Source organism: Chryseobacterium gossypii, assembly GCF_041361455.1.
In the GTDB taxonomy this organism is placed as follows: domain Bacteria; phylum Bacteroidota; class Bacteroidia; order Flavobacteriales; family Weeksellaceae; genus Chryseobacterium; species Chryseobacterium gossypii.
In genome coordinates, this window is sequence record NZ_JBGCUR010000004.1 from 57157 (window position 1) to 114827 (window position 57671).

57 protein-coding genes and 1 riboswitch (2 of these 58 only partly in view) are annotated in these 57671 nt (G+C 40.1%); of the genes, 25 read left to right on the forward strand and 32 right to left on the reverse strand.

Annotated features, from left to right (window positions below; genetic code table 11):
* On the forward strand, positions 1-454 hold the final stretch of the coding sequence (locus tag ABMQ40_RS04305) for an anhydro-N-acetylmuramic acid kinase (RefSeq protein ID WP_370896903.1). Its footprint begins 593 nt before the window's first position; only the last 454 of its 1047 coding nucleotides appear in the window; the start codon falls outside the window, past its left edge; it ends in the stop codon at positions 452-454.
* A gap of 222 nt (positions 455-676) precedes the next feature.
* On the opposite strand, the gene ABMQ40_RS04310 is transcribed toward ABMQ40_RS04305, so the two are convergent.
* Positions 677-1066: an SRPBCC family protein gene (locus ABMQ40_RS04310; RefSeq protein WP_370896905.1), complete on the reverse strand. Its 390-nt coding sequence runs from the start codon at positions 1064-1066 to the stop codon at positions 677-679.
* A gap of 36 nt (positions 1067-1102) precedes the next feature.
* Between ABMQ40_RS04310 and ABMQ40_RS04315 the strand changes: the two genes are divergently transcribed.
* Complete coding sequence (locus ABMQ40_RS04315) at positions 1103-1714, forward strand: NUDIX hydrolase (RefSeq protein ID WP_370896907.1); 612 nt, start codon at positions 1103-1105, stop codon at positions 1712-1714.
* On the opposite strand, the gene ABMQ40_RS04320 is transcribed toward ABMQ40_RS04315, so the two are convergent.
* Positions 1707-2978 carry a UDP-N-acetylmuramoyl-tripeptide--D-alanyl-D-alanine ligase gene (locus ABMQ40_RS04320; RefSeq protein ID WP_370896909.1) on the reverse strand — a complete coding sequence of 424 codons (1272 nt, stop codon included), beginning with the start codon at positions 2976-2978 and terminating at the stop codon, positions 1707-1709. The two genes, ABMQ40_RS04315 and ABMQ40_RS04320, sit on opposite strands and share 8 nt — an antisense overlap.
* A gap of 61 nt (positions 2979-3039) precedes the next feature.
* Entirely contained in the window at positions 3040-4641 is a 1602-nt protein-coding gene (gldJ, locus tag ABMQ40_RS04325; protein ID WP_370896911.1) for a gliding motility lipoprotein GldJ, read from the reverse strand.
* A gap of 164 nt (positions 4642-4805) precedes the next feature.
* On the opposite strand from gldJ, the gene porU reads away from it, so the two are divergent.
* The 3 genes from porU to ABMQ40_RS04340 all read left to right on the forward strand — a co-directional run bounded on the left by porU (position 4806) and on the right by ABMQ40_RS04340 (position 12323).
* Positions 4806-8705 (forward strand): type IX secretion system sortase PorU, encoded by a 3900-nt coding sequence (gene porU / locus ABMQ40_RS04330; protein ID WP_370896913.1) that lies wholly within the window; start codon positions 4806-4808, stop codon positions 8703-8705.
* A gap of 60 nt (positions 8706-8765) precedes the next feature.
* Complete coding sequence (gene porV / locus ABMQ40_RS04335; RefSeq protein WP_370896915.1) at positions 8766-9929, forward strand: type IX secretion system outer membrane channel protein PorV; 1164 nt, start codon at positions 8766-8768, stop codon at positions 9927-9929.
* Between the two features lie 129 nt (positions 9930-10058).
* Complete coding sequence (locus ABMQ40_RS04340; protein WP_370896917.1) at positions 10059-12323, forward strand: FUSC family protein; 2265 nt, start codon at positions 10059-10061, stop codon at positions 12321-12323.
* Here ABMQ40_RS04340 and ABMQ40_RS04345 read toward each other — a convergent pair.
* Positions 12304-12918 carry a 4'-phosphopantetheinyl transferase superfamily protein gene (locus tag ABMQ40_RS04345; protein ID WP_370896919.1) on the reverse strand — a complete coding sequence of 205 codons (615 nt, stop codon included), beginning with the start codon at positions 12916-12918 and terminating at the stop codon, positions 12304-12306. The two genes, ABMQ40_RS04340 and ABMQ40_RS04345, sit on opposite strands and share 20 nt — an antisense overlap.
* 54 nt (positions 12919-12972) lie before the next feature.
* Here ABMQ40_RS04345 and ahcY point away from each other — a divergent pair, with 54 nt between their 5' ends.
* The gene (gene ahcY, locus ABMQ40_RS04350; protein WP_370896921.1) at positions 12973-14286 is read left to right on the forward strand and encodes an adenosylhomocysteinase; all 1314 of its coding nucleotides are present in this window, start codon (positions 12973-12975) and stop codon (positions 14284-14286) included.
* A gap of 210 nt (positions 14287-14496) precedes the next feature.
* Here the strand turns inward: ahcY and ABMQ40_RS04355 are convergent, their stop codons facing one another.
* From ABMQ40_RS04355 to ABMQ40_RS04365, 3 genes are read right to left on the reverse strand one after another with little or no spacing between them, the layout of a single operon-like run.
* A complete protein-coding gene (locus tag ABMQ40_RS04355; protein ID WP_370896923.1) occupies positions 14497-15072 on the reverse strand; it encodes a DUF6705 family protein in 576 nt (191 codons plus the stop codon).
* A 14-nt stretch (positions 15073-15086) separates the two neighbouring features.
* Positions 15087-15440, reverse strand: a complete 354-nt coding sequence (locus tag ABMQ40_RS04360; protein WP_370896925.1) for a hypothetical protein — start codon at positions 15438-15440, stop codon at positions 15087-15089.
* Positions 15437-16381 carry a hypothetical protein gene (locus ABMQ40_RS04365; RefSeq protein WP_370896927.1) on the reverse strand — a complete coding sequence of 315 codons (945 nt, stop codon included), beginning with the start codon at positions 16379-16381 and terminating at the stop codon, positions 15437-15439. Before ABMQ40_RS04365 ends, ABMQ40_RS04360 begins: the two co-directional genes overlap by 4 nt.
* A 167-nt stretch (positions 16382-16548) precedes the next feature.
* Between ABMQ40_RS04365 and ABMQ40_RS04370 the strand changes: the two genes are divergently transcribed.
* Positions 16549-16782 (forward strand): helix-turn-helix domain-containing protein, encoded by a 234-nt coding sequence (locus ABMQ40_RS04370; protein WP_370896929.1) that lies wholly within the window; start codon positions 16549-16551, stop codon positions 16780-16782.
* Between the two features lie 27 nt (positions 16783-16809).
* On the opposite strand, the gene purE is transcribed toward ABMQ40_RS04370, so the two are convergent.
* A complete protein-coding gene (gene purE / locus ABMQ40_RS04375; protein ID WP_370896931.1) occupies positions 16810-17313 on the reverse strand; it encodes a 5-(carboxyamino)imidazole ribonucleotide mutase in 504 nt (167 codons plus the stop codon).
* Between the two features lie 271 nt (positions 17314-17584).
* Between purE and ABMQ40_RS04380 the strand changes: the two genes are divergently transcribed.
* The 3 genes from ABMQ40_RS04380 to ABMQ40_RS04390 are packed head-to-tail and all read left to right on the forward strand — an operon-like array spanning position 17585 to position 21243.
* A complete protein-coding gene (locus ABMQ40_RS04380; RefSeq protein WP_370896933.1) occupies positions 17585-18490 on the forward strand; it encodes a DMT family transporter in 906 nt (301 codons plus the stop codon).
* Positions 18491-18546: 56 nt separating this feature from the next.
* Positions 18547-19113 (forward strand): hypothetical protein, encoded by a 567-nt coding sequence (locus tag ABMQ40_RS04385; RefSeq protein ID WP_370896935.1) that lies wholly within the window; start codon positions 18547-18549, stop codon positions 19111-19113.
* 6 nt (positions 19114-19119) lie between these two features.
* A complete protein-coding gene (locus ABMQ40_RS04390; RefSeq protein ID WP_370896937.1) occupies positions 19120-21243 on the forward strand; it encodes a cation:proton antiporter in 2124 nt (707 codons plus the stop codon).
* Between the two features lie 99 nt (positions 21244-21342).
* On the opposite strand, the gene ABMQ40_RS04395 is transcribed toward ABMQ40_RS04390, so the two are convergent.
* The 3 genes from ABMQ40_RS04395 to ABMQ40_RS04405 are packed head-to-tail and all read right to left on the reverse strand — an operon-like array spanning position 21343 to position 23040.
* Complete coding sequence (locus ABMQ40_RS04395; protein ID WP_370896939.1) at positions 21343-22461, reverse strand: 5-(carboxyamino)imidazole ribonucleotide synthase; 1119 nt, start codon at positions 22459-22461, stop codon at positions 21343-21345.
* A gap of 29 nt (positions 22462-22490) precedes the next feature.
* Positions 22491-22655: a hypothetical protein gene (locus ABMQ40_RS04400; protein WP_370896941.1), complete on the reverse strand. Its 165-nt coding sequence runs from the start codon at positions 22653-22655 to the stop codon at positions 22491-22493.
* The gene (locus ABMQ40_RS04405) at positions 22648-23040 is read right to left on the reverse strand and encodes a DUF1543 domain-containing protein (protein WP_370896943.1); all 393 of its coding nucleotides are present in this window, start codon (positions 23038-23040) and stop codon (positions 22648-22650) included. Before ABMQ40_RS04405 ends, ABMQ40_RS04400 begins: the two co-directional genes overlap by 8 nt.
* Before the next feature lie 80 nt (positions 23041-23120).
* Here ABMQ40_RS04405 and ABMQ40_RS04410 point away from each other — a divergent pair, with 80 nt between their 5' ends.
* Together ABMQ40_RS04410 and ABMQ40_RS04415 are read left to right on the forward strand one after the other, a co-directional pair.
* The gene (locus ABMQ40_RS04410) at positions 23121-23954 is read left to right on the forward strand and encodes a sulfite exporter TauE/SafE family protein (protein WP_370896945.1); all 834 of its coding nucleotides are present in this window, start codon (positions 23121-23123) and stop codon (positions 23952-23954) included.
* The gene (locus tag ABMQ40_RS04415) at positions 23951-24334 is read left to right on the forward strand and encodes a DUF1634 domain-containing protein (protein WP_370896947.1); all 384 of its coding nucleotides are present in this window, start codon (positions 23951-23953) and stop codon (positions 24332-24334) included. The genes ABMQ40_RS04410 and ABMQ40_RS04415 overlap by 4 nt, the downstream gene beginning before the upstream one ends.
* Position 24335: 1 nt before the next feature.
* Here the strand turns inward: ABMQ40_RS04415 and gloA2 are convergent, their stop codons facing one another.
* Complete coding sequence (gloA2, locus tag ABMQ40_RS04420) at positions 24336-24713, reverse strand: SMU1112c/YaeR family gloxylase I-like metalloprotein (RefSeq protein WP_370896949.1); 378 nt, start codon at positions 24711-24713, stop codon at positions 24336-24338.
* 3 nt (positions 24714-24716) lie between these two features.
* Positions 24717-25157: a nuclear transport factor 2 family protein gene (locus tag ABMQ40_RS04425; RefSeq protein ID WP_370896951.1), complete on the reverse strand. Its 441-nt coding sequence runs from the start codon at positions 25155-25157 to the stop codon at positions 24717-24719.
* A 128-nt stretch (positions 25158-25285) separates the two neighbouring features.
* Between ABMQ40_RS04425 and ABMQ40_RS04430 the strand changes: the two genes are divergently transcribed.
* The gene (locus tag ABMQ40_RS04430; RefSeq protein WP_370896953.1) at positions 25286-26368 is read left to right on the forward strand and encodes an endonuclease/exonuclease/phosphatase family protein; all 1083 of its coding nucleotides are present in this window, start codon (positions 25286-25288) and stop codon (positions 26366-26368) included.
* A 52-nt stretch (positions 26369-26420) separates the two neighbouring features.
* Here ABMQ40_RS04430 and ABMQ40_RS04435 read toward each other — a convergent pair whose 3' ends face one another.
* From ABMQ40_RS04435 to ABMQ40_RS04480, 10 genes are all read right to left on the reverse strand, one after another.
* On the reverse strand, positions 26421-27479 hold the full coding sequence (locus tag ABMQ40_RS04435; RefSeq protein ID WP_370896956.1) for a diphosphomevalonate decarboxylase: 1059 nt from the start codon (positions 27477-27479) through the stop codon (positions 26421-26423).
* A gap of 37 nt (positions 27480-27516) precedes the next feature.
* Complete coding sequence (locus ABMQ40_RS04440; RefSeq protein ID WP_370896958.1) at positions 27517-29286, reverse strand: AMP-dependent synthetase/ligase; 1770 nt, start codon at positions 29284-29286, stop codon at positions 27517-27519.
* Positions 29283-30296 (reverse strand): NAD-dependent epimerase/dehydratase family protein, encoded by a 1014-nt coding sequence (locus ABMQ40_RS04445; RefSeq protein ID WP_370896960.1) that lies wholly within the window; start codon positions 30294-30296, stop codon positions 29283-29285. Before ABMQ40_RS04445 ends, ABMQ40_RS04440 begins: the two co-directional genes overlap by 4 nt.
* A 223-nt stretch (positions 30297-30519) precedes the next feature.
* Positions 30520-31527: an MvdD family ATP-grasp ribosomal peptide maturase gene (locus ABMQ40_RS04450; RefSeq protein WP_370896962.1), complete on the reverse strand. Its 1008-nt coding sequence runs from the start codon at positions 31525-31527 to the stop codon at positions 30520-30522.
* The gene (locus tag ABMQ40_RS04455) at positions 31517-32476 is read right to left on the reverse strand and encodes an MvdC/MvdD family ATP grasp protein (protein WP_370896964.1); all 960 of its coding nucleotides are present in this window, start codon (positions 32474-32476) and stop codon (positions 31517-31519) included. The genes ABMQ40_RS04450 and ABMQ40_RS04455 overlap by 11 nt, the downstream gene beginning before the upstream one ends.
* Positions 32477-32568: 92 nt before the next feature.
* Positions 32569-32790 carry a microviridin/marinostatin family tricyclic proteinase inhibitor gene (locus ABMQ40_RS04460; protein WP_370896966.1) on the reverse strand — a complete coding sequence of 74 codons (222 nt, stop codon included), beginning with the start codon at positions 32788-32790 and terminating at the stop codon, positions 32569-32571.
* 44 nt (positions 32791-32834) lie between these two features.
* Positions 32835-33077, reverse strand: a complete 243-nt coding sequence (locus ABMQ40_RS04465; RefSeq protein WP_370896968.1) for a microviridin/marinostatin family tricyclic proteinase inhibitor — start codon at positions 33075-33077, stop codon at positions 32835-32837.
* Between the two features lie 114 nt (positions 33078-33191).
* Positions 33192-33971 carry an alpha/beta fold hydrolase gene (locus ABMQ40_RS04470; protein WP_370896970.1) on the reverse strand — a complete coding sequence of 260 codons (780 nt, stop codon included), beginning with the start codon at positions 33969-33971 and terminating at the stop codon, positions 33192-33194.
* Between the two features lie 79 nt (positions 33972-34050).
* On the reverse strand, positions 34051-34770 hold the full coding sequence (locus ABMQ40_RS04475) for a pyridoxine 5'-phosphate synthase (protein ID WP_370896972.1): 720 nt from the start codon (positions 34768-34770) through the stop codon (positions 34051-34053).
* A gap of 100 nt (positions 34771-34870) precedes the next feature.
* Positions 34871-36133 (reverse strand): mechanosensitive ion channel family protein, encoded by a 1263-nt coding sequence (locus tag ABMQ40_RS04480; RefSeq protein WP_370896974.1) that lies wholly within the window; start codon positions 36131-36133, stop codon positions 34871-34873.
* Between the two features lie 245 nt (positions 36134-36378).
* Here ABMQ40_RS04480 and ABMQ40_RS04485 point away from each other — a divergent pair, with 245 nt between their 5' ends.
* The 3 genes from ABMQ40_RS04485 (at position 36379) to ABMQ40_RS04495 (ending at position 38621) form a co-directional block, all read left to right on the forward strand.
* On the forward strand, positions 36379-37548 hold the full coding sequence (locus ABMQ40_RS04485; protein WP_370896976.1) for a lacto-N-biose phosphorylase central domain-containing protein: 1170 nt from the start codon (positions 36379-36381) through the stop codon (positions 37546-37548).
* Between the two features lie 74 nt (positions 37549-37622).
* Positions 37623-38114: a DUF456 domain-containing protein gene (locus tag ABMQ40_RS04490; RefSeq protein ID WP_370896978.1), complete on the forward strand. Its 492-nt coding sequence runs from the start codon at positions 37623-37625 to the stop codon at positions 38112-38114.
* 12 nt (positions 38115-38126) lie between these two features.
* A complete protein-coding gene (locus tag ABMQ40_RS04495) occupies positions 38127-38621 on the forward strand; it encodes a hypothetical protein (RefSeq protein WP_370896980.1) in 495 nt (164 codons plus the stop codon).
* On the opposite strand, the gene ABMQ40_RS04500 is transcribed toward ABMQ40_RS04495, so the two are convergent.
* Positions 38608-39249 (reverse strand): uracil-DNA glycosylase, encoded by a 642-nt coding sequence (locus ABMQ40_RS04500; RefSeq protein ID WP_370896982.1) that lies wholly within the window; start codon positions 39247-39249, stop codon positions 38608-38610. The two genes, ABMQ40_RS04495 and ABMQ40_RS04500, sit on opposite strands and share 14 nt — an antisense overlap.
* A gap of 200 nt (positions 39250-39449) precedes the next feature.
* On the opposite strand from ABMQ40_RS04500, the gene ABMQ40_RS04505 reads away from it, so the two are divergent.
* Positions 39450-41597 carry an endonuclease MutS2 gene (locus ABMQ40_RS04505; RefSeq protein WP_370896984.1) on the forward strand — a complete coding sequence of 716 codons (2148 nt, stop codon included), beginning with the start codon at positions 39450-39452 and terminating at the stop codon, positions 41595-41597.
* 166 nt (positions 41598-41763) lie between these two features.
* Here the strand turns inward: ABMQ40_RS04505 and ABMQ40_RS04510 are convergent, their stop codons facing one another.
* Positions 41764-42816: a GEVED domain-containing protein gene (locus ABMQ40_RS04510; RefSeq protein ID WP_370896986.1), complete on the reverse strand. Its 1053-nt coding sequence runs from the start codon at positions 42814-42816 to the stop codon at positions 41764-41766.
* A gap of 406 nt (positions 42817-43222) precedes the next feature.
* Between ABMQ40_RS04510 and ABMQ40_RS04515 the strand changes: the two genes are divergently transcribed.
* The 3 genes from ABMQ40_RS04515 to ABMQ40_RS04525 all read left to right on the forward strand — a co-directional run bounded on the left by ABMQ40_RS04515 (position 43223) and on the right by ABMQ40_RS04525 (position 45419).
* The gene (locus ABMQ40_RS04515) at positions 43223-43885 is read left to right on the forward strand and encodes an ATP-binding cassette domain-containing protein (protein ID WP_370896988.1); all 663 of its coding nucleotides are present in this window, start codon (positions 43223-43225) and stop codon (positions 43883-43885) included.
* 29 nt (positions 43886-43914) lie between these two features.
* Positions 43915-44715: a hypothetical protein gene (locus ABMQ40_RS04520; RefSeq protein ID WP_370896990.1), complete on the forward strand. Its 801-nt coding sequence runs from the start codon at positions 43915-43917 to the stop codon at positions 44713-44715.
* A gap of 30 nt (positions 44716-44745) precedes the next feature.
* A riboswitch (cobalamin riboswitch) is annotated at positions 44746-44925 on the forward strand.
* Between the two features lie 110 nt (positions 44926-45035).
* A complete protein-coding gene (locus ABMQ40_RS04525) occupies positions 45036-45419 on the forward strand; it encodes an acyl-CoA thioesterase (RefSeq protein WP_370896992.1) in 384 nt (127 codons plus the stop codon).
* 31 nt (positions 45420-45450) lie between these two features.
* Here ABMQ40_RS04525 and ABMQ40_RS04530 read toward each other — a convergent pair whose 3' ends face one another.
* On the reverse strand, positions 45451-46041 hold the full coding sequence (locus ABMQ40_RS04530) for an HD domain-containing protein (RefSeq protein WP_370896994.1): 591 nt from the start codon (positions 46039-46041) through the stop codon (positions 45451-45453).
* Between the two features lie 265 nt (positions 46042-46306).
* On the reverse strand, positions 46307-46618 hold the full coding sequence (locus tag ABMQ40_RS04535; protein ID WP_370896996.1) for a T6SS effector amidase Tae4 family protein: 312 nt from the start codon (positions 46616-46618) through the stop codon (positions 46307-46309).
* A gap of 353 nt (positions 46619-46971) precedes the next feature.
* Between ABMQ40_RS04535 and ABMQ40_RS04540 the strand changes: the two genes are divergently transcribed.
* From ABMQ40_RS04540 to ABMQ40_RS04560, 5 genes are all read left to right on the forward strand, one after another.
* Positions 46972-47301: a PadR family transcriptional regulator gene (locus ABMQ40_RS04540; protein WP_029295092.1), complete on the forward strand. Its 330-nt coding sequence runs from the start codon at positions 46972-46974 to the stop codon at positions 47299-47301.
* A gap of 11 nt (positions 47302-47312) precedes the next feature.
* Positions 47313-49034, forward strand: coding sequence for a PspC domain-containing protein (locus tag ABMQ40_RS04545; protein WP_370896999.1), 1722 nt, complete (start codon positions 47313-47315; stop codon positions 49032-49034).
* A 294-nt stretch (positions 49035-49328) separates the two neighbouring features.
* Entirely contained in the window at positions 49329-49916 is a 588-nt protein-coding gene (locus tag ABMQ40_RS04550; protein ID WP_370897001.1) for a 1-acyl-sn-glycerol-3-phosphate acyltransferase, read from the forward strand.
* A 44-nt stretch (positions 49917-49960) separates the two neighbouring features.
* Positions 49961-50389 (forward strand): PaaI family thioesterase, encoded by a 429-nt coding sequence (locus tag ABMQ40_RS04555; RefSeq protein ID WP_370897003.1) that lies wholly within the window; start codon positions 49961-49963, stop codon positions 50387-50389.
* Between the two features lie 24 nt (positions 50390-50413).
* On the forward strand, positions 50414-51379 hold the full coding sequence (locus tag ABMQ40_RS04560; RefSeq protein ID WP_370897005.1) for a chorismate-binding protein: 966 nt from the start codon (positions 50414-50416) through the stop codon (positions 51377-51379).
* Between the two features lie 218 nt (positions 51380-51597).
* Here the strand turns inward: ABMQ40_RS04560 and ABMQ40_RS04565 are convergent, their stop codons facing one another.
* The 5 genes from ABMQ40_RS04565 to ABMQ40_RS04585 all read right to left on the reverse strand — a co-directional run.
* Complete coding sequence (locus tag ABMQ40_RS04565; RefSeq protein WP_370897007.1) at positions 51598-54420, reverse strand: zinc-dependent metalloprotease; 2823 nt, start codon at positions 54418-54420, stop codon at positions 51598-51600.
* 497 nt (positions 54421-54917) lie between these two features.
* The gene (locus ABMQ40_RS04570) at positions 54918-55112 is read right to left on the reverse strand and encodes a hypothetical protein (RefSeq protein ID WP_370897009.1); all 195 of its coding nucleotides are present in this window, start codon (positions 55110-55112) and stop codon (positions 54918-54920) included.
* A 5-nt stretch (positions 55113-55117) separates the two neighbouring features.
* Complete coding sequence (locus tag ABMQ40_RS04575; protein WP_370897011.1) at positions 55118-55720, reverse strand: MarC family protein; 603 nt, start codon at positions 55718-55720, stop codon at positions 55118-55120.
* Between the two features lie 42 nt (positions 55721-55762).
* Entirely contained in the window at positions 55763-57505 is a 1743-nt protein-coding gene (locus tag ABMQ40_RS04580) for a BatD family protein (RefSeq protein ID WP_370897013.1), read from the reverse strand.
* Positions 57505-57671 carry the final stretch of a tetratricopeptide repeat protein gene (locus tag ABMQ40_RS04585; protein ID WP_370897015.1) on the reverse strand. 571 nt of this gene lie beyond the right edge of the window, so the window shows 167 of its 738 coding nt (coding positions 572-738); its start codon lies off the right edge, out of view; it ends in the stop codon at positions 57505-57507. The genes ABMQ40_RS04580 and ABMQ40_RS04585 overlap by 1 nt, the downstream gene beginning before the upstream one ends.

The following is a 57671-nucleotide window of genomic DNA, read 5'->3' on the forward strand; positions in this document are numbered from 1 at the left end:
CGATGAAAACGGGGATCTGGCAAGAGCCGGAAAGACCGATCAAGAGCTGTTGAGAAGTTTAAATTCTTTAGTGTTCTATGGACAGCCTCATCCAAAGTCATTAGGTGTGGAATGGTGCAATCAGTATATCTTTCCATTGTTGCAAAACGTTGATCCTCTGGATGCTATGGCTACCTTTACAGAGCATATCGCCCTGCAGGTTTCTAATGTGATCAACAGCAACCAATTGAAAAGTATCCTTTTTACAGGAGGAGGAACCTATAATACTTATCTGGTGGAAAAAATCAAAGCCAGGACCACTGCCCGGGTGATCATTCCTGAAAAGGAAATAATAGAATATAAAGAAGCTTTGATTTTCGCCCTGATGGGTGTTTTAAAGCTCAATGGGGAGATTAATGTACTTGCTTCCGCAACAGGAAGCTCACGGGACCACAGCTCGGGAACCATTGCCTGATATCAATTTGCCTCTGACAATACAGTTCATTGCCAACATAGACAAACACTCTCCGAGAACCGGCCAAGCGGGTTTAAATAGCCTTTACCATTTACAACAATGGTATTGAAAAAAAATGAGGCTGTCTCAAAAGTACCCCCTCTCTCGGACTCCTGTCTGACAACTTTTGTCATTTAAGAGATTCTCAGAGCGTTAATTTACCTTTTGAGACAGCCTCATCCTTTATTTATAGGCCTCTATCTTGTCTGTCAGGGTATTGATGAAATTCTGGAGAGGCTTTTCTACCATCATTTTGATAAACGGATTAAACTTACCTTCAAACAGCATCTGTACTTCGGTTTGGTTTTCATTAAGGGGATTCAGGGTGGCTGTTAAGGAGAAATCCAAATTTGAGCTTGCAGATTTTAATACAGCCTTATTATCTGAAACTTCATCAATCTTCAATGCTATTTCCGGCATTCCTTGCAGCCCGAATTTAAAGCCGTCTTCTCTTACTTCAAACTTTTGAAGACTATCCGGCATAAATTCTTTATAATTTTCAGGTGATTTCAGCAGTTCTGTTAATTCCTTACATGATTTATTGACAATAATCTTTCGTCCTTCTAAATTCATTTTTTATTTTTGTATTTAAATTCTTAATTCTTACAAATGTATAAAGTTTTCGTGAACGAAAAAAAATTATTACTGTCTAAGCAGCCGGAAGAGCTTGAAAAAAGACTTAGCTATGAAAGTTTCACAACTTTAGAGATCGCATTGGATCTTCTGGAAAATACATCGGTAAGAGAGCTGAATGTCTTCGGTGAAAATATTGATGAGATCTGGACGGAGTTTCAGAAGCTTTTCAGGATTATAGAAGCTGCCGGAGGAGTAGTGAACGGTCCTAACGGGGATATTCTTTTCATCAAGAGACTGGGCAGGTGGGATCTTCCGAAAGGCAAAATGGAAAAAGGTGAATCTAGGGAAGAATCTGCTGTACGGGAAATCGAAGAAGAAACAGGATTAAAAAATGTAAAGCTTGTAAGATTCATTAATACCACCTACCATGTTTATGTGGAAAGGAACGGGGATAAAGTCCTGAAATGTACCCATTGGTTTGAAATGAGCTTCAATGGCGAGGACACCTCAAAACCGCAGGCTGAGGAAGGGATAACAGAAGTGGCCTGGAAAAATACCCGGCAGATTGAAGAGGAGGTCTTCCCAAGTACCTTTAAGAATATCAGGCTGATTATAAAAGAATTCTGGAATACCAAAGCTAAATAAAATCCACAGCTTTTTCCAGAGAAATCCCTCTTGATGCCTTTAGCAGAACATTTTCCGATCTGATCTTATGAAATTTTAAATATTCTATCAATTCTGCCGTGCTTTCAAAGGCAGCAGGAGAAAGATGTATGCTTTTAAAAATTTTACCTACTGTCAGGATTTCATCAAACCCGAGATCCTGAGCCAGTTTCAGAATATTTTGATGTTCTTTTTCACTTTCCTCTCCCAGTTCCAGCATATCTCCCATAATGACCGTTTTGCTTCCTTCAAAGGTGATGAAGTTATTCAGGGAGGCAGCCATTGAACTTGGATTCGCATTATAAGTATCCAGAACCAGCGTTTTGTTCCCTTTCTTCATGATCTGAGAACGCATATTTGTTGGCCTGTAATGCTCAATCGCATGCTTTATTTTCTCAAAATCTATGTTAAAATGAAGTCCTAAGCTGGCAGCGGCGCATAGATTGGTAAAGTTATATTCACCGGTAAGATTGGATGTGGCCCCTGATCCCTGATATGACAGGCCTACAAAGTGTTTTTCCGAAAATAATTCAAACCTGTAATCTGAGCTGTCTTTTCCGAAAGTGATCTTAGGACTATAGCCTTGAGTTTTTTCCAGCTGGATCGGATCATTTTCATTGACAATAATGGTCTGATGATGATTCTTCAGATAATCATACAGCTCGGATTTTCCTTTGATCACTCCCTCAAATCCGCCAAATCCTTCCAGGTGTGCCTTACCGAAATTGGTAATATACCCGAAATTAGGCTGCGAAATCGTACAAAGCAGTTCAATTTCTTTCTGATGATTGGCTCCCATTTCCACAACGGCCATTTCATGTTCTGGTTTAATGGAAAGAATGGTCAGCGGCACCCCGATATGGTTATTCAGGTTCCCAGAGGTATATTGCACATTGAATTTTTCAGACAGTACGGCATGGATCAGTTCTTTGGTAGTAGTTTTACCATTGCTTCCCGTAAGTCCGATCACCGGTATTGTCAACCGGCTTCTGTGATGGATGGCAAGCTTCTGTAAGAATTCTAGGGTTGAGGGAACATAGAAGATATTCCGTCCTTTATTTTCAAACTCCTGTTGCTCCACAATTACGGCTAAGGCTCCGTCATCCACAGCTTTTTCGGCTAAGGTTGCCGCATTAAAATTTTCTCCTGAAAAAGCAAAGAAAATATCGTTTTTTTCTATTTTCCTGCTGTCTATGGTTACTTTACCGGATTGTAAAAATAAAGGATAAAACTCTTCTATATTCATGGGTCAAAAATATAAAAACCTTCCGGAATCCGGAAGGCTTTTATAAGTATTTTGATAAATATTATCTTCTAGTTCTAGCTTTATCACTTGCAACAGCATCCTGGGCAACACGGAATCCGATCCATCCGTAAGCTCTGTTCTGATCTTTATATCTTCTTTGACCCGGATCCAGCCAGTAAGCAGTATCCTGCCAAGAGCCTCCTTTTACCACTCTGATGTCGTTAGAGATGGCAGAAGTTCTGTTCTTAGTGTCTTTTTGAAGGATTACCTTACCGTTCGCGTCTACAATAAACCTTTTCTGAGGAGAGTTGTACATATTGAACGATGAAGAGGAATCAGATGCTCTGTAGTATTCTAAAGAGGACTGTCTGTCACCATCCCTGAAGTTTCTGTAGTCAGCAATGGTTTCTCTTTCAAACTGTCCTGGCAGGTTTCTGTACACCAACCTACCGTCAGCAAGGGTATCATACTTGATGCTGCTTTCGTCTACCATTTTGTAGGTACCGTCTCCGTTTCTTACAATAGCCTGAGGCATATTTCCTCTGTAGTAGTTGAAATCACTGAAATCTTCATCAATGATTGGTCTGTATACATCAGCCGTCCATTCTGCAACGTTTCCGTACATACCGTAGATTCCAAGGTCATTTGAAGGGTATTGTCTTACGTCTGAGGTTCTTGCAGATCCGTCATTTTTCCATCCAGCAATACCGGAGTAGTCACCGGATCCCATTTTGAAGTTTTCAAGGAACATTCCTTTATCTCTTCCTTTGGTACCTCTTAGCTTTTCGATTTCAGGCTTTTTACCTAGATATTGGTTGTATTCTCTGTTTTTAGCCATTCCAAGAGCCGCATATTCCCATTCAACTTCTGTAGGAAGTCTGAACTTCTGAACCATTGCAGCGTTTGGAGCTCTGTTGGCAGCAAGAAGTCTTTGGTTGGTAGTTTTCAGACCTGTTTTTTGCTGCATTCTTTTTTCATTGATATATCCCTGCATTTCCGGATCATTCGACTTGAATTTATCCATGTTAAATGCTGTTCCTCCCTGGTTGTTTGATTCATTGATATATAAATCTTTGGCGATGATGCCTGCCTGCATCAGGGCTTTCTCGTTTGCTCTGTCCGTCAGCCATTCACAATATCTGTTGGCCTGGGTCCAGGAAACACCCACTACCGGATAGTAATCGAACTCTGGTGAGCGGAAATAGGTTTCGTTGTAATCGTTTCTGGATAATTTGTTGTCCCACAATAAAGTATCCGGCAATGCACCGGTATAGATCTCTTTAAAGCTAGGGTCACTTGGTGGGAATACATACTTCAACCATGTAAGGTATTCGCGGTATTCGTAGTTAGTAATTTCTGTTTCACCGATATAGAAAGAGCTTACCTGCATTCTGCGTGGCGAGTTATTCCAATCGTGCATAACATCATCTTTCACTAATCCCATTGTAAAAGTTCCACCTTCTACATATACCATCCCCGGCCAACCTTTTTGTTTCTGTTGCTTTCCTGCAAAAAACCAACCTTGTTTTTCGTTTGGTTTCCAACCCGTTTTGCTGACAAATTTTTTAGTACCACCACCTTTGCTAGTACCTGATCCACCACAACTGGTTAATGCAAGTGTAGAACTTAATGCTATTAATGAAAACAACTTTAGTTTTTTCATAGTCGATATAAATATTTTCAAAGTACAAAGAAAAAATAAATTATTCAATAAATCAAATAAAGATTTGATTTTTTTGAAAAACGTTAACAAATTAATTTTATTGTATTATAATTTAATTATAAAATTTTCGTTTATTTTGTAATTTAGAAATTTCAATAATAAACATGAAACAAAAAATCACGCTTTTATTTCTAATTACTTTTGTATCAACACTTTGGGCTCAAAGAATAAACATTGAATGGGATGGTTCTAAAATTCAAGACTTCGGTGACACAAAAATAAATCTTCCACATTTTAAAAACGAAGGTTTTTCATTCAGCCAAAATAACATTTTTATTACAACGAAACAAAAAATAGGAGAAAAGCAATTAAAAGTTTCCAACCCGGTGTGGGAAAACATCTCCAACAGGGATTTATTTGAAATGAGCAAAGAGCTTCTGCCCAACCATGATATCGCAGATGTTGTGTATTATTATTTAGACGGGGAAAGGTATGCCAGCATAAGCGTTTCTTTATTTAAGAATGTAAAAGGCAGGGTTCAAAGGCTTTCTTCATTCGAGGTTTCAGAGACCAATGCTTCCAGGTTTGCCGGTAATGCTGCCAAAGTAGGTACTACCAACAATCCTTTATCAAGCGGAAATTTCTATAAGATAAAAGTTGATAAATCCGGGATTTTTAAAATCACAGCCCAGTTTTTAAGTGCAAACGGGATCAATCCTTCTTCCGTAAACCCAAAAAACCTGAGGGTCTATGGCAACGGAGGCATTATGCTGCCTGAATACAATCAGGACGTTAAATACGGCGCGCTGCAGGAAAACGCCATACAGGTGGTAGGTGAAGATGACGGGGTATGGAACGATAATGATTATGCACTGTTTTATGCTCAGGGGCCGGACGGATACAATCTTTATGATGCCTCCAACGGCAATGGCTTCAAAAGGGTGGAAACCAGGAGCGACAGTAGCAATAACGTGAAAAACATCTATGAAGACTATTCTTATTATTATATCAATTTCGATAAAGGACCCGGAAAAAGAGTTCAGTCCCTGGATGTAGACTTACCCTCTACCCCTCTGATCACAAGATATGACAGTTACCAGTTCATCAATAACGATCAGAAGAATCTGATGAAGGTAGGAAGGATCTGGGTAGAAGATACCCCTTTTACGACCAGTAAAGCCGTTACCTTCAATACCAATTCCACAATACAGGGCGGAGATCTTATACGGTACAGGGCCCGGGTGATCGGCTTCAAGGCTCAGCAGAACAGTATTGAATTCAATATCAACAACCAGAATACCACCACCATATCTATTCCGGCAAACGGTTCAAACGTCTCATTTGATTTCTTTCCTGCCATATATTCAGGAACGGTATCCAACCTGAGCGGAAACCAGATCACCGTAAACCTTAATCCCAATATTTCAGTGAATCCCAACGGAGCCTTTTATGTGGATTATGTAGAGGTTCAATATAAAGAGAACCTTAATTTCAATGGCTCACAAATGAGTTTCAGGGATTTTTCGCTTGCCAGCGGCTCAAATACCACTTACGGCTTCAGTATTTCCAATGCCTCCGCCATGGAACAGGTCTGGGATGTTACGGATATTACCAATGCCAACAGAAGGGTAAATAAGGCGGGAAGCAATTCCACGTTCAACTTCGGGTACGTTGCCGCCGATCAGAACTTCAACAACGAGTTTGTTGCATTCAGGGCTGATGCGGCCTATGAGCCTCAGTTCGTAGGAAGAATCAACAACCAGAACCTTTCCGCACTGCAGAATGTGGATTATCTGATCATTACGGTCCCTGAACTGATGGGGCAGGCTCAAAAGCTGGCCAACTACCACCAGACCAAAAACAACTATAATGTACAAATTGTAGATACGGATAAAATTTATAATGAATTTGGAAGCGGAAGCCGGGATCTCACTGCCATCAGGGATTTTGTCACAAAACTGAACACCCCTGCCGGAGCACTGAAATACGTTCTGATCTTAGGAGATACTTCCTATGATTATAAGAACAGGATTTCCAATAACACCAATGTGGTATCAAGCTATGAAAGTGAAGATTCCGCAGATTTTGTAAGCTCATTCGTTACGGATGACTATATCGTAATGACCCAGCCGCAGACTACGGCCTTTATATTCAACAATCTTCCGGACCTGCCGGTAGGAAGGATTCCTGCCGCCAACGCTACGGAAGCTTCCAATATGATAGACAAAACACTGGCTTACTACAACTCCTTACCCGGCCAGTCCACTCCTTTCGGAGAGTGGAAAATGAAGCTCGATTTTGTAGTGGATGACGATAATGACGGAGGGACACCCTTTCATACCGTTATGAATAATTCTCTGGTCAATATCTTTGAACAGCCTACCAATACCAATCTCAAGGAGTACAATGTAAGGAAGCTATATCTGGATGCTTTCCAGGCGCAGAGTACGGCTGGAGGACAAAGATATCCTCAGGTAAACCAGGCCATTTCCAATGATATCGGAAACAGCTTATATCTTTTCTATTTCGGACACGGGGGAATCAACGGCTGGGCTCAGGAAAGAGTCCTGACGCTGGATGAAATACAGAATGCCAATAACTTCTCTAACGTTTACAGCAGATTTCCGTTTGTATCCACCATTACCTGCGAATTCACCCTTTGGGACGATCCTGAAACATTCTCTGCCGGCGAACAGTTTATAAAATTAAAGCAGGGCGGGCCGGCAACCATGATTACTTCCAGCCGTGCCATCGCCGTAGGATATGGTATTGATTTCACCAATCTTTATACCCAGAATATTTTTAAGCTGACAGCAGATGATTTTGATACGCTCGGATATGCCCACCTGAATGCCAAAAAGCAAAAAGGAAGCGACGGAAACCATTTAAAGGTAAACTTCCTGGGTGATCCGGCAATGAAACTGAGCAGACCCCAAAGGCTACTGGTGATCGATAATATCGAAACTCCGGTTCCGGGACTCATCAGAGGCCTGGATTTCGTAAAGGTAACGGGACATATCAACAATCCGAACGGAACGCTGAATACCACATTCAACGGAAGGGTTGTGATCAATATCTTTGACAAAAGATTAAACAAAACCACTCTGAATAATGATGGCGGACTGACACCGGTACTTAACTATACCGAAGAAGGAAGCGCCATTGTAAAAGCGTCAGGAATGGCAGTGAACGGGGTTTTCACCGTGGAATTCTATGTTCCTAAAGACATCAATTATGCCGTTGGACAGGGAAGGATCCTGGGATATGCTGATAATAAAGCTTCTGATGTATTCAACAATCGGGCAGTACAGGTAGGCGACATCAACCCGAACGGGATTAATGATAACGAGCCTCCGAAAGTAAAGCTGTATATGAATAACACCAATTTTGCAGATGGAGGGATCACAGACCAGAATCCTATGTTGCTGGCCTGCGTTACGGATGACACCGGAATAAATTCAACAGGCTCTGGTATCGGTCATGATATTACAGTATATTTGGACGGTCAAATTATCAACACCATCGTTTTGAATGATTTTTATGCCTCCGGGGAAGGAAACGGCTGCGTGAATCCGGCTCTGGCAGATTATCAGAAAGGGAATGTAACCTACCCTTTCAGAAATTTAGCCATAGGACAACATCAATTAACATTTAAAGTTTGGGACATAAACAATAATTCGACAACCTCTACGTTAAACTTTGAAGTTAAGGATGAGGCTGATCAGCATCTGGTTATCAACAGACCTTTAAACTGGCCGAATCCTTTTACAAACAAAACGTATATACAGTTTGAACATAATTGTGACGATATCCTGGATGTGAATGTTCAGATTTATACCATAACAGGGAAATTGGTGAAGACGATATCACAAACGGTAATGGCAGAACCTTTCCTGCAAGGCTTCAGAACACCTCGCCAGGCTATAGAATGGGACGGAAGAGATGATTTTGGAGCAACAGTTGCAAAAGGTACGTATATTTTTAAGATATTTGCAAAAAGTCAAAATCAAGAAAAATGCAAAGGAAGTGCTACAGCTGTAGAAAAAATGGTACTTTTGAAATAATTTAAAATAATAATAGTTAATAATAGTAATAAAAAACTGATAATATATAAAAGACAACATATGAATTTAACTACTAAACTGCTTTTAGGAATTGGGTTAGGCGCTGGTTTTTTAAGCTATGCCCAGGACTTAAGCCAAGTAAGACCGGTATTAACCGGGGCTCCTTTTTTAAGAATCGCACCAGATGCCCGATCAGGAGGTATGGGAGACCAGGGTGTTGTTACTTCTCCGGATGCGTTTTCTCAATTTTGGAATGCGGCAAAATATCCTTTTAGCAGGACAAGTTCTTCCGTTGGTGTGAGTTATACCCCATATATGAGTAAACTTACCAATGATGTATTTTTATTATATGGTGCATTTCATAAATTCTTAGGGCAGGAAGAAAGATCTACAATCTCCGCAAGTATCTATTACTTCAATATGGGTGAGGTAGATTTAACCCAGTTAGTAGGTAACGAAGTAGCTTCTATGGGAACCTCGAAGCCAAATGAATTCTCTATCGACGTTGCCTATGCACTAAAACTCTCTGACTCATACTCCATGGCCGTAACAGGTAGGTATATCCGTTCAGATTTAGCCGGAGGCTTCAATACAGATACCACTCTTAAACCTGCCAATTCCTTTGCAGTAGATATTTCAGGATATTATTCTTCACCGAGATTTTCAAGTATCGGAGGATATGATGGAAAGGTGAATGCCGGTTTCGCTATTCAGAACCTGGGTCCGAAATTGGATTATACAGGGAATGAGGAATCAAGATCCTACCTCCCTACAATGGCAAGGCTGGGGGTTGGCTACGATATGTATCTTGATGACCTGAACAGAATAGGGCTCAGCGTTGAAGGATCCAAAATTTTAGTACCCGGATCTGAATTTACAGGTCAGTATGACTCCAACAGAAACCCTATTTACGAAATTCCGAACGTAGGACCAATTGCCGGGATCGGAAAATCTTTTAAAAACAAAAATAGTATCATGTATAGTGGTGCTTTGGAATATTCTTATGACAATGCTTTTTCTGTAAGAGGAGGATATTTCCATGAAAGTGAAGAGCAGGGAGCAAGACAGTATGCTACGGCAGGTATCGGGTTAAAATACCGTTCTTTCGGGCTTGATGTTTCTTATCTGATCAACATGTCCAAGATCAATACCGCATTGGACAACACTCTTCGTTTCGGGCTTACCTGGAACATCGGGGATGAAACCTCCAATGTTGACTACTAAAAGATCAAATCATAGCCCTGTGAAAAATAAGTTGATATAAATCAGCCTGTTCAGGGCAGGGAATCTATAAGCTTTATAAAAGTCTCATTTTTATGAGGCTTTTTTGTTTTCAATAATTATTTTTGCAATATGAATTATTCCGCGGAGCTCAAAAAATTTGTAACCAGTCAGTATGTATATTCTGCTATCAGGATTACATTAGCTACGGTTTTACCCTGTTTGGTCCTCGCTCACTTCGGAATATTAAAAGAATATTTCCTTTTTCCTCTCGGAACCAGCTTTGTGGCCCTTACCGATCAGCCCGGGCCATTCATCCGGAGAAGAAATGCCCTTGCATTTGCCATTTTCTGCTTTGTGGTGGTGGCACTTATTGCAAGCCTGGTAAAAGGAATAAAAGTTCTGGTTCTTCTGGAAATCATTGTTTTCGGAATGTTTTTCTCATTGATCGGAGTTTACGGCCAGCGACTGGCCGCAGTAGGCTCCCTGTCACTGATTGTGCTCGCCATTTTTATTGACGGACATCTTACGGGAAGCAATATTTTCAAAAGCCTGCTGATTTTCACATCCGGATGTATCTGGTTCCTGCTGATATTCCTGGTCGTAACCACCATCCAGCCTTATAAGCTGGCCGGCCAGATGATCGGTGAAAACTACCTTCAGCTGGCGGAATTTCTAAAGATAAAAGCCAATTATTATCAGAAAAGCCCTGATTTCGATAAGCTTACCACCCAGGTTATTGCCAAGCAGATCGAAATAAAGAATCTACAGGAGGATACCAGGGAAACCGTTTTCAAAACGAGAACCATCGTCAATGAGTCTACTACCACAAGCCGGCTGCTGATGCTTATGTTCCTGAACTCCATGGACCTTCATGAAAAGCTGATGACCTCGGAAAGCGACTATCAGAAGCTTCAGCAAAGCTTTGAAGACAGCATGATCCTGGTAAACATCCATGATTACCTCAATCTGCTCTCTGAAGAAATCACCAATATCGGCATCTCTCTCCAGAGCGGAACAAGAGCAAAACCTATCTTCAACCTGGAGCTTGAGATGAAGAACCTCAACATCCGTTATTTTGAGCTCAGGGACAAGCAGGTGAATCCCGGAAACCTGGAAAATTTTATGATTCTTCGCCAGATCCTGACGCGCATCAATGAGATTACCAAGGAGATCAATGAAATCTACAAGGTTTTTTCGCAGGATATAAAGCTGGCCAAAAGTCTTTCTACAGGATTAGACCTGAAAAAATTCCTTCCTAATGAGGAAAAGATCAACATCAAGGTCCTCAGGAACAATATTTCCCTGTCCTCATCCCATTTCCGGCATGCGATAAGAGTTACAGTTGCCTTGCTGATAGGCTATATTTTCTCCCTGTTCCAGTTTTTAGGAATCGGGCATACGTACTGGATACTGATCACACTTATCGCCATATTAAAACCCGCCTACTCCATCACGAAGAAAAGGAATATGCTGCGTCTTTACGGTACTATTGCCGGGGCTGTAATTGCTTATGCCATTTTATATTTTATAGATTCCAATGCCGTTTTATTTACCATTCTGATGCTGAGCATGATCCTTTGCTTCAGCCTGCTGAAAGGCAGATATTTCTGGGCCGTATTATTCATGACCATGTATGTTTTCATGACCTTTAATTTTTTGAGCCCGGGAAATATAAACATTATTTTCAGAGACAGGATTGTAGATACGATAATTGCGGGGGGCATTGCTTTTCTGGTTTCATATATTGTGCTACCTGTCTGGGAATATACCCAGAATTTAGATCTGATGAAAAAATCAGCGGAAAGCAATTTACTTTACTTCCAAAGTGTTATGTCTAAATTCTTAACGGATCATTTCGACATTGAAGATTATAAGGTAAAACGTAAAAATGCCATCATATCACTGGCTAACCTTTCCGATAATTTCCAGAGAATGATCTCTGAACCCAAGAATCAGCGTAAGAAGCTGGCAGTGGTCCACCAGTTTGTGGCTACCTCTCACCTGATCACAGCCTATACCGCTTCCCTTTCCCAGTATTCCCAGAATAATGAAAAGTATCCTGAAATTGATGCAGAAAGCTGGAGCAGGAAAATAGAAGCCGAAATGAATCAGATTTCTGCCTTACTGAACGGTGAAAAAATAAATGAAACCCTCAGGATGGAAAGCCGCCTTGAGCCTGAAGACAGTGTAGATGACCTCCTTCTTCAAAGAAAAACTGAAATTGAAGAAAATGATTCCCTGGACAGAAGGGATCCCGATAAGGCGTTTCATTTAACGGAGTTGAAGAATATTCAGGATGTGCTCGAGCTGATCTATGACGTTGCCAAGGAACAGCGTAAAGTAATTGAAAAATACATCAATGAGTCGGCAACTACTACTCTTCAACAATCGTAAAGCAGTAATCATCAAAAAATTCCACCCTGGCCCTAAATTCGTCTGAAATGTGGTCATCATATACCCTGCATTGTATATGATGCAGGTGTTTGAGCTCAAAAGGCCTTACCTCATAATTTTTCTTTAAAGACCAATATTTGGAATGGTGGATCTTATACATGCTTTCCTTCACGCTCCAGATGATGGTATAAAAAGTATCTGCCTTATCTTCAGGGATAAAGCCTCTTTCATGTTCATAGGTGAATTTATCAATGATCCTTAAGATCTTAGGGGTAAACCTTTCAATATCAATCCCTATTTTGTTTTTGGATATTGCAATAGCTGCAAACGGAAATGAATGGGTAATGGAAATCTCTGCATCTTTAGGGAACAGAAAAGGTTCCCTTTCCTTATACAGGATCTTGGAATTAGGTTTCAGGCCTTTCAGGAGCTTCCGTACCATAAGCACCTCCAATAGCTTTTTAGGATGATAATCTTTTACCTTGGCAGCGTTTTCGGGCTCCAGAAGATCATCGATATTCAATTCTTCACTTTCATCATACTTCCAAACAAGGATGGTGGCATTGTCATCTGAAAAATCTCGATAGAGGGGCATATTTTTGGTCAGCAGGATTTTAGTTTGTAAATTTGCGAAAAATTTTTCAGATAGATGGAAACAACAACCCAATACGTTCCTTATAAAGTAAAGGATATTTCCCTGGCAGAATGGGGAAGAAAGGAAATTGCCCTTGCAGAAGCTGAAATGCCGGGATTAATGGCTATCCGTGAAGAATACGGACCTCAGCAGCCTCTTAAAGGAGCAAGAATTGCCGGATGTCTTCACATGACCATCCAAACAGCCGTGCTTATTGAGACACTGGTGGCTTTAGGTGCCGAAGTTACCTGGTCTTCTTGTAATATTTTCTCTACACAGGATCATGCTGCTGCTGCTATTGCCGCCGCCGGAATTCCTGTTTATGCATGGAAGGGTATGAATGCCGAGGAGTTTGACTGGTGTATTGAGCAAACTTTATTTTTCGGGGAAGAAAGAAAACCATTAAACATGATCCTGGATGATGGTGGAGATTTAACCAATATGGTTTTTGACAAATATCCTGAGCTTACCAAGGATATCAAAGGACTGTCTGAAGAAACCACGACCGGAGTTCACAGATTGTACGAAAGAATGCAGAACGGAACTCTTGTGATGCCTGCTATCAACGTAAATGACTCTGTTACCAAATCTAAGTTCGACAACAAGTACGGATGTAGAGAGTCTGCCGTAGATGCTATCAGAAGAGCGACAGATGTGATGCTGGCAGGTAAAAGAGTGGTTGTATGCGGATATGGAGATGTAGGTAAAGGTACCGCTGCTTCCTTCAGAGGGGCCGGCTCTATCGTTACCGTTACGGAAATAGATCCTATCTGTGCATTACAGGCAGCCATGGAAGGTTATGAAGTGAAGAAACTGGATACCGTAATCGAAAATGCGGATATCGTAATTACTACAACAGGTAACTTCAATATCGTTCAGGGTAAGCACTTCAAGAAAATGAAGGACAAAACTATTGTTTGTAATATCGGTCACTTCGATAATGAAATCGATATGGCCTGGTTAAACGCCAACTATGGTTCCACTAAATATGAGGTAAAGCCTCAGGTGGATGTTTACAATGTTGACGGCAATGAGATCATCATCCTGGCAGAAGGCAGACTGGTTAACCTGGGATGCGCAACAGGGCACCCGAGTTTTGTAATGTCTAACTCATTCTCTAATCAGACCCTGGCCCAGATCGAGCTTTGGAACCATGCTGACAAATATGAAAACAAGGTGTACACCCTGCCTAAGCATTTGGATGAAAAAGTAGCGGCGCTTCACCTTAAAAAACTGGGTGTTGAACTTGAAACACTTACTGAAGAACAGGCTAAATACATCGGTGTAACGGTAGACGGGCCGTTCAAGCCTGAGTATTACAGATATTAAGAGATTTTTCAGATTTAAATAAAGACCGCTCCAGTTTGGAGCGGTTTGTTTATTTAAGATTGAATGGGGAATAAGCTCATTATAAGCATCTTTCATACGGGCATTAAGAGGTATATCTTTCACTTGCATTCAATGGTAACGTTTGTGCCTTACAAGAAAATACAATAAACATTCCTGCAAATATTGCTAAAAAAGTTATTAAATTCTTCACTACTGCTTAGTAAAAATCAAATCCTTTGCCTCTGGAAGATAAATATTGATGTCTGTTCCTGGAGGACATTTACTGCTGTCAAGAATTATGTCATTAGGTCGATATTCCCAAGAAATCTGTGTTGGGTTTATTTTTTTTAAAATTATTTTCCCCCAACCAACACGACAGTTTGTACCACTATAAAAGAATATAGCAGAATTATCATAAGGTTTTGTTCCTATACTATATAGGCTTATAGAGGGAACATTATTATTCTTGGTATCTTGCAAAACTACACCAGAAGAATTTTTAACAATATACTTTATATCTAGAACATCCGAATAATAGATTTTTTGTGAACTTTTTTGTAATTTATTTTCAATTTTTGTGATATATAGTGTGATATCTTTTCCTTGAAAATTTCCTTGAAATACGCCAGTGTATGAATTAAGTTCATTATTTAAATCTTTTAAATAAGAATTAGCAGGAATATTCTTTAAGGAAGTGTTTAAGGGAAGTGTTGTTTGTGCTTTACAAGATAAAAAACTTATAAAAAAACTGAAAAGTATTGTTGTTTTAACATTTATTGGTTTCATATTCTGTTATTTGATTATAAACAAGTTATTGAGATTGGCTGGTTACTACTATTTACATTAATATTTTTTACTGTACCGTCATTTTCTATTCTTTGTAAGTTAACTTTTCCTTCTAATCCCATATTTTTTAATGTTTCAAAGAAAAGTGTTTCGACACCTAGGTTATTTATTGTTCCATCACTATTAATATATACATTTCCATTTTTTGCCCAATCGGTTAAATCATTTTCAGCCTTTATATAATCATTTATATAATTAGTCAAATCATCCTCTGAAAAAGTTTTTATCGCATCCTGATAAGTTCCGTTAAACCAAATAACATAATGCATGCCATTTGGCGCTACCATTCCAATAAAGGCATTATTCACGTTTTCGGGATTAGAGGTAGGCTGTCCCTTGCAAAGCCTAATAATTGATCTATGTCAGGCGGAGACAGCATTGGTATTCCTGTTGGCGTATGGTTGTGATAGCCTCCAGCATATCCTGTTTTATCACCAAAATCTACACTATGTTTACCACCGATTATTGTTGGTGAAGGAGTTCCATCAGCTTTAAATTTAACCCCTATTTCACCTCCTTTAGGAGCTTGGTCTTTTAGCTCTTTAATTTTGGGTAATACATCGGGCTTTGACAGCATACCAATTATCTTATCACAAGGAGTTAAAGGTTCCTGGGGGTATGGATATCCTCCGCCACTGGAACCACTTCCCGAAGAGCCTCCACTTCCCCCTGTAGAACCACCACAGTTAGCATTGGGATCCAGAGCCTGACAAGGCAAGGCAGGACCTGTTTGTGAGCAGTAAGTTTCATTATAAGTATAGGTGGGCCCTGCACTTCCGTCATCATTCGTCCATGTCCATGTGGTTTGTACAGTATAGCATATAAGACCTTTTGAAGTATTTCCCGGGTTATTGTCTATAATTTTTCCTGTAAGCTGATTTCGGTTTTTGAACACCAGAATATCAAAAAATTCATCAGACCTTTCATCTTCTTTTCTTTTGAAGAATATTCTATCCCCGTCTTTATAAACAACAAGAACAAAGTTTATTTTACCATTTTTTATTACTGGAACTTCAAGGAAGGTTTCATTTGTTCCCATTGTTAAAGCATAATCCCAATAAATAGTTCCGAAGTTTGAAGTAAAGTAGTCTTTATTTGCATATTCATCAAAAACGGCTTTTACATTTTTAATGTACTTTTCATCCTCTTTCCAAAGACTTTTTGATATATATTCTTTTGAGGAAGAATCAGAAAATGTGTAAACCTCATCATGAACACAGGAGTGTAGCGTAAAAATGAAGACTATCATGACGGATAGCCATAAATCCTTTTTTTCCTCATTTGCTTTGTTTTTTAATTGTTAAATATATAAAAATCTACAATCACACGAAGAGATTTTTGCAAATATAAAATAAAATTTTAAATTATGGCAAAAATGCCATAATAATTCTTTTATATAATCTCAATATTTGTCTTGTGAGAGCAAGTATTGATAAAGAGTTTATAATATTATTTGGAAAAAATCTGAGGAAACTTAGAGAATCTAAAGAAATGAGCATGCAAACTCTCGCAGATACCATAAATATTGAATATTCACAAATAAGCAGGATAGAGAGAGGGCTGATAAATACATCAATCGGCACTGCTTACGAAATAGCAAAAGCTTTAGAAATTGATATAAAAGAACTATTCAATTTTCCTATAAAATAAAAACGCTCCGGATTTTTCAGAGCGTTTTTACTGATCATACTGATTAGGGTGATGAGCCTTAATATCATCCACAGTTCCTAATACCTTATCTTTTAAAGAATCCTGATATTTCTGAAGCTTTTCTGCCACTTCTTCATTGGCACTGCCTATAATTTTGGCGGCAAGAATCCCGGCATTTAAGGCACCGTTTAAAGCTACTGTCGCCACAGGAATACCACCAGGCATCTGAAGGATGGACAATATGGAATCCCAACCGTCAATCGAATTGCTGGATAAAATCGGGACCCCGATCACGGGAAGCGTAGTACAGCTTGCCACCATTCCCGGAAGATGGGCAGCCCCGCCTGCTCCGGCAACGATAACTTTTAGACCTCTCTCCTTTGCCGTTTTGGCATAGTCGAACATTCTTTCCGGAGTCCTGTGTGCAGAAACTACCGTTAGCTCGTATGGGATCTCCAGGCTTTTCAGAAAATTTGCAGCCTGCTCCATAATCGGTAAGTCACTCTGACTTCCCATAATAATTCCTACCATCTTCAATTTTATTAGAGGTCCAAAGATAAAAAATTAAACCTTTTAATACCCATTGATCCGGGAAGTTTTTATATACGACCGGTAAGGTCCTGCCATTACTGTTTTCGGATATCCATCAGCCCATTTCAAACAACTTCATAAGCTTTTGTTTTATAACGGATTACAGCGCGAAAAAAAATACTTCTGGAAACAAAAAGTAAAATATCCTTTTTTTCCTGATCATTGGTTTAAAAATTGAATGCTGTTGCATATATACAATCACTTAAATAATTTGAAAGATTACAAGCTTAGTCTCGCGGTTTTTACGGTTGCTATTGTCTGGGGAACAACCTTTCTCTCGATCCGGGTCGCAGTTGAGACCATCCCGGCATGGTTTGTCGCAGGGATCCGCCAGTTTCTGGCTTCCCTTATCATGCTTTCCGTTCTCATGTACAGGAAGCAATTCAAATGGATCGGATGGAGAAATCTGGGATACCAGTTTACTTTTTCCCTCTTAATGCTGGTCATTGCCAACGGGATGACAACGGTAGCAGAAGAAACGGTAACCAGCAGTGTCACTTCCCTGATCAGTGCCTGCTCTCCGGTTCTTGTCTTTTTAGGCAGCGTGGCCATGGGATTGCAAAAGTTCAGCCTGCGGGCTCTCATAGGAGTTTCCCTGAGTTTCAGCGGAATCGTTTTCATATTCTGGGACGGTATAAAGGACCTGGCCAATCCCGCCTATGCTACAGGAATCCTTTTTCTGTTCATCTCAATTGCCGGCTGGGCATCAGGAACCATCTTTACCAAAAAGCTGAACATACAAAGTGAGAATATCTCTCTAAACCTGTTCTATCAGTTTGCATTTGCCGGAATTATACAGCTTGTTTTTGCCTTTTTATTTTCAGAGGACTACAATTTTGGCAACTGGAGCCTTAAGAGCGTTTCGGCAATGCTGTATCTGGCTGTTTTCGGGTCTGTGGCTGCTTTTTTTGCCTTTCATTATGCCCTTACAAAAGCTTCTCCCGTTCAGGTTTCCATATTAGCATATATCAATACAATCATTTCCATATTTTTAAGCTGGCTGATCCTCGATGAAAAAATTTCCGGGAAATTTATCATCGCCACCGTCTTAATTATCGTGGGTGTCTTTATCATAAACTATAACCGTGAAATGTTTAAAAAATACAGGATCTGGTAATATCTTCGTTCCTTATTGTTTTTTTTCCTTATATTGTTGTATCAATGTTTTAAAGTATGATTAAAAATATCTTTTTTATTATTGTTACCGCTTCTATTCTTTTAATCAGCTGTGATCAGAAAGAAAAGGAAAATGATCTGGCTTTAAGGGAACAGCAGCTCTTGGAAAAAGAAAAGCTGTTCGCCCAAAAAGAATCTGAATATCAAGCCCTTTTGAAAATGAGAGACAGCATTTTTGCCAGGAAAGATTCCGTAAAGACCATAGCATGGCCTGCAGGGATATCCGGCTCATGGAATGGCAAAGTGATCTGTACCGAATCTACCTGCAGTGACTATGTAGTGGGAGATCAGCGCACGGATATCTGGGAGTTTGACAGCGATTCCACCCAGCTGGTCACTAAGATCATCAATAACAATAATTTAGTTCGGCTTTATTCCGGAAAATTCGACAATAATGAAATCAGGCTTAATTTTAAAACCGATTCCACGGCCAAAAAGAACGTAGAGATGAATGTTCTCCTTAACGAGATTTCAGAAAATAAGATCAAAGGTACAAGAACCATTACGGTGGACAACAGCTGCACGGCCAGATTCTCCGTTGAATTAGTCCGTATCACAAAATAAAAACTTATGATTTTACTGAGTATCCATAATTTAAGTCTTCCTATAGAAGATCCGGTACTGAAGTTCCTGCTGGTGCTTATCATTATTCTTGCTGCCCCGCTTCTGCTGAACAAGATTAAAGTTCCGCACCTGCTGGGGCTTATCATTGCAGGAGCCGTAATCGGCCCTAACGGATTCAACATCCTGTCCAGGGACAGCAGCATTGTGGTGACAGGAACTACGGGACTTCTCTATATCATGTTTTTAGCGGGGCTTGAAATAGATATGGGCGACTTTAAAAAGAATAAATGGAAGAGCCTTACTTTTGGGATATATACCTTTACGGTTCCTTTTATACTGGGATATGTAGGAGGCTATTACCTCCTCAATTTCTCTATGCTTACCTCCATTCTTTTTGCCAGCCTTTTCTCATCCCATACGCTTATTTCCTATCCGTTGGTGAGTAAGCTGGGGATTTCAAAAAATTTGGCGGTAAATATTACGGTAGGCGGCACCATGATTACGGATATTTTAGCGCTTCTTGTTCTTGCCGTAATTGTGGGTATGTCTCAGGGAGATGTAGGTACCGCATTCTGGGTCAGGTTATCCGTTTCTTTCGTTATTTTCGGTCTTATCGTTTTGCTGGTATTCCCGGTCATCGGGCGATGGTTTTTCAAGAAAGTCAACGACAAGATTTCCCAGTATATTTTTGTATTGGTGATGATCTATCTGGCCGCGATGCTTGCGGAGCTGGCTGGCGTGGAAGCCATCATCGGGGCCTTTTTTGCCGGGTTGGCATTAAACAGGCTCATTCCCCATACTTCTTCTTTGATGAACCGCGTAGAGTTTGTGGGAAATGCCATCTTCATCCCCTTTTTCCTGATCAGTGTGGGCATGCTGATTGATTTTAAAGTGTTTTTTAAAAGCTGGGAAACCCTGGAAGTGGCAGGCATAATGCTGGCCGCATCTATCGGCGGAAAATATCTGTCTGCCGTTCTGACCCAGAAAACACTCAGACTGACTAAAGAGGAAGGAAAGCTTATTTTCGGATTAAGCTCCGCATCTGCCGCCGCAACACTGGCTTCAGTAATGGTTGGTTACAATATCATCCTCTCCGAAACGGAAACGGGAGAACCGATCCGATTGCTTAATGAGCATGTGCTGAACGGAAGCATATTGCTGATACTTATTTCCTGTACCATCTCATCTTTCGTCTCCATGGCCAGTGCCCAGAAAATTGCGGAGAGTGACAATGAGGATACCGTCTCCGGGAACAGCCATGAAGAAGAAAATATCCTTCTCGCCGTTAATTATGAAAAAACCGTTGAAAGAATGGTGAACCTGGGAATCCTGATAAAAGCCCACTCAAATACGGATAACATATTTGCCTTGAACGTCATCAATGAGGATAAAAATGAATCTTCTGTGAAAAATGCGGAAAAACTGTTACATCAGGCTGCAGACGCCGCCGCTTCCGCAGATGTGCAGCTGCAGGCTCTCAAAAGATATGACAATGATGTGGTGAACGGAGTAAACAATGTCATCAAGGAACAAAATATCACAGACCTCATTATCGGATTAGAGGATGAAAAAGGATTCTCCCCTTCATTTACCTATAATCTTTATAACGGCTACCTTCAGAATGATGATGTGAACGTGCTGGTGTATCATGCGGCCCAACCCCTCTCCACTATTAAAAAATATGCGGTAATGATTCCTGAAAACGCCCATAAGGAGGCAGGCTTCTTCCATGCGCTGCTAAGGGTCTGGAATATAGCAAGAAATTCAGGGGCCACCATGGTGTTCTATGCTCCCGAAAATATTTTAAATATCCTGCAGAGAATCATTAAAAAAGCCAATATAGAAGCTGAGTTCATCATCATGAATACCTGGCGGGACGGCGAAAAAACTGCCACCGAACTAAAAGAGGATGAGGCACTCATCATCCTGATGGCTAAAAAGGGAATGAGATCATACATACCTCAGATGAGGCTTATCCCCGAGCTTTTGAACAGGCACTTAATTGATAACAATTACCTCCTGATCTTCCCTTTTTCGGAATTTGACCGGAACAATCCTGAAAAACGCGCTGTAGGAAATCATGATGATTTTATGGAAATCGGAAATGTGATCAAGAAAATTTTCAAGTAAATAAAGATAAAGGCCGTTTCATAAGTTTATGAAACGGCCTTATATGTAGCTCTTATTCATTTCTGAAAGAAATATCCCTGACGGATTATCCTGGAGCGTTTAATGATCAGCTGCTATCACCCTTACCATTCCCTTCACTTTCACCAGCTTCTCCATCAGCTCCTCTCTTGAATCTGCCAGGACATTGATATGCCCCATCTTTCTTCCGGGTTTGGTTTCCGTTTTTCCATACAGGTGAACATAGGTCTTCGGTATTTTTAAAACTTCTTCCATCCCTTCATAAACTACTTTTCCGGCATATCCTTCTGCTCCTACAAGATTCAGCATTCCACTGTAGGTCAGGGTATCGGTATCCGCCAGAGGCAGGTTTTTGACCACCCGGTACATCTGCTCAAACTGTGAGTTGGCATTCCCTTCCTGGCTCTGATGTCCTGAATTGTGAAGTCTCGGGGCAGTCTCATTTACCCAGACTTTTCCTTCCTTATCCAGGAATAACTCAATGGCGAAAAGCCCCGGAGAATTTACTGCCCGTAAAAATTTTTCCGTGATCAGGTCTATTTGCCTCTGGATATCTTCGCTTAGCATGACCGGACAGATATTGAAATCCAGCAGGTTCAGCTTCGGATCGGCCACCATTTCCGTTACCGGAAACGTTTTTGTTTCGCCGGCTTCATTCCTGGCAACAATCACTGAAAGTTCTTTATCAATATCCACCAGGCTCTCGATTACAGAAGGCTCTTTCCATAAATGCTGATAATCTTCTTCGGTTCGGATCACCTGCACTCCTTTTCCATCATAGCCACCGGTATTCATTTTCTGAACAAAAGGCAGGGGCATCATGATCTTCTCTCCGCTGTCCCAAACCACCTGGAATTCAGGGCTTGGGATATCGTGGGCTTTATAGAATTCCTTCTGAAGGATTTTCTGCTGGATGGTTTTGATAATTCTGGAATTCGGCACCACTTTTATTCCCTGTTTTTCCAGCTCGGCCAGAGCATCCGCATTTACATGTTCAATTTCTATGGTTATTACATCTTTATCTTTCCCGAAATTCAAAACGGTTTCATAATCATTAAAATTTCCCTGGATAAAATGAGAGATGTTATGACAGGGGGCATCAGAGGCCGGGTCTAAAGTATAAAACTGATCATCATATTTCAAAGCAGTCTGTATCAGCATTCTTCCCAGCTGACCTCCTCCTAGGATTCCTATTTTCATTTTATTTATTTCTGTTAGATTATATATAGCTAAATTTTATCTATTTTCAAATATCCTAATCCCATTGGGTTTTCCTGATTTGGTGCATCAGATCTTTCCAGCCTTACAGAATATTTTTCTTTCATCCTGGGTGGCAGGATATCATTTACATTAAAAATATCATCGATATCAACACCGTGTTTGTCATCAAACATGGCTCACGGCTCCTTCAAAACCCATTGTTTTGTAAAACTCCGTGGCCTTGGCTCTCTTTATGATATCTCCCATTGATTTTCCTACCATCAGGTGCTGTTCATGAAATTCTTCAAAATATCCTTTCTTATATCCTCCCAGATTAATGAAGTACAGCTGGTTTTCTGAAATTTCTTCCGTCTTTTCCACTATTTTCACCTCATATCCGTCAGCAAACCTTACCTCCTGGTAGCAGTCGATATGGATCTTTCCTTCAGCTTCTTTCCAGAAATCCTTTATATCAGGAACCAGATCTCCAAGGTTCTCCGCGATCCCGAAGAATACGTCATGCTGCTCGATATGTCTTCCTTTGGGCGTAGCACCGAGAATAATATAAAATAACTTCATGCCCTTTTTTTTGCAAAAATACATCAAATTATCTTTTTTAAACGTTTGGCAAAGTACCACAATAGTTTTATATTTGTAGCATGTCAGAAATCATCATTCTCTTCCTTGGCGCAATCTCGGCCGGTCTTTTGGGATCACTTACGGGATTGGGAGGCGGAGTTATCATCATTCCTTTATTAACGCTAGGTTTCGGCGTTCCTATGCATTATGCTATTGGTGCTTCCTTAATTTCCGTAATAGGCACATCCTCCGGCGCAGCCGTAGCCTTTGTAAAAGAAGGTTTCACCAATATGAGGATCGGGATGTTCCTGGAGATTGCCACCACATCGGGTGCCATTATCGGGGCTCTGGTCTCCGGAATGCTGAATCCGAACACCATCGGGATTATATTTGCAAGCATCCTTCTTCTGACCGTAATTTTAAATCTTAAAGGAAAACCTGACCATCAGGAACCGCTGATCAAGGGAAGCCTTGAAGAAAAGCTCAAGCTATACGGAACTTTCCCTGACAAAGGAGGGATCATCAAGCGTTATGCTGCAAGAAATACCGTTCCCGGTTTTATGATGATGATGTTTGCCGGTGCAATGTCCGGGCTATTAGGAATAGGCTCCGGGGCTCTGAAGGTGCTGGCAATGGATAATATGATGAAACTACCTTTTAAAGTTTCCACTACTACAAGCAACTTTATGATTGGGGTTACGGCTGTAGCCAGCTCGCTGATCTATTTTCAGAGGGGTGAGATCATTCCTGTTATCGTAGCTCCGGTTTTAATCGGGGTGGTTGTGGGAAGTTTCATAGGTTCTAAGACATTAATGATATCCAAGACAAAAAAGCTGAAGACTTTCTTTGCCATTGTCATTACCATTTTGTCTGTATATATGATGTATAACGGTATAAATCAAAGCTTCAGATGAGAAAGAACTTTACAGATCTGGACCTGAACCGTTCCGTGGGAAATCTTCTGCGGCTTGGCGTTATTCTGTCTGTTGCAACCTCTCTGGTAGGCTTTGTAAAGCTTTTCCTTGAAGGCTATAAAATGCCTAAAGAATATAAGTTCTTTCAGATAGGAAACTCTTCGGAGAAGGTATGGGGACATTTCTGGAACTCTTTGTGCAAGGGTGAAGGGATGGCCATCATCCAGCTTGGCATCCTTCTGCTGATTTTTACTCCCTTAATGAGGATTATTTTCGCCCTGATCGGCTACCTGAAGGAGAAAGACTACGTCTATGTAATCATTTCTTCAATTGTTTTAGCCATTATGGCGGTAAGCTTTTTCACAGGCTACGCTCACTAGACTACATTTCATAAAACTCCAACGGAAGCTGATCCGGGTCCTGGGTAAAGAAAAATTCTTTTCCCGTAAATTCATCTATCCGTATCTCTTCGCACTCCAGTCCTTTTGCTACCAGCTCACGCCTTTTTTCACTGATATTTTCAACGGAAAACGCTAAATGCCGCAGGCCGCAGGCTTCAGGATGTGAAGGCCTTTGCGGAGGATCCGGAAATGAGAACAGCTCTATCACATAATGATCACCGATAGCCAGGTCCAGCTTATAGGATTGTCTTTCTTCACGGTATACCTCGCGGATGATATTCAGTCCCAGGATCCCGGTATAGAATTTTTTTGAAACTTCATAATCTGAGCAGATAATGGCAATATGATGGATCTTCATTCTTTATTTTTTACAGTTTTCCTTTCTTCTTGTATCAATCAGATACTGGATTTTCCAGGCATCATTTTGTTTTACCAGCTGGAAGCTGTTGGCCCCGCAGTGTGAAAAGTTTCCCTTGAAATAGAACTGGTAAGGGGTAAAAACGCTAGCCAGGTTTCCGTCTGTATGAATAGCTTCAATAGTGATCCTTTCATCCAGGTCACCTTTGGCATATCCGGAGATTGAAGAGATAAAGCCTTTGATATCTTCATTTTTTATGTTTCCGGTGCCGGTAATGGTCTGAAGGATCGCAGTTTCAGTAAAAGCAGATTTCAGCAGCTCCGGGTCAGCATCTTTCATAGCCGTGAATAGTGTACGGACCGTTTTTTCGATTTCGGGGTCCCGGGCTTCCTGAGCAAAGCAAAAACCGCTCAACAGCATGGTGACAGCAATTATTTTATTCATATCCTGTGAAAATCTATTGAATAAAAATAGAAAAAATGATTGAAATATCAATTATTGAATGAAGTTTACAGCGGTTTAATTTGGTTTTTTACAGAATTAGATTATTTTTATCCGTCTATTTTTGGAATATGTGGAATACTTATCTGTTTTTAACCTTATTGTTACTGCTTCTGACACTGCTTCCCAAAATTCAGAACCCGCATTGGATATTCAGGGTCCCTGAATTTGGCAAGATACAGATCACTTTTTTTATACTGTTTACTTTTATCTATGGTTTTATGGCTGATTCTTCAGAGAATTTCTGGTATTTCCAGGGTCTCCTGATGGTCATGTTTGTATATCACAGCGTTACCCTGATCCAATATACTCCGCTTTATCCGGTAAAAAGAAATCAACAGCCTTATCAGCCTTCACAGAAGCTTCATTTTATTTCAGCCAATGTGTACCAGTTTAATAAGGGACATGACAGGTTTATTGATCTTATCCGGAAATATCAGCCGGATTTTTTCCTGACCATGGAAAGTAATACCGACTGGGAGAAAGCACTCAGAACGCTGGAAAAAGATTATCCCTATCAACATAAAGTAACACTGGAAAACACATACGGAATGCATTTTTATTCCAGAATAGAAATCGAAGATTCCAAAACACATTTTTTTGTTGCAGACGATATTCCGAGCATTGAAGCTCATTTAAAGACCAGGGATGGCTTCTCTTTTGTGTTTTTCGGGGTCCATCCTCCGCCACCAAGCCCTACGGAAGAAGAAACATCAAAAGAAAGGGATGGTGATCTTCTCAGTACGGCGAAACGGGTAAAAGACATCCGGAAACCTGTCATCGTGGTGGGTGATTTCAATAATGTTGCCTGGTCAAGATCATCCATTCTTTTCAGGAAGGTCAGCCACTTGATAGATCCCAGGATCGGTTATGCGTTTGTTTCCACCTTCCATGCCAGATACCGGCTGCTCAGATTTCCCATTGACCTGATGTTCCATAGTGAAGAAATCTTCATCAGAGTTCTTAGGACCTTAGAAAATTTCGGTTCAGACCATCTTCCGGTATACTGCGAGTTTTTTATTGATCATCACAATGATGAGCAGAAAGATAAAGTAGAAGGAGCCACTGCTGAAGAGAAGGCGGAGGCCGAAGAAATGATCCGGGATGGAAAGGAGGAAGACGGAGGCAGGGATGCTGTAGCCACAGAAAACTGATTGATCCGTACAGGTCTGAAAGAGCGGACAAATCCGCTCTTCAAGCTGCTTTTTAAAACTTCATGATATCTTTTACCACTCCGCTTTTCTGGGTATGCTGTAATAGTGCAGATTCAATGAAAGCCTTGATCTTTTCTACTGAGCCGTCCTCCGGGAACAGAAGATGAACATTGGCCCCGGCATCCAGTGTAAAGAATAAAGGCAGATCGGTTTCTTTTCTGAAATCCCAGATCTTATTGATCACCTCTAACGTTCCGGTCTTCATCAGAATAAAAGCCGGATCGCTCATCATCATCATCGCATGCAGGGTAAGTGCCTCATGTTCTACCAGTTTAATAAAGCTATCGAGATCCCCGGTTTTCAGGATATTTTTCATCGGGACGAAGTTTTCTTTTGCTTCCCGGAATCTTCTTTCTGCATAAGGATTGGTTTTCATCAGCCCGTGTCCTACCGTTGAAGAAACACTTTTCTGGCCTTCATGGATCAGCAGGACCCAGTCATTGAAGCTTTTAAAAACCTCATGAATTTCAGTGTCAGGATATTGTACCGCGAATATATCCGAGCTTCCGGGAACTACGTCAGTTTCTCCCCAAACTACAAGACCATTGTATAGGCTTCTGCAGGCGCTTCCACTGCCTAATCTGGCCAGGAACGAAGCTTTTCTCAGGGATTCGTCTTCTGATGCTTTACCTGAAAAAACCTCATCCAGTCTCATCAGGCATTTTGCAATGGCCCCGAACCCTGAAGCCGAGCTGGCAATCCCCGAGCTGTGCGGGAAGGTATTCTCTGTCCGGATGTTGTATTTCCCTTTCAGAATCCATGGCAGGTATTGCTCTATATTTCTGAAATATTTTTCAATTTTTTCAGCAAACTTCTTTTCTTCATTTCCTGATAAAAAGGTCTGCACAGAAAATGGCTCACCGGCCAGGAACTCCATTGTCGTATTGGTTTTACAATGGTTTAAGGTATAGCTGATGCTCGGGTTGGCAGGAATCTGGTTCTCATATTTCCCCCAATATTTGATTAAGGCTATATTAGACGGGCAACTCTCAGAAACCGTCTGTGTATTGATGGTAAATTCTTTTTTTCCTAGAAATTCTTGTGTTGTCATAGCTTATTTAAAGGACAAAAACCTTTTCAGGCTTTTATTAATACATTTTCTCGATAATGTCTGCGTATTTTTTCAGCACCACGTTTCTTTTCACCTTCAAGGTAGGGGTTATCTCCCCGGTATTGATTTCAAATTCAGCAGGCAGCAGGGTAAATTTTTTCACTTTTTCAAAATCGGCCAGATGGCTTTGCAGCTCATTGATTTTATCTTTGTAGAAATGAATGACCTTCTCGTTTTTCACCATATCTTCATGACTTGTCACCGGAATATTATTTTTCCTGGCAAAATCATGTAAGAATTCAAAATCAGGGACGATCAAAGCGGAAACGAATTGCCTTCCTTCGGCTATCAGCACGATCTGCTGGATAAAGTTGTTATTGGTAAGAAGGTTTTCAATCTGTTGCGGGGCTATATATTTTCCGTTGGAGGTTTTCATCAGGTCTTTGATCCTGTCTGTAATGATCAGGTTGCCTTTATCATCAAATCTCCCGGCGTCACCAGTCCTGAACCAGCCGTCTTCTGTAAATACTTCTCTTGTTTCTTCCGGCTTGTTGTAATATCCTTTCATGATCCCGTTTCCTTTTGCCTGGATCTCATCATTTTCACCAATGCGGATTTCCACTCCCGGCAAAGGCCTGCCACTGGTACCATGTTCAAAATGGGTCAATGGAAAAAGTGTTAAGGTAGCTGTAGTTTCCGTCAGTCCATAGCCTACTGTTATATGGATACCTACGGATTCAAAGAATCTTGTGACTTCAGGAGATACGGAGGCTCCGCCACATGGCAGAAACCACAGCCTTCCACCCATTCTTTCTTTAATTTTACTGAAAACAAGCATATCTGCAACTGTTTCTTTCAATCTAAGTCCGAAAGGTATCGCATGATCATTCCTTCTCAGCTCTGCTGTCTGCTCCCCTACCGCTAAGGCCCGGTGAAAGATCTTCTTCCTGAATGAAGAGCCTTCTTCTACTTTTTCCAATACTCCTGCATATACCTTCTGGAAGAATCTCGGTACCGCACACATCATGGTGGGCTTCACTTCCTCCAGCGTTTTGGCTATATGCTTCGGATCTTCCAGGAAATAAACCCTGGCTCCGCCATACAGGCAAAGCAGGCTCCAGCTTCTTTCAAAGACATGGCTCAAAGGTAAAAATGCCAGCGACAGCTCTTCTTCAAAATTCTTAAACTTAAAAAACTCAAAATGGGCATCGAAGGCTTTGATGAAATTACCATGGGTAAGCATTACCCCTTTTGGTGTTCCTGTGGTTCCGGAAGTATAGATCAATGTAGCCATATCATCATATTCCTTTCCGCAGATCTCAAATTTCGGGGAAGCTTTGGCGATAAAATCTTCGAGATAAAAACTATTGAACTCCTTTTTGATCCAGACCGACTTTTTGGAAACAATAATGGTCTGAAGCTCATTATCCGTTTTATGCAAAAGCTCCAAGCAGGCATCATATTGCGCCTGGTTTCCGACAAGGATTATTTTTGAGCCTGAATCTTTTATAATGTATTCTGCCTGCTCGGCATTGTTGGTTGAATAGATGGGAACGGTGATCGCACCGGCAGACAGAGAAGCCAGGTCAAAGGTCATCCATTCGGAGGAATTATCCGAGTAGATGGCTACTTTGTCATTTTCCCGGATTCCGGCATTTCTGAGGGCATTGGCGGTTTTAAAAATGATCTCGCTGAATTTTTTCCAGCTCAGCTCTTTCCAGGATTCATCTTTCTTTTTAAAGCCAATGGCTGATTTTATAGGGTGCTTTTGTACGTTTTTTATGATAATTGCCTCTGCAAGGTTCATTTCTTCAGCTTTTTGTCGTTAATATAGTTATTGAGATGGAAGTCTACGCTTTTCTCAACAGGAATAAACTGATAATCTAATTTTTCCCTTATTTTTTTATTGGAAATGGTGTTAAATGACGATACAGATTCAATATTTGATTTCGTTATAATCCTTAGCTTGGGAATGAGCCATCCAAGAAGGAAATTGGCTATCCTTCCCAGGTTAAGCTGCTTTTCAGTAAGCACTCTGGGTTCTTTTAAGCCCAGCTTTTTTCTGATCTGTCCTCCGATCTCGGCATATCTTTTCTTCTCTGAAACAGCGATAAAGCGTTCTCCGAAAATATTCCTTTCCATCAGCTCTACAGCAATTCCAGCCACATCTCTTGCATCCACATAGGCAGAACCTCCTGAAAAGGTAAAGCCGTTATTTTCAAAGATCGGAAATATCTGCCCGCTGCTTTGATTCCAGCCTCCGCTTCCGATGATCATTCCGGGATTTACGATCACCACATTGAGTCCCTCTGCCGAAGCCCTCCAGACCTCCATCTCCGCCATATGTTTGGAAATAGCATAGGCGGAATGTTCCACTTTTGGATTGAAATCTGATTCTTCATCCAGCTCACCCTGTTCATTGAAGCCGTCCAGGACGGCAACGGTACTGATATACAGAAATTTTTCAACCCCGGAATTTTCGCAGGCATATAACAGATTGGCCGTACCTTTGGCATTCGTGTGGTACATTTCTTTATCATCTTTCGGATCGAAGCCTACTTTAGCAGCACAATGATATACTTCATCAACGCCTTTCAATGCCTCCTGAAGTGAGCTGATATCATCAAAATCCACATCTATCCACTCTATTTTACTGAAATATTCATCAGGATTTTCCGTATAAAACCGGTATGAACTTTTTACATCATCCAGATTACTTGCAGATCTTTTGGAAGCACGAACGCTTTTTCCTCTTTTAAGAAGTTCCAAGGCCACTACTCTGCCTAAAATTCCGGTTGCCCCTGTTACAAAAACCATTAATTATTTTTTTCCTGGTTGCCGCTAAATTAAAACAATATCATCAATCAGACAATTCTTCATTTTATTCAAAAAACAAAAGAAAAGCCTTTTGCAAATTTGCAATTTTTCAAGCACAATCCAATTGGAATTGATCAATATTATCAAATTTCCAATCTGGTATATTGACAACAAAAACCTTTCCGAACGAAAGGTTTTCCAAAATAATTGAAACTTTATGTTTCTAGGCCAGAATCATATTGTTTCTCCGCGGCGCTTTATCACACAGGATATCAGCAATACTTTTAGAGATAAGGTGCCCTTCGGTAAGATTATCCAGCCAGAAAAATTCTCCGGCAGCATTGATCTCTATGAAATAATATTCGTCTTCGGGAGAAACAATGAGGTCTATGGCGCCATAATCCACGTTGTAAACATCGAGAAGTTCAAACAGCTTTCCGTTTATATCTCCGGGCAATTCTGTACGAACCCATTTGTCAATGAGGTTTACCCCATCTTTCCGCCAGTCTATCTTTGCATCTTCGGATTGCTGTGAGTCTATTTCAAATGCGTAAATATCCCGCCCCACGATAGTAACCCTAAGCTCTTTTTTCTTTTCAATTCTGGTCTGGAACTGCATCGGGCAATAAAGCAGGGAATCCAGATCATTCAGTTTTTCCTCATCAATAACATTAGTGAAAACCACATTTTCAACACCATCTTCATAGATGGCAAAACCGGTCTGCATTTTACCGATCACATTTTTATGCTTGAGGATAAATTGTCTGGCTTCTCCGGGATTATTGGTGATACAGGTCTCTGGGATCCTGAGCCCTATCTTATCTGCGATTTTCAGCTGCTCTTCCTTGCTGTCCAATCTTCTGTAAACACTCGGCTTGCCAAGGGCGTAAGCATCTATCGATTCCAGAAAGCCAAAAAGTGTATTACGGATCTCTCCCATTGCTGCTCCATAAAATTTGGGATCCATTTCTTCTTTTAGCCCGTTACCAATGTTATAAGCTCTTCTGTACCATACCGCGGCAATATCTTCCAGGCGGTATTTCGCTTCGGAGGTTTCGAGGATGCTTATCCACTTCCCGTCCTGGAAAACCGTGGTCAGTTTATTCTGCAGGGGATACAGATCTACGTCGAAGCGGATGACCTCACACCCATTCTTTTCTATATATTCGGTTACTTTCTCGATGGAAAAATTATCTGCTGTATGAGTAATGATTAAAATTTTATTGTTCATTGGTTTGTATTCTTTTTATAAGATTATCGGCAATTCTTTCAGCAATGGGAAAGCCCAGCTCCTTCTGCAGCATTCCCCATTCTCCCTGCGGGTTGACCTCCAAAAAATAGTAATTTCCGTCTTTTCCTCTGATCATATCAATAGCTCCGGCATAAAGCCCCATTTCCTGCATCATTGAGGACAGGCCTGTCTTAATGTCTCCGGGCAATTCATATTCTGACCAGAAATAGTTTTCCCTGGCCATGCGCCAGTCCGCATTCTCACTGTTATTGATCTTTCCGGTAAAAAATTCTCCGTCTATATAAACGATCCTTAATTCATATTCCTTATCAATATAAGGCTGGAAGATCATCGGGCAGTAAGCGATATCAGAAATATGCTCTAAAGTATCTTCGTCTATCACCGTTGTCGAGAGCATATTTTCGCCGTCCATGGATTTGGCGATCACGCCGTGAAGCTTGGCTATGGCTTTTCCGTTACAATGTTCATAAAAAAATGATGTGATTTTTTCTTCATCGTTTGAAAAAATTGTTTTCGGAATGATCAGGTTATTCTTCTGAGCCGTTCTCAGCTGATACATCTTATTCCCGTCCACTTTCCTTTCTGCTTCATAGGGATTCACCCACGGCAAATTCTCCAAAGCAGTGATGAGATTATAACGCAGGCTTCCATATTCATTCAGAAAAATTTTTTCGTACTGCTCATCAAGTTCTTCAGGAACATTTATTTTCCAGGCTTTCCGGTGCCACACACCCTTTATCTGTGTAGAGCAGATCCTGTTTCCGGATTCATCCGTGAGTTGAAATGAGCTTTCATTAACACTGATTTTCTGAAGATGGTTCAGATGATCGGAATTCAGTCTGAAATAAGGGATGTTTTTAGACCGGAGGTAAGCAAAGAAGATATCAATATTGTAAAAGTCTTTAGAATGTGTGATACAAAGAATCATTTGCCATTTTATTAAAAAAGGAAACTTATAAGTCTAAGTTTCCTTTTGATATGATTTTGTTAATATGTTTCAGTCATATAACAGCTCATTTTCTATACTGTAGGAACATCATCGTCACCGTCTGAAGGATATTTCATTGTTTGAGCCATGTCATCCTTAGGAGACGTTACCGTATCCAGAGACGGCTTTGTAATAGTATCTCTTTCCGGGATCGTAATGATATCCGTACCTCCTTTTACCTTTTCAGGATCTTTAAGCTGTTTTTCCAAAAATGAAGCGAAAAATGGCTTTTTCTTTGAATTTCTGTTTTTCATAATGTTTTAATTTGGTTTTATTAATATACTGGTTAGTTTAGTTTTTATACTGTATCTCCTGCTTCGTCGCTGTCAGAAGGATATTTCAGGGTAACATGGTCATTCCCCGGTCTTGTCACATTATCCTGAAGGGCAGAAGTGATACTGTCTTTAAGCACAGAAGTAGCATTATCCTCAAGCGCTGATGTCAGTGAGCCTGTTGTTCCACCTTTGATTTTTTCAGGATCTTCTATCTGCTTCTCTAAAAAGGAAGCAAAGAATGGTTTTTTTAGTTTTTTATCTTCCATAATTAAAATTCTTTGATGATTTGATCATCTAAAGTACAAAAATTTCATTAAGAAGAGAAATTAATTGCTTTTTTAAGAAAATTTTAACTATTTAATAAAAAGCATAGAATACTATTAACCCAAATTCAAAAACTGCTTAACAACACTGTTAAATTCTGCCGGATTATCCGCCTGAACCCAATGTCCGGCATTTTTTATAATGACAATTCTGGCTTTAGGAAATTGCTGTTTGATGGAAAATTCATCCTGTGGCAGGATATAACTGGATTTTTCACCGGAAATAAACAAGGTTTCACCTTCAAACACCCCGAATCTTATCGCGTTGGAAACAAATTCATTGTATTTTTCAGATAAGGTCCTGAGATTGAATCTCCAGTTCAGTTTTTTGTTATCATCCCAATACAGGTTCTTGGTCAGGAACTGTATGGTAGATCTGTCGGGAATATATTCGTTCAGCACGGCTTCCACTTCATTTCTGGACGTTACTGCATTGAGATCCACACTTTCAAGGGCTTTAATAATTCCCTGATGATGTGGCGGATATGCTTTCGGGGAAATATCAACAACGATGAGTTTGTCTACTTTTTCAGGATATCTTATGGCAAATTGCATCACGGCTTTTCCACCCAGGGAATGCCCCAGTACATGAGCTTTCTCTATGCCGTAATGATCCATATAGCGGGCAATGTCATCTGCCAGATCATCGTGGGTCATGCTTTCGGAATGAAAGCTTCTTCCATGGTTTCTGAGGTCGATCAGATGAACGGTTAAGAACTCACCCAGGTCTTTGCCGAAGCTTCCCCAGTTGTCAAGCATTCCAAACAAGCCGTGGAAGACCAGAAGGGGTGTCGATGTCAGATTTTCGCCAAATATTTTTGAATTTAAAATTTCCATTTTTTTGTTAGAATTAGAGATTAGAAGTTGGAAGCCAGTTTTTAAATAGGTTCCGGCAAGCTTTCTGTTCCGGATATCCCTACCATCGGGCCAGTCTTTTCAGATAAGCCTGAACGGTATTTTCCATTCCCATATATAGTGCCTCGGATATCAGGGCGTGACCTATAGAAACTTCCAGCAGATTGGGGATGTTTTCTGCAAAATATTTCAGGTTTTCGAGGCTTAAATCATGGCCGGCATTCAATCCCAACCCTGATTCAACGGCTGCCACCGCCGTATCGTAATAAGGTTTTATAGCCTGTTCTTTATTCAGGATATAGTTTCTTGCATATGCTTCCGTATACAACTCTATTCTGTCTGTCCCGGTTTTTGCGGCATATTCTACCAGCTCCGGCTTTGGATCAAGAAAAATGGAGGTACGGATTCCTGCTTTTTTGAACTCAGCAATGATCTCCGTAAGAAAGTCCAGATGTTTTTTCGTATCCCAGCCTGCATTGGAAGTAATGGCATCATCTGCATCAGGTACCAGGGTCACCTGTTCCGGTTTAACTTCCAGTACCATATCAATGAATGGGCGGTGCGGGTTTCCCTCTATATTGAATTCGGTCGTAATCAGCGGTTTCAGATCATAAACGTCTTTTCTGGTGATATGTCTTTCGTCAGGTCTGGGATGAATGGTAATCCCCTGTGCTCCAAACTCCTGGATCTTTACTGCGGCCTCCGTTACACTTGGCATTTCGCCTCCCCTCGCATTTCTTAATGTTGCAATTTTATTAATGTTTACACTCAGTTTTGTCATTTTTTCAGATGTTATATACCAGATTTTAGATATGAGACTTACATGATTGTAATGTATCTAAAACAGATTTATTTAAAGTCAATTAAAATCCCGATCCATATTAAATTTTCACCTGCATTACTTCAAGGTCAAATTCTTTTGAGGCTACCAGCAGGTGATCAAAAATATCGGACTGTATCTCTTCAAAATCTATCCATTCCGTATCATTCGTAAAGGCATATATTTCCAATGGTAAGCCTTGCGGAGTGATATTCAATTGACGGACGATGATAGGTCCCTCTTTATCAAGCTGCGGGATTTTTTCTATATATTTCTGGGCATAATACCTGAAAACGCCAATATTGGTAAGCTGCCTTCCATTGATAATTTCTTCTTTATGCTCCATATTTTCCTTTTCTTTTTTCAATTCTATGGTGCTTTTTTCCAGATAGTCCGAGATCAGGTTAATGTTTTTCAAACGTTCGATATCTTCCTCGGTAAGAAATTTAAAAGAATTGATATTGAAGAATATAGATTTTTTAATTCTCCTTTTATTGGTTTCTGAAATCACCTGAAGATTCTTGATTTCCGTTGTCAGCAGGTCATATGTAGGAATCGTAGAATAGGTTTTATCAAAATTGTTGATCCTGGTGGTAAGGAGGTTTATTTCAGCGATATTTCCTTCCACGTTATACTTAGGGATGCTCACCCAATCACCTACCTTCAGGTTTTTGGATGTTGCCACATGGATCCCTGTCACAAACCCTAAAATTGTATCCCGGAAGACCAGGACCAATACTGCCGTAATCGCTCCCAGACTTCCAACAATAGTAGTTCCCCTGATTCCGAAAATAACACAGATCCCCACAACGGAGAAAATAAAAATCCCAAGAATCTTAACCGTTTCCGAGATGGCATTCAGGGCCATGATCTTATAAAAGTCCTGCTTGATAACGAAATAATTCCTGAATGCTGTCAGACCTCTGTAAAGCATCCCCGCCAGGATAAGAACAAAACCCAGATTAACAGATCTGATGATAAATGTTGTGGTCTTAGGTAAAGAACCCACCGGAAATATAAAAGTATGGATCCCCGCTACTACTGACAAAGCAATAAAGTGTGCTACAGAGTTGGTAATTTTAGACCTGTACACCGATTTTAAGATCGGGTATTTATTCTCATTGCGGAAAAAACGAAAAATAAAATTGATAACAGGTTTACAGATAAAATCAACGGCAAGAAAAAGAGCGGTAAGCAGTGCCAGTTTTACAATGATATGAAAAACCCAGTCCAGTCCAGTAGGTGAAATCCGGCTGATATAAAGATAAAGCTGTTCACTCAGCTCCTGTATAAAATTTTTAGTTTCTTGTAACTGGTCGTTCATTACAGCAAATTTAGGAAATTTCAAAATGATTTACAGCAATTTTCAATTCTGATTATATTCTGTTCTTAAATATCACCAAAACGCTCCATTATTGTTTTCAGGAGCGACCTTCAGCTTTAATAAGCAATAACACATTCATTAAAAAAAAACATTATCATTAAATTATATTAATTTTTAAAGCATATTTTATCATTATATAATAATTATTTATTAAATTTGATGAAAACAATCAAAACTACACACCCATGAAACATCTCAACTTATTCCTGATGTCTGTCATCACCTTGTTGTTTTTTGGCTGCAACGGCAGCAATGACATCATTGAATCCGGCACACCTCAAGTCATTGAGATGGGTAAGGTCTCCGGAAAAGTGGTATCCAAAAATGGTGCAAAACAAATTGGAGGCGCATTGGTTTTTACATTTGACCAGGACAACAAAATGTATTACGCTTATTCTGACGCTAATGGCGAGTTTATCCTGGAAGCTCCGGAAGGCCCCCGTACCCTTCATATTCAAACGGGTAATGGATCCAATTTCAGAACCGAGATCAATGTGAATATCAAGAAAAATGAGGTAACTGCACTGGATAATGCACTAACAAAGCTTAACCAGGTCGCTAACATGGCTTATGTACAGGGTACTTATGATGATATCCAGAGTATTGTTACGGGGTTAGGATATACGGTAACCCCTATTACCTATGACGACTTAAAGGTGATGAGCACCATCGCGCAATATGATGTCATCTTTTTAAATTGCGGCTCTAAACCGTCAAGCAACTCAGGTGGAGATCAGGCTGTTTACAGTAATCTTTCCGCTTTTGTCAGTAACGGGGGAAGTTTATACGCTTCAGATTGGGCTGTCGCTTATTTAACCGGTGGAACCTACAATTCCAATGCATGCGGACTGCCTGGCGGATTTATTCCGGACACAAAACTCTGTTCCATCAATAACGGTTCTTCAGGAATAATAAATAATGCTACGGTCCCTGACCTCAACCTGGCCAACGCTATAGGCTTCAACACTTTAAACATCCAATATGATCTTGGCACATGGCAAAAGATCAACAATTACGATGCTACCTTCTGGGATGTAATGGTGAAAAAAGACAATGAAGCCCTGATGATAAAAACTGACAAATACAATGATCCATCCACACCGCAAACCCCGGTAGGAAACAGTGCTGCCAGCGGATGGGTAACGATCTGCCACCACCCTGCCGGAAGCACTCCTATCACCATTACCATTAACCAGAATGCCTGGCCGGCCCATCAGGCTCATGGAGATACAATGGGGCCATGCAGCAGTGGCAGCAATAACGGAAATATTTATTATACCACATTCCACAACCACGCCACAGGAAACATAGGAAATTCAGAGCTGATATTGCAATATATAATCCTTAATCTTTAATCTTCATATTACAAATGATGAAGGGGCTTTTAATAAGCCTCTTTTTTTATATATTGCATCAGAATTTCATAATAATGGATACAACACTTATCAATATTTTCTGTCTTATTTTACTGTTTCTGGGAATCCTGGGAACTTTTCTCCCTATATTACCTGGATTACTCCTGAGCTTATGTGGCCTGCTCATCTATAAATTCGGGACTGATGCCGATCTTCCGATGATTTATATCTGGGCTTTCGGGATCCTTACGGCTATTTCTGCCGTCCTGAACTATGTAATCCCTGCCAGAACCAATAAGAAATACGGAGGGACCCAATGGGGAAGCATCGGCTCCATTATCGGAACCATTGTCGGAATGTTTCTCCCGATCCCGTTAGGATTTTTGATCGGAATGTTTGCCGGAGTGTTCATCGGTGAACTGCTTCACGACAGTAAGGACATGAACAAAGCCCTGAGATCAACAAAAGGCGCCTTTATCGGATTCCTTTACGGTACCGGATTTAATTTTGTTGTAGGTGTGGCAATGTTTTTGGTAGTAGTTTTGGATATGCTTGATATTATTTAAAAAAAGATTATTATGTTATATAAAACCATCATCTGCGGTTTGGGATTATTGTCACTCATGAACTGTAATGCCCAGAAAGAAAAAAACATTTCAAAAGCTTCTGTTGAACAAACCGGGGCAACCATGGTTACTCCCAAAGAGGGAGAGATCATTTACTTTAATGAAGGGGAAAACAGATTTCTGAAAGATTATGAAATGAATGTTACCTTCAAAGGAATTTCTGAAGACAGCCGCTGTCCGAAAGATGTAAACTGCATATGGGCCGGGGTAGCCGTAGCCCAGGTTGAGGTAATGGGCACTGCAACGAGGCCGATGGTGTTAAATCTGGCCACCATGGACAATGCCGGGAAAAATTACCATCAGTCTGCAGATTTTAACGGATATACCATTTCATTGGAAGAGCTTACTCCTTTTCCCACCTCAGAGGCAGGAACACAAACCCTGAAAGGGAAATATAAAATAGGCATTGTCATCCGCAAGTCAGAACAAAATCCTACCACGAAATAGGTTCTTTGCCTTTGGAAACCAGATATTCATTGATTTTGGAAAAAGGTCTGCTTCCAAAAAATCCTCTGTGAACAGAAAACGGTGACGGATGTGCCGATTTCAGTATATAATGTTTGGCCGGATCTATCAGTTCGGCTTTTTTTTGTGCGAATGCCCCCCAAAGTACAAAAACCACATTCTCCTTCCTGTCTGAGATCTCTTTGATGATAAAGTCCGTGAATTTTTCCCAGCCAAGATCCTTATGAGAATTGGGTGAATGGGCACGAACGGTTAAGGTAGCATTCAACAATAAGACCCCCTGTTTCCCCCAGTCATCCAGTTCTTTTGATGTTCTTACCACTCCCAGGTCATCTTTCAGCTCAATGAAAATATTTTTAAGGGAAGGCGGGGCAGCTACTTTTTCGGATACAGAAAAGCATAAGCCATTGGCCTGGTAATCATTATGATAAGGGTCCTGGCCCAGAATCACTACCTTGATATCATCAAAAGGTGTGATCTCCAGAGCTCTGAAAATCTGGTTTTTAGGCGGAAAGACTTTGGTTGTAGAATATTCCTGCTTTACCTTCTCCCAAAGATTTTTGAAATAATCAGTATTTTTTATCGGGGCTAAAACTTCTGTCCAGGTCATTGCAAAATTGATGATTTGTTGATGTGTTATTAATATTTTTAAGTTTCATCCGGGAACTTAAACTGAAACAAAAATATTCTTAATTTATATCATTACCAAATCATCAAAACGATCCATGAATCAAAATTACCTGAAAACAATCCCTTCAATTATCGGATCACTGTATTATCCGTATCATAATTTCTCACTAAATTTGCATTGTGTATATTAATAAAGAAGATTTAAACGAATTAGAGTTTCCGCAATTGCTCGCGGAAATATCTCCCTTTGCGTATTCTCCGAAAACAAGGGAAAAAATTCTTCAACTTCGTCCGATGGAAATTGACGAAGCAGAGCTTTCTTTGAAAAAAACGTCTGAATATTTAACGAGTTTTGAGAGCTCAAATGCGATTCCGTTTGATGAATATGAAGATATTGAAAGTGAGCTGAAATTAATGCTGATCGAAAACTTCCGCCTGGAAAACAGTGCTTTCATCAAAATCAAAACCATTACGGAACAAATAGGAAAACTACAAAAGTTCTTCCCAACCATGCCCGAAACTTTTCCAACCCTGGCAGAAGAGGTTTCTGTACTGGAATTTAGAAAAGAGATTATTGACAAGGTAGATAAAGTTTTCAACCGTTTTGGTGAAGTAAAAAGTGAGGCTTCTCCTATTCTGAAAGGGTTAAGAACTGAGATTCAGCATGCCAGGAAAGCGATCCAGGAAAATTTCAACAGGGCTCTGGCCACCTACGGGCAAAGCGAGTTTCTGGATGACATCCGTGAAAGCATTATTGAAGACCAGAGGGTTTTAGCCGTAAAATCAGGATTCAAGAAAAGAGTGCCCGGAAGGGTTTTAGGTATATCCAAAACCGGTTCCATTACTTACATCCAGCCGGATAGTGTAGTGAAACACTATTTTAAGCTCCGGGAAAATGAAGAGGAAGAAAAAAAGGAAATCGATAAGATCCTGAGAAAGCTGACCGCAGAGCTGGCAGAATTTCAACCCCAGCTTACAGAATATCAGTCCTATATTTTTGATCTTGACCTGACCAGGGCCAAGGCTAAATTCGCTGAGCTGATCCACGGGGTTTTACCGAAAATCAACCGTCATAAGACCTTAAGGTTAAGAGATGCCTACCATCCGCTGCTTTGGCTGAGAAACAAAGCTGAAAACAAAAATATTTTCCCACAAACCCTGACCTTAACGGAACATAACAGAATCATCTGTATTTCCGGTCCGAATGCAGGAGGAAAATCAATCACGCTAAAAACGGTTGGCTTGCTTCAGCTGATGATCCAGAGCGGGATTTTGGTTCCGGTACATCCCAAATCGGAAATGTTTTTCTTTGAGAAAATCATGACGGATATCGGGGATAACCAATCTATAGAGAATCATCTTTCCACCTATTCTTCCAGGCTGAAGAAAATGTCGGGGATCATCCGTGAAGCTGACGGAAACACGCTTTTACTGATCGATGAGTTCGGAACGGGATCTGATCCGGAACTGGGCGGAGCTTTGGCAGAAAGCTTTCTCGAATATTTCTACGACAAAAAGAGCTTTGCCATTATCACTACTCATTATACCAACATCAAATTAGTTGTTGAACAGCTTCCCAATGCTGAAAATGCCGCGATGCTGTTTAATGAGGAAACACTGGAACCCATGTATAAGCTGGAAGTAGGACAGGCCGGAAGCTCATTTACGTTCGAAGTGGCCGAAAAGAATAAGATTCCAAGATTCATCATCCATTCTGCCAAGAAAAAAGTGGAACATGACATTGTAAACCTTGATAAAACGATAGTTAAGCTTCAGCAGGAAAAGTTTGAGGTTGAAAAGCTGAAATCTGATCTGGCCGAGAGAAAGGAATCCGTGGAAGATAAGCGCGACAATCTCCAAAAACTCAACGATCAGCTTCAGCAGAAATTGTATAATTTCCAGAAGCTGTATGAAGAAGAACATCGCAGACTGCAGTTCGGAAGCAAGATCGAAGCTTTTATTGACAGCTATACCAAAGGTAAATCCAGAAAAGACATAGTAAAGGATTTTGTAAAGCTCCTGGAACAGGAAAAATTCAGGAAACTCGGTACTGACAAGGATGAGAGTAAACGACTCCAGATCGTAAAAAGAAAGATTACCCAGCAATTGAAAAGAGAGGAAGTGAAGGAAAAGATCGCAGAGACCAATGAAAAGCTGGAAGAGAAACGCAAAAGCGACCGCGCGCTCTGGATGAAAGTAGGACAACGGGTGCGGATCACGGGAAGCACAAGCGTGGGAACGATCGAAAAAATCTCCAAGAACAAGGTTATTGTCAACTACGGTACCTTCAAGACCACGATTGATGCGGATGAATTGGAAAGGATTTAAAAAGACAGTTTAATTATGATCAAGAGGGCCGGAAAGGCTCTCTTTTTCGTTCATGCTTCAAAATTTCAGATATCATACAGTATCAGGACAATATAAAGCCGATAAATCACTGTGAAGCTTTAGTTATGCCATTAAAAAAGAGCACCCTTACTGAGCACTCTTCTGATTATCTTTTGATAAACTTGAGGCGCGGGCTGTTTTCTTTGCCCCTGACCTGGAGAAAGTAAACGCCTTCAACAAGATCATGGACGTCCACTTTCCTGTCTGAAATCTTTCCTTCCCTTATTTTTTGCCCGAGTGTATTATAAATTTCAAACTCATTTCCCGAGGTCCCTGAGATATGGATAATATCAGAGACAGGATTCGGATAGATGTGGATATCCTTATTTTTTCCCGTTTCATCTACAGCCAGGCTACGTTCGGTGAAAATAACATTATAATCTTCCACCTCACCACTGGCAACAACGGTGCAGGCATCGGTAGTAAGAGCCTCGCTCATCATAACCCTCATTGTAACGCCACATGCGGGGCCTGAAGCAGAAGCAGGAACAGAAAAGGTATGTACTATTCCGCTGGCGAACATGCTCAGACCGGTGCCAATAATCCTTTCCGATGGCTCAAAATCTCCATTTCCGTTGAAATCTATCCATACGCTTATTGCAGTAGGGGTTTGTCCGGAAGCCCATCCCTTGCTGACAAAAACTGAATTTAATGATGAATCAGAAGCCAGGTAAATCTGACGTGTCGGATCTTCCCGATAGTCCGTATAAGTTGAAGCCCCGGAATTGCTTATCATTTGTGGCAGCCCTCCTGCAGGGGTAACGCTCACAGTGACGATCTGCATGATGGATGGATCTACCGACCCTGCCAGACAGTAGTTCAATCTCGTCTTAAAGGTTACCGTATTTGATACATCAGCGGGATTTGTCGCATCTCTTACCCTGGCTTCATATACAGTGCAGGGTATCAGGCCGCTAATGTCATAAAAAGTATTTACCGTTTGAAAAGGCCCTACCCAGACACCGTTCGAAACTCTGAACTCCACCAGATACTGACCTCCGGGAATCGGGCTCCAGGTGAGCTTTGCCGATGAAAGGGTGATTTCCGTTGCCATAACGTTTGTCGGAACCGTAAACCCAGCCGCTGCCCCGGAGTTTTTACCCTGGCACAGAATGATTCCGGCAAACAGTATAAAGAAATAAAATAGTTTTTTTATCATTTTCTATACTGATTTTAAATTTTTATCTAAAATTAATAAAAAACCAATAATTATTATTATAATTTAGCAATAAAATATTATATTTTAAAATTTGTTAGTCAAAAATTACAATTTCTTCTTAGATTTGATCTATGATCAAAAGCTTTAAGATTCTCGGAATATTTTATCTGAAACTGCTAATCCCTGCTGTTGTATCTTCTTTATTGCTTGTTTTTCAGACGGGATTCAATATCCGTAATTTCGGATTGTGTTTCCTTATAATTTTCCCGGCTATTCACTATTTCATTTATGAGCTGAGGTTAAAAAATGAATATTTCTTTTACGCGGGCTTCGGATTCTCGAGAAGCTTTCTATGGATACTGACCCTATCCATAAGTTTAATCGTCAATTTTGTCACAAGATGTATATGAATAAATTGCATGTAGACAGTGTCACGAAATCCTATGGATCAAAGCACATTCTACAGGATATTTATTTGGGTTGTGAAACCGGGAAAATCGTGGGCCTCCTCGGAAGAAACGGGGCCGGAAAATCCACTTTATTACAGATCATTTTCGGGACTATTAAAGGTAAAACCCAATTTATAAGGTTTAATGATATTATTCTTAAAAACCAGTTTGACAGGCGGAACAGAATCGCTTATCTGCCTCAGCACCCGTTTTTGCCTAAAAATATGAACGTTAAAACCTTAATAGATCTGTTTTGCGGCAAGGAGGAAGCGGATGAGCTTTTGAAGGTGAGTTTGATCCGTCCATTTTTAGATCATACCGTTGGAAAGCTTTCCGGCGGGGAGCAGAGAATGGTGGAAACCTTATTAATCATCTATTCCGAATCCGCTTTTATTTTATTGGACGAGCCTTTTCACAGCCTTTCTCCTAAAATTGCCGGTGAACTTAAAATATTGATCCGGGAAAGATCAAAACAAAAGGGATTCATCATTTCAGACCATAGCTACCGGGATGTTCTTGACCTCTCTGATGACGTGTGTCTGCTTTCTGATACTCATCTAAAGCGGATAAAAGATTTTAAGGAATTGGAAATGTATAATTATCTCCCGAAAACTTTTTAATTTATATATTTGGACTATCAAAAATTTTCATGATGATTTCCGTAAACAAGGCATTATATGTATCCATTTTCAGTTTTTTCTCCCTGGCTTTTGTGAAAGGGCAGAATAAGGTCCCTTTTGGAGTTGTGAAAGCTGAGGAAGGCTATGCAATGGTACGTGTTCCTAAAGATAATTACAGAAAGATCGTAGATAAGATCCGCATGCGGAGAGGAGATGTTTTTGTCTATGTAAAGCCGGCACCCGGCGAAACAGAATGGATCTGGATCAAATACCCGGAGAAAGGTGGTGTGGAAAAGCCTTTCGTACGGTATGAGACCCTGGATAAGGAAGGTATGGTAAATAAAGACCGTATCGCCTTCATTGATCAGTTACCGCAATTCACGCCATCTCGGTCTAAAAACGGGCGGTCCCTTATCTTTACCGATAACAGCAACCCGAAGATACCCACGGCCCAAAGAAGCAAAGTTATCATTGACATTTATCCGTCCAACGCCAGCTATCGTAAACAGGAGAAGGACAGTATCGGCAATATCCTTACCATAGATAAGGTAAAACCCTGGGGAATCAGCAATACGATTCCTGAAGGAATGACGGAAATCAAATCAATCAGGGTTCAGCAGCCCGGCCGAGGCTCCGTGTTTGTAAGGGAAGCGATTAAAAATATGTTTCAGCCGACCATGGATTTTGACAACATTGGTGTAACCTCCATAGATAATGACCATATTTTTCTTTATATGATCAACGGATCGGGTGAAAACAGGTATACAACACTCTGGACCATTAAAGAAGGAAGGGTTGCCAGCCAGATTATCTATAAAAACCCGGAATAAATTATTATTTTTGCACTGAAAAGCCTAATGCTTATTCATCCGGAAACGGGTTCTTCTTAACGGGGATTAAAAGGGAATCGTGTGAAAATCACGAGCTGTCGCGCAACTGTAAGTAACCGAAGTCTTTATTAAAGACCCACTGTGCAGCATGCATGGGAAGGGAATAAAGATGTTACAAGCCAGGAGACCTGCCTTTTTCTTATAAACAAAAAACTTTCGCGATTTGAAGTTTATTGATCTGATGAATTGTTTCAGGAGCCTTATATTCCTGTTATTATTCTGTTTTCAATATTGTTCATCTCGCCTTATAATAATGAAATATGACAACAGAAGAAAGAATTGAAGCATCCGAGACGAGAATTTTCAAAGCGGTATTCCCGAATACTACCAATCATTACGACACTCTCTTCGGAGGTACAGCCATGCAGCTGATGGATGAAGTAGCCTTCATCGCCGCTACGCGATTTGCAAGAAAAAGAGTGGTAACCGTAAGCAGTGACAGGATCGATTTCAAGATACCTATTCCTGCAGGAACGATTGTTGAACTGATCGGAAGGGTTTCACATGTAGGTACTACAAGTATGAAAGTGAACGTTGAGATCTATACCGAACAGATGTATTCTTATGAAAGGGAAAGAGCCATCGTAGGGGATTTTACTTTTGTGGCAATTGATGAATCCAAAAAGCCGGTATCGATACTGTAAGGTTTTTGGGCGGCCTGCGGCCGCCCAAAACCTATCTCAATACTTTTTCGGTTGCCAGATTCCTGTCCAGCAGCAATTCGAAAGCCTCTCCCATCTCGTCCGAAGCTCGGGTAATGGCATGTTCCAGCATATTTCGGATCTGCTTTTCCGTAACATGAGCTTCCGTCCAGCTTTTTCCTGATGTATGGGAATTCAGGATAAACGGCATGATTCTGTCTATGGCACAGGCAAAAACAGCATCGGGGGTCTTCTCTTCTTCAAATTCAAGCCACAGGTCAAAAAATTCTGATCTTAGGGGCTCATCCAGAATACCGAAAATATTTTGAGCCGACCGCTTTTCTCGTTCAAATTTCCCAACCATAGCCTTTTCATCAAACAGAAAGGTATCTCCGGCTTCAATTTCCACCAGATCATGAATCGAGAGCATCCGAATCACTCTCAATAAATCAATCTCCGCCCTGTTTTTAGCGTATGGATAAAGAATCTGGGCTAAAATAATAATCTGCCATGAATGCTCGGCGGTATTTTCCCTCCGGGAGTCATCTGCATTATAGTTTCTCCTTTGTACATTTTTTAAAGCATCAACGGCTACAATAAAGTCAATTTCTTTCTGGATCTTCATTCTGCAAAAATACATTATAATCGGCAAAACTGAATGTCCAAAATTCTGGTAACAAGATATAATAAAAGCATCCTGTTAAGAATACTTTTAATTTATTTATTATCATATAAATCTGAGGAGAGACCGCTAAACTCTTTTTCATCAATCCACGAATCAAGGCAAAAGTGCTGAGTCTTTTATAGTACCTGTAGAAATACTGATTTTATTATTCTTTTTCAATGAAATACCCTGCAAAGTCTTTCCACAAATTGTTCTAGCATTATCTTTATCCATTATAGTATCCCCAATTACTATAATTGATGCTTGTACTCCAAGCCATCCATCTTAATAAAAACAATGTCTTTATGTTTGAAACTTTATGATTCATTTTAGGATATTTTTTTCTTGAAAGTTTGACAGCATTTCCAAAAATTTCCGGATGCATATCCATCCATTTTGTTAATTCTCCTGCTCTTAGAAAATGTTTAAAACTATCTTCATGCTTTTCCCAGCATTTGACACCGTGAAAAGAAAGCAAATCTAACCTGTACTTATTGAAAGCTTCACTCATTCTTATAGCACATTGATTTGGGAACAATCAGACATTAAAGAATGAGAGCCTTTTCCAGGGTGGTTTTCCACAGTTCTTCAATCTTACCATGAATAGAAAACTTTATAACCATAATGTAATAATTTTCCTATTTATATCCAGTTAATAAAAAGAAAAAATAATAAAAAACCCCTTGATTTTCTTAAAATTTAAGATTCGTTCATTTAGGTATGAAAAATAATTTAACTGAAAACCAATCACTTACAATAATGTTTATTATTTTTTCACTACTTTGTATTGCATAATACCATTTTAATTATATATCTTTGTAATGTAAAATTAGAATAGGTTCAACTAGCTAGGAACCGATTCTACATATCACTAATTAAAAACTTATTAAGATGAATACTGAAAATACCAAAGCGCAAATGCGAAAAGGAATTCTGGAATTCTGTATTTTAAGTCTCATCAACCATCGTGAAATGTATGTTTCCGACCTTATAGATGAACTAAAAAAAGGAAAGCTGGATGTTGTAGAAGGAACCCTCTACCCTCTTTTAACAAGATTAAAAAATGGTGAGTTTCTTTCATACAGGTGGGAAGAATCCACTGGAGGCCCGCCAAGAAAATACTATCAGATCACTGAAAAAGGTAAGCTGTTTTTAGATGAACTTCAAAATACCTGGAATGAATTAACAGATTCAGTAAACCAAATCACTCAAAAAAATTAAAAAACAAAGCTATGAACAAGACACTCTCAATAGGACTCGCAGGTTTTTCTTTTACCATAGAAGAACACGCATATATAAAGCTAGGCGATTACCTTAATGCTCTGAGAAGCTCGCTGGATGCTTCGGAAGCCGATGAGGTAATGCACGACATAGAAATCAGAATGGTTGAAATTTTCAGGGATTCACTGGGTAAGCGTGAAGTAATCAATGATACGGATGTAGAAAGGGTAATTGCCCAGATAGGAACTCCTGAAAAAATCGAAGAGCAGGAAGAGGCTTACTATTCTGAAAAAAATACAAAAAAAGCATATTCCTCCGGTACTCCATATACAGATAAAAAACAATTGTTCCGGGATCCTGAAAGACAAAAAATAGCAGGAGTTTGCGCAGGTTTAGCCCATTATCTGGGAATGGATATTACTGCCATGAGAGCCATCTGGCTGGGAATCTTCCTTCTTGGGACTTTTACCGCCGCCATTTCTTCCACTCTGGTTTTCTTACTGTATATTATCCTTTGGGTCGTATTGCCAAAAGCAGAAACTGCAGCAGATTTCCTGAAAATGAAGGGAAAGCCTATGAACTTCGACAATCTTAAGAATGAGTCCAACAAGCTGGTTCAGTTTGCCAACGAATCTACTCAGAGGGTCGGAGAAATGTATCATGAAACCAAACCTTACATCAGTAATGCCGGAAGCGGGATCTGGAATGTTTTCAAATACATCATCGGAGGTATCTTTGTTTTCATGGCGCTGGGCAGCATTATCGGAGTATTCGCGGTATTCGGGCTTTTCGGAATGGATTCCGATTTTCCGGGGGCCAATGAGATAAGATTTTATTTTGATGACAACGGAATGGATAAGATTCTGACCGCGATTATCATCATCGGATCTTTAATTCCTGCGATCATCTTCAGTTTGCTGAGCATTAAAATATTCTCACCGAAAACGAAATTAAGGAACATCGGTTGGGTTTTGGGAGCCTTATTCCTTATATTGATCGGTCTGGGCACTTATTTCGGGGTTCATATGGCCAAAAGGGATCTGATCTACAGAGGCAGCAAGGAAGACACAGAAAATATCGCCATCAATACCACTTCAGACAGTATCTATGTAGATGTGAAGCAGGTAAACATCCCGCAAAACTTCATTGCTTATGATGATGATATCTATTCAGATAAAAAGTCTGTGTATAAGGAAGACTATATCTATGTGCAGGTTACAAGAAAACCGGATGTAAAAACCCCTTATCTGATCATTAAAAAGGAAGGAAACGGATATAATGTGCCGGTTGATGTAAGTGTTCCTGTAGATGTGGTAGGAAACAAGGTCATACTTCCAAACTATATCAGGTATCCTTATCAGCACAGATTCAGAGATTACAGGGTTGATTATGAGCTTGTAGTACCTCAAAAAGCCGTTGTAATTCCTGTAAAAAAAGACAGAATTGATTTTGACGGTGACTTAAACGGTGACGGTATAAATGATGATGACCAGGATAAGGATGAAGACGGCAACATCAGAATTGAAAAGAATAAAATCACCGTCAATGGCTCTACTATCGAATACAGCTCTGATGACAAAGACAGCATCATCATCAACGGGAAAAAGGTTCCGGCCTCCCAGGCAAATAAAGTGATTGACTCTATGAAATCCGAAATTAAAAAAGTAAAAGGCGGAGATGTAGACATCAGAGTGAATGACGGAAAAAATGAAATTTCCATACAGACTAAATAATTAACTGCAGAGAGTGGCAAGAAGGTGTGAATGGATAGCAACCGTTTGAAATTCACACCCTTCTTCTCTCAAAAAAAGTAAATTTTAATATCTCTGTTTCACTAAATTATCTTATCTTCGTAAAAAATTAATAACCAAATCAAAAGCAGAACAAAATGGTACAAGTTGCACTAGAAATTGTAATGAAAATCGTAGATTTGATCAGCGGTTTATTTTAAGAGCGATAATATTTCAATATATTTGTAGAGTATAACCAAAGTTTGGTTATACTTTTTTGTTTAATACGGAAGATTTATGAAAAAACTCATTGGCAAGCTGATGTTAAAAATCTTAGGCTGGAAGATCGTTATGCAGGGTGATGTAAACCAGCTGAACAGATGTATCCTCGTTGTTGCCCCGCATACCCACAACATGGAATATATCCTGGGAAATTTTGCCTATTGGGCGCTGGAAAAGCCGTTAAAAGTAATCATTAAGGATGCGCATACCAAAGCCTGGTACGGAGGTATTGTAAAAGGTTTAGGAGGAATTGGTATTGACAGGAGCCAGAAAAATGATCTGGTAAACTTTGTTGCCAGGGAATTCGGGAAAGACAGCTTCAGTTTGGTGATCACTCCGGAAGGTACAAGGAGCTGGGTACCGAAATGGAGAAAGGGCTTTTATCATATGGCGCTGGCTGCCAAGGTTCCGATTGTTTTGGCTGCCGGTGATTTCAAAAGAAAAATCATTTACCTGGGCTACACCATTCCTTATGAAAGGATCGCTACCGTTCCTTTTTCTGAAATAATGCAGGAGATCCAGGATTATTATATCAAAAATGATATCGTACCAAAGGTTCCTGCCAACTGGAACCCGAATATCACGGGAAATAATGAATATTAGTCTGAAACCGAAAGGCAGTCCATATTATAACTCATATTATCAAAATGACGGGAACAAAAGAAGAAATACTACAGTTTTTAAACAGCTGGGGAGGTGATGTCACTCTGGCTAAAACTTTAGAAATAAAATTTACTGATATCGACCTGGAAAATGAAACGCTTACTGCCACAATGCCTGTGCAGCCGAAAGTACACCAGCCTTTCGGCATCTTACATGGCGGAGCCAGCTGCGTTCTGGCCGAAACCATGGGCTCAAGCCTTTCCAATTTTTTTATTGACGGAAATAAGTATTACGGAGTAGGCACTAATATCAATTCAAATCATCTGAGAAGCAAAAAGGACGGAATAGTTACCGGATTCGCCCGGTTTATCAGGAAAGGGAAAACCATGCACGTTTCCGAAATCGAGATCCGTGATGAGAAAGGCCAGCTCATCAACCACACCACCATGACGAATAATATTCTCAACAGATAACTTTCTGTAAAAAATCTGTTTGCAATGATCTATTTCAAACTCCCGTTCAGCGAAAGGATATATACCGTAAATGAAAGCTCAGATAAAAATTCTGTCATATTCCATTCATTCGACGGCTCCGAGCAAATAACTTTCAATGGGGATATTACAGCGATCAGTGAAGAAGAATTCAGAGTAGCAAATTGTAAAACCACGGAATTACCGGAAGATAAAAGCGGCTTTATTGCAGAAACAAAAGACGAATACCTGCATAAGCTGGAAGAGGTCATTGAATTCATCAAAGCAAACAGACTTCCCAAACTCGTGCTGTCCCGCAAAAAAATTTTAAGAGATTTCGGCACGATCGACCTGAATGAAAGCTTTATAAATTTATGCAAGACCTACCCTAATGCGTTCAGGTATTTATTTACGAAAGGTGAAAGTTCCTGGATGGGAGCTTTTTCGGAGGTATTGGGAAAATTTAATAAAGCTACCGGTCAATTTGAGACAATGAGCCTTGCGGGAACACTCCCTGTTTCCGAAAACTGGACAGAAAAGGAAATTGAAGAGCAAAAACCTGTGACAACATATATTCAGGATATCCTTAAAAACTATTCGGACGATGTAGAGGCCTCACAAATCTATGATCATATTTCGGGGAATATCAAGCATCTCCGTACAGATTTTAAAGCCCGCATACGCCCGGAAGATCTGGATAAGATCATCCATGAATTACATCCTACCCCTGCTGTCTGTGGCATCCCGAAAGATCTCTGCAAGGAAAGTATCCGGAGGTTTGAAAAATTCCCCCGTGAATTGTATGCCGGGTATATAAGAATTGAAACAGAGGAAGCCATACTGTATTTCGTTAATCTTCGCTGTGCAAAATTATACCGCGACTCCGTACATATATTTGCAGGAGGAGGGATTACCGGGCTAAGCAATCCTGAAAAAGAGTGGACAGAAACTGAACTGAAATCTGAGGCTATTCTAAAGAATCTGGTTTCTTAGAATTAATACTTCTTCCCCATCAATTCCATCATTCGGAGTACACAAGATCTTAATTAAAGATTATTAGATTCGCTATTAGTTAAAACAAATCAACAGATAGCCTGTTGTATTCTTCTTATAACAGGAAAAAGCAAAGTCAGTGATTTTTTAGAATCACTGACCTTTTACTTCAAAATATAATATTGACAGAAAGATCCTCTGCCAAATTGCAGAAATACTTATCTGATGATAACTTTTTTAGCAATTTTCCTGGTACCTGTATTAAATACCATCAGATAGTTTCCTTTAGCAAAGCTTGTAAGATCAATCTGAGTATCATTGGTGATATTAGCCTGGCTGTAAACCAATCTTCCCGAAATATCAAAGATCTGAACTTCCGTAGAGATGTTTTTCTTCATAAGAACGTTAAACTTCCCGTTAGAAGGATTAGGATATACCTGGAATTCGTCTTTCGCCAGTGCAACATCTTTTGTCGCCAGATTTGAAGTCGCCTGTCTGGTACAAAGTTCTATTGCGGCAGCATTTACGGTCCCTGAGCTGTTGTTTGCCGTTACACTGTTTAAAACGTCTGATGTATGTAAAGCCTGAATCAGCCAATTTCCGTTAGGATTTTGCCCGTAATATTTGCTTAAATCCAATCTTACAGGTTCGATATGCGGATTAGCGCCAAGGTTATTACAGTTCATGATAGCAGATTCCCCTTCCTGATCAAAAGTTGCTTTCAGAATGTTCGTATTCGAGCAGTTACCAACCCAGAATAATTGCTTTTGCTGATCGCCGGGCCCCTTAAGCTGTAACGCGGTTTCTTTGATATCTGTATATGAAAGGTCCATTACAATATTAATGTCTTCAATTAATGTTGTGGCAGGAACATTAATGTTGATATTAGCGGGCGTACCTGGAGCGAATGCGAAAGTTCCGGTGGCCGGATATTGCGTACAATTCATGGTTACCTTGTAGTCTATTGCAAAAGCCGGACTTGCCGCATAATAAATATTTCCTACTGACTCTACGATAATATATGCTTTTTCTGAAGGCGTAGACGGAATAGTAATGGTTTCTTCCCCATCATTCGGGGTATTGGAAACAAGGGTATTGAAAGTATTTCCGCCGTCCGTTGATATCAGAATATTTACATTCTGGGTATTGATAGGAGCAGCATCTGTTCCCGCCACATCCCATTTAAGGAGATGAGAAGATCCTGACGGATAATCCTGATTTAATGAAATAGAAGTGATCCTGAACGGGCCCGTACTTCCATCTACATTCACCATTGCTTCATCAGTTGCGGTTTGTCCGCCTTCCGGAGCATTATCTCTTACCAAGCTTATGAATTTCATATTGCGGGCAACATCCGAGCTCATATTCCACGTACTGTACAGACTTCCGTTAAGGACTTCATCAAGAGGTGGAAAATATCTTACCGGGCTTGAAACAGGCGGATATACTCTAAAATTTGGAGCTTTAGTGGACATTCGGTCAGGATATGTGAATTTCATTTTAGAAATGATTTGGTTGATAACATTTTGTAAATTGACTAAATCTAAAACGTCAAAATCAAAAGTGGGATTCGGTTCCGCAAGATCAGCTTCTTCCCAAGAGAAAGTTAAATTATTGTTATCAGGATCATTTCCGGTTGCAGTCAATTTAAATGCTGTTCCTTTAGGAATCGTATAATCTTGTCCTGCATTTACTGTAGGAGGATTATTCGAAATATCGACGGTAGTAGCACAGCTCGTCGTTTTGATATAATTATTGATCTGGCTGATGCTATAGTGCAGAAACTGATCACTGTGCTTATCCGCTACATCATGAGTTCCCGTTACACCCGCATACCCCATGATCGTTGTGCCACTTCCGGGCTCTCTGTTGGCCCCGGTTTCAGATGAAACCACTTGAGTATTTACAGGGATTCCAAATACCATTGTTCTTATCGTAATATTTTCAGGCTTCGAAAATGTATGGTTAGCCCCATATTGATGTCCCATTTCGTGTGCAATAACCATGGCATAGATAAACCCCTGAGGCCCTGCCCCATTTACCGGTCCTGCATAGGCGCTTCCTTTTTTCTGGTCTACTTGTCCATCCACTATACCTTGACTATCCTGACATACGGAGGCTATCTTTCCGGCAAGTCCTCCGCTGGTTTGGTTGGTAAAGATAATACCGATATCATAATTAGCTTCGCCAATAGTATTGGTAAGAGTGGTCTGAACCTGAGCACTAAGGACATCAGCGGAAGTATAAGGATCGGTAGCCTTATCCAGGAATATGATCTGATCATTGTTGGCGATCAGGTTCATATGAATGGAAAGGTCCCTTTCATATACCGGGTTAATATAGCTCATCAGATCATTAATTGCAGCCAGGGAATTAGCGACAGTCCCTCCATGATATTCACTGAACTCCCCATCTACAGAAACGGCAAGACGGAAGGTTCTGAATTTTCTGTCATTGGTGTTATCTGTAGGGAAAGTGGTATTTTTACTAGCTGTTTCTTTATCTTCGGTATAGCAGCCCGGGCCAGTTGTTTTTGGCAGCAGATCAGGTACAGCAGGACTTACCAGATAAACAGATGCGTCTTTTGTAGCAGGCTCTATTACTACCGGCTTTTTAGCATTGGCAAAGATAATCAGTTTTACTCCGTTCTGCGAAAGCCCGAAGCTTATGGTATTTCCAGGGTTATTTACTGATATTCCTCTATAGGATTTTATATCCGGAAATTTTTCTGCCAGTTCAGGAGCCATATTAGAGGTTTCATATACCGTATACTTTTCAAACGTTCCGTCCAGTCCTGGGATATCAATAATCACCGAAGACCGGGTGGCCATGCCTGTTTTAGATTTTGGTGCGGCTTGTAATGCTGACTTCAGCTGGCTGATATCCAGGGTATAAACATTGGAATAGTCCGCCCCTATATTCTTTTTGGATTCTATCAGGTTCCTTTCACTTATCCTTGTTTTTTTCCAGAAGTTTTGTCCGTGTAAACTCTGGATTCCTAGAGCTGCTAACCCTAGCAATAAATAAATCTTTTTTTTCATAAGCATTTAAGTTTTTGTTATGTAATATTTTATAATAATTAGCTAAAAATATAAATTAATCTCATAATTATGAAATATATTTTTTTATGTTAACAAATTGATTAACAATAAAATAAGTATGATTTTAATACAAAAATAGCATTGCATTTTAAAATTTAAATACAATACTATTTTACATTAAAATTATTCACAAAAACAGTCAGTTATTATTAAAAAATATCAACAATAAAGAAATGAGTGATTTTTTTATGTTAAATCAGGCGAGGATCATCAGGGAAACTTGCTGCATTTTCCAAAAATATAATTGGAGGATTGAGGATCAAGGACAGGTGGCGGCTGAAAGCACACAGATCAGCTTATAGAACAAAAAAAAAGATTTAATCCAAAAAGGTCAGCAATTTTAAATTGCTGACCTTCTTTATTATACTGAAATAGCGATACATGCTATTTACAAACATCGTAGAAATCGGATTACCGGGGTCATGAAATACCCCATACTATTTCTTTACTCCTATTTTGCTCCATGTATCCAGTACAAAGAGTAAAATAAGACCTATCACGGCTGAAGCGATAGAAAACACAAACTTCAGGTTATCCTCTGATAAGATGTCCGCCTGCCAGTCCAAAGCATAGAGATTGATAGCAATAAAAACAATGAACAGCACTAAAAATACTTTATAAAACTTCTGCATGATTTCTAAAAATTAATATAATTCTGCACCAATTGAGCAAAGTTAGCCGTAAATAATTTGATTGAAATCGCCAGGAGAATGATCCCGAAAACTTTCTTTAAAATGGCCAGAGTAGCCTCGCCCATTTTCCTTTCAAGCCACTTTGCTGATTTCAGCACCAAATATACGAAAATTGTATTGAGAATAATACCTAAAATGATATTAATATCATGAAATTCAGCCCTGAGCGATAATGTGGTGGTGAGAGTTCCGGCTCCGGCTACCAGCGGAAATGCTATAGGCACAATAGAAGCGGATCTGGCCTCGGATGTTTTATTGATCTCAATGCCTAAGATCATTTCCAGTGCGATCACAAAGATCACAAATGCCCCGGCAATGGCAAAAGAATTTACATCCACCCCTATCAGCTTAAGGATTTTATTTCCTACAAAAAGAAAAACAATCATGATCAGCCCTGCAGTAATAGTAGCCCTTCCTGCCTCAATCTGGCCGAACTTCTGCTGTAAGCTTACAATAATGGGAACAGAGCCAACGATATCGATTACAGCAAAAAGGACCATAAAACAGGTAACGATTTCTTTAAAAGAAAAATCATTGAGGATTTCCATCTATTTGTAATTTAAAATTTTACAAAAATATGAAAAAAATGATTACTTGCTAATCTGAGAATACAGATTGACAATGGCCTTCAGCAGCATATCTATTCCTTCCGGCGACTTGACAGGGGCATATTTTTCCATCTGTATCCTTTGTGACAGGCTCCGGTATTCCTCAGCTATTGAAGATCCTTTATAGCTTTCAAGAAATTTCCTGAAATCCTCCGCAGAGCTTTGAAAATACTGGCTTCTGACCTCCTGGTCCAGCTCATCCACCGTTTCAAAGAACTTCTGATAATTACCGCTGTCCTTGAGGTTTTCCAAATAGCTGAAATAATCGTTCACATCAGTTTTCAGCCTTTCCCTGATCTCTTTTTCCGTTTCAGCAACAGAACCCAGCGGCAACGGTCCCGAGGGTACGGTCTCTCTAACCATGGCCCGTTTTTTTTGCCAGTTTTTATATAAAAGGTACAGGATGAATAATCCCAGCAGAATCGAAATATTGATTAAAAGTATGTTCCAGTGGAATTTATTCTTTTCTTTAACCTTGAATGATGTGGTTTTTAAAACCGGTGTATTTACCGTCTCCAGAAAATTATTGGTATATTCATTCACCCTCTCAACCGTGGTCCTGGCTTCCATGATCTGATCATGCGAAAGGGCATTCAATGCCAGGGTTTCCTGCCCCAGGTCTATATATTCTTCACTCTCGGGATTGAAGAAAGCAAACTGCTCTGTTTTTATTGAAAGCAGTCCTGGTTTATTGGGAATCACTATATAGTTGGCTAAAACCTCCCCTTTCATCCCCGCTGTACCCGGGGTTACTTTGGAAGTGATCTTGGGCGCGAAGACCTCATAATCCGGAGAACTTGCTATTTTAGGCAGTTCCATATCCGTTATATTGCCTTCCCCTTTAACTTTTACCACTACATTGATAGGTTTTTTAACCTCCACTTTCTCTTTAGAGGCATTATATATGCTTACTTTAAAATTGCCCACGGCATTTTTAAAATACTCCGGAGATCCTTCCGGAAGCTTTTTAACATTAAGTTTTACTTTATTGGAAACAATCTTGTTCTTATTGGATGAATAATTTACCGAAGCGGTTACGGAAGGTACTTCAACATAGCCGGCTTCATTAGGAAATATCATGAACACGGCCAAAATCTGGGAAGCCATATTGCCGTATCCAGAAGGGTCAATTTCAGATTTTGCAAAGCTTATGGGATGTACATCCAGATTATCCTGCTGGGGCAAACGAATGTTTTTCACCTTTCTGAAGTTGTCCATATTCTTGGAATACACCTTTAAAACAGCAATGGCAGGCTGATCCTGATATACTTCCCTGTCTTCGATTTCCATGTTCAGAAATACCTCTCTCGAAGTATTTGACGCCATAGATTTTCTGTCGATATCTCTTACAAAAATATCAAAAGGCTCGGTCTTATAAATTTTGTTATTCACCGTTACCAGCACGGAGCCTATCTTGATTCTTCCTTTCTGTTTAGGTTCCAGGGCAAGCTGGGAAACCCTTTGGGTAATAACGGTGTTGGTTGCAGGATCTATAAAGGTGTTGTTCACAGACCCACTTCCGATAATATTGAATTTGGACAGGTCAGGCAAGCGTACCGGTGTCTGCTGGTTGTATTCGCTGCCGTTCATTTCAAGGACGATGGTGAGATTGACAATATCTTTCCCGCTGTAATCGGTTTTATCCGGATTTACATAAATATTCACCTGTCCGTAAGTAATTACGGAGGTAAAAAGGAGTAATATGTAAATCAATCTGTTCTGCATCACCAATCTTTCTCGTTGCTCTCGGGCATCGAATAAGAATTCTTATTAAAGATTCTTTTGGCGGTTTCCTTTTCTTTATCGCTTATCTTATTTAATATTGCGTTTTCCAGATCTTTAGGCATTTTACCACTATTCTGATCCTGGCCGGGAGTATTTCCTTGTGGGC

Coding starts and splice junctions, on each gene's coding strand:
- ABMQ40_RS04310 (WP_370896905.1), bottom strand. CDS start 1,066: ATGAATTTAGAAGGACGAAAGATTATTGTCAATAAATCATGTAAGGAA.
- ABMQ40_RS04315 (WP_370896907.1), top strand. CDS start 1,103: ATGTATAAAGTTTTCGTGAACGAAAAAAAATTATTACTGTCTAAGCAG.
- ABMQ40_RS04320 (WP_370896909.1), bottom strand. CDS start 2,978: ATGAATATAGAAGAGTTTTATCCTTTATTTTTACAATCCGGTAAAGTA.
- gldJ (WP_370896911.1), bottom strand. CDS start 4,641: ATGAAAAAACTAAAGTTGTTTTCATTAATAGCATTAAGTTCTACACTT.
- porU (WP_370896913.1), top strand. CDS start 4,806: ATGAAACAAAAAATCACGCTTTTATTTCTAATTACTTTTGTATCAACA.
- porV (WP_370896915.1), top strand. CDS start 8,766: ATGAATTTAACTACTAAACTGCTTTTAGGAATTGGGTTAGGCGCTGGT.
- ABMQ40_RS04340 (WP_370896917.1), top strand. CDS start 10,059: ATGAATTATTCCGCGGAGCTCAAAAAATTTGTAACCAGTCAGTATGTA.
- ABMQ40_RS04345 (WP_370896919.1), bottom strand. CDS start 12,918: ATGCCCCTCTATCGAGATTTTTCAGATGACAATGCCACCATCCTTGTT.
- ahcY (WP_370896921.1), top strand. CDS start 12,973: ATGGAAACAACAACCCAATACGTTCCTTATAAAGTAAAGGATATTTCC.
- ABMQ40_RS04355 (WP_370896923.1), bottom strand. CDS start 15,072: ATGAAACCAATAAATGTTAAAACAACAATACTTTTCAGTTTTTTTATA.
- ABMQ40_RS04365 (WP_370896927.1), bottom strand. CDS start 16,381: ATGATAGTCTTCATTTTTACGCTACACTCCTGTGTTCATGATGAGGTT.
- purE (WP_370896931.1), bottom strand. CDS start 17,313: ATGGTAGGAATTATTATGGGAAGTCAGAGTGACTTACCGATTATGGAG.
- ABMQ40_RS04385 (WP_370896935.1), top strand. CDS start 18,547: ATGATTAAAAATATCTTTTTTATTATTGTTACCGCTTCTATTCTTTTA.
- ABMQ40_RS04390 (WP_370896937.1), top strand. CDS start 19,120: ATGATTTTACTGAGTATCCATAATTTAAGTCTTCCTATAGAAGATCCG.
- ABMQ40_RS04395 (WP_370896939.1), bottom strand. CDS start 22,461: ATGAAAATAGGAATCCTAGGAGGAGGTCAGCTGGGAAGAATGCTGATA.
- ABMQ40_RS04400 (WP_370896941.1), bottom strand. CDS start 22,655: ATGTTTGATGACAAACACGGTGTTGATATCGATGATATTTTTAATGTA.
- ABMQ40_RS04405 (WP_370896943.1), bottom strand. CDS start 23,040: ATGAAGTTATTTTATATTATTCTCGGTGCTACGCCCAAAGGAAGACAT.
- ABMQ40_RS04410 (WP_370896945.1), top strand. CDS start 23,121: ATGTCAGAAATCATCATTCTCTTCCTTGGCGCAATCTCGGCCGGTCTT.
- ABMQ40_RS04415 (WP_370896947.1), top strand. CDS start 23,951: ATGAGAAAGAACTTTACAGATCTGGACCTGAACCGTTCCGTGGGAAAT.
- gloA2 (WP_370896949.1), bottom strand. CDS start 24,713: ATGAAGATCCATCATATTGCCATTATCTGCTCAGATTATGAAGTTTCA.
- ABMQ40_RS04425 (WP_370896951.1), bottom strand. CDS start 25,157: ATGAATAAAATAATTGCTGTCACCATGCTGTTGAGCGGTTTTTGCTTT.
- ABMQ40_RS04430 (WP_370896953.1), top strand. CDS start 25,286: ATGTGGAATACTTATCTGTTTTTAACCTTATTGTTACTGCTTCTGACA.
- ABMQ40_RS04435 (WP_370896956.1), bottom strand. CDS start 27,479: ATGACAACACAAGAATTTCTAGGAAAAAAAGAATTTACCATCAATACA.
- ABMQ40_RS04440 (WP_370896958.1), bottom strand. CDS start 29,286: ATGAACCTTGCAGAGGCAATTATCATAAAAAACGTACAAAAGCACCCT.
- ABMQ40_RS04445 (WP_370896960.1), bottom strand. CDS start 30,296: ATGGTTTTTGTAACAGGGGCAACCGGAATTTTAGGCAGAGTAGTGGCC.
- ABMQ40_RS04450 (WP_370896962.1), bottom strand. CDS start 31,527: ATGAACAATAAAATTTTAATCATTACTCATACAGCAGATAATTTTTCC.
- ABMQ40_RS04455 (WP_370896964.1), bottom strand. CDS start 32,476: ATGATTCTTTGTATCACACATTCTAAAGACTTTTACAATATTGATATC.
- ABMQ40_RS04460 (WP_370896966.1), bottom strand. CDS start 32,790: ATGAAAAACAGAAATTCAAAGAAAAAGCCATTTTTCGCTTCATTTTTG.
- ABMQ40_RS04465 (WP_370896968.1), bottom strand. CDS start 33,077: ATGGAAGATAAAAAACTAAAAAAACCATTCTTTGCTTCCTTTTTAGAG.
- ABMQ40_RS04470 (WP_370896970.1), bottom strand. CDS start 33,971: ATGGAAATTTTAAATTCAAAAATATTTGGCGAAAATCTGACATCGACA.
- ABMQ40_RS04475 (WP_370896972.1), bottom strand. CDS start 34,770: ATGACAAAACTGAGTGTAAACATTAATAAAATTGCAACATTAAGAAAT.
- ABMQ40_RS04480 (WP_370896974.1), bottom strand. CDS start 36,133: ATGAACGACCAGTTACAAGAAACTAAAAATTTTATACAGGAGCTGAGT.
- ABMQ40_RS04485 (WP_370896976.1), top strand. CDS start 36,379: ATGAAACATCTCAACTTATTCCTGATGTCTGTCATCACCTTGTTGTTT.
- ABMQ40_RS04490 (WP_370896978.1), top strand. CDS start 37,623: ATGGATACAACACTTATCAATATTTTCTGTCTTATTTTACTGTTTCTG.
- ABMQ40_RS04495 (WP_370896980.1), top strand. CDS start 38,127: ATGTTATATAAAACCATCATCTGCGGTTTGGGATTATTGTCACTCATG.
- ABMQ40_RS04500 (WP_370896982.1), bottom strand. CDS start 39,249: ATGACCTGGACAGAAGTTTTAGCCCCGATAAAAAATACTGATTATTTC.
- ABMQ40_RS04510 (WP_370896986.1), bottom strand. CDS start 42,816: ATGATAAAAAAACTATTTTATTTCTTTATACTGTTTGCCGGAATCATT.
- ABMQ40_RS04515 (WP_370896988.1), top strand. CDS start 43,223: ATGAATAAATTGCATGTAGACAGTGTCACGAAATCCTATGGATCAAAG.
- ABMQ40_RS04520 (WP_370896990.1), top strand. CDS start 43,915: ATGATGATTTCCGTAAACAAGGCATTATATGTATCCATTTTCAGTTTT.
- ABMQ40_RS04525 (WP_370896992.1), top strand. CDS start 45,036: ATGACAACAGAAGAAAGAATTGAAGCATCCGAGACGAGAATTTTCAAA.
- ABMQ40_RS04530 (WP_370896994.1), bottom strand. CDS start 46,041: ATGAAGATCCAGAAAGAAATTGACTTTATTGTAGCCGTTGATGCTTTA.
- ABMQ40_RS04540 (WP_029295092.1), top strand. CDS start 46,972: ATGAATACTGAAAATACCAAAGCGCAAATGCGAAAAGGAATTCTGGAA.
- ABMQ40_RS04545 (WP_370896999.1), top strand. CDS start 47,313: ATGAACAAGACACTCTCAATAGGACTCGCAGGTTTTTCTTTTACCATA.
- ABMQ40_RS04550 (WP_370897001.1), top strand. CDS start 49,329: ATGAAAAAACTCATTGGCAAGCTGATGTTAAAAATCTTAGGCTGGAAG.
- ABMQ40_RS04555 (WP_370897003.1), top strand. CDS start 49,961: ATGACGGGAACAAAAGAAGAAATACTACAGTTTTTAAACAGCTGGGGA.
- ABMQ40_RS04560 (WP_370897005.1), top strand. CDS start 50,414: ATGATCTATTTCAAACTCCCGTTCAGCGAAAGGATATATACCGTAAAT.
- ABMQ40_RS04565 (WP_370897007.1), bottom strand. CDS start 54,420: ATGAAAAAAAAGATTTATTTATTGCTAGGGTTAGCAGCTCTAGGAATC.
- ABMQ40_RS04570 (WP_370897009.1), bottom strand. CDS start 55,112: ATGCAGAAGTTTTATAAAGTATTTTTAGTGCTGTTCATTGTTTTTATT.
- ABMQ40_RS04575 (WP_370897011.1), bottom strand. CDS start 55,720: ATGGAAATCCTCAATGATTTTTCTTTTAAAGAAATCGTTACCTGTTTT.
- ABMQ40_RS04580 (WP_370897013.1), bottom strand. CDS start 57,505: ATGCAGAACAGATTGATTTACATATTACTCCTTTTTACCTCCGTAATT.